The organism is Lacticaseibacillus salsurae, assembly GCF_045862175.1.
Classification (GTDB): domain Bacteria; phylum Bacillota; class Bacilli; order Lactobacillales; family Lactobacillaceae; genus Lacticaseibacillus; species Lacticaseibacillus salsurae.
Genome location: NZ_BAAFZI010000013.1, coordinates 1 through 56189, shown reverse-complemented (window position 1 = coordinate 56189; position 56189 = coordinate 1). Strand labels below are relative to the sequence as shown.

At 49.2% G+C, this 56189-nt stretch carries 57 protein-coding genes and 1 tRNA gene; 12 read left to right on the top strand and 46 right to left on the bottom strand.

Annotation, left to right across the window (positions count from 1 at the left end; translation table 11 throughout):
- Positions 1–276: 276 nt before the first annotated feature.
- From rplT to ACKTSG_RS06040, 19 genes are all read right to left on the bottom strand, one after another.
- On the bottom strand, positions 277–633 hold the full coding sequence (gene rplT, locus ACKTSG_RS06130) for a 50S ribosomal protein L20 (protein ID WP_407892974.1): 357 nt from the start codon (positions 631–633) through the stop codon (positions 277–279).
- Positions 634–707: 74 nt separating this feature from the next.
- Positions 708–908 (bottom strand): 50S ribosomal protein L35, encoded by a 201-nt coding sequence (gene rpmI / locus ACKTSG_RS06125; protein WP_054718570.1) that lies wholly within the window; start codon positions 906–908, stop codon positions 708–710.
- A gap of 29 nt (positions 909–937) precedes the next feature.
- Positions 938–1465, bottom strand: coding sequence for a translation initiation factor IF-3 (infC, locus tag ACKTSG_RS06120; RefSeq protein ID WP_407892980.1), 528 nt, complete (start codon positions 1463–1465; stop codon positions 938–940).
- Between the two features lie 207 nt (positions 1466–1672).
- Positions 1673–2053, bottom strand: coding sequence for a hypothetical protein (locus tag ACKTSG_RS06115; protein ID WP_407892972.1), 381 nt, complete (start codon positions 2051–2053; stop codon positions 1673–1675).
- A gap of 120 nt (positions 2054–2173) precedes the next feature.
- Positions 2174–3235, bottom strand: coding sequence for a ribosome small subunit-dependent GTPase A (gene rsgA / locus ACKTSG_RS06110; protein ID WP_407892970.1), 1062 nt, complete (start codon positions 3233–3235; stop codon positions 2174–2176).
- 179 nt (positions 3236–3414) lie between these two features.
- A complete protein-coding gene (thrS, locus tag ACKTSG_RS06105; protein ID WP_407892968.1) occupies positions 3415–5385 on the bottom strand; it encodes a threonine--tRNA ligase in 1971 nt (656 codons plus the stop codon).
- Positions 5386–5699: 314 nt separating this feature from the next.
- Complete coding sequence (locus tag ACKTSG_RS06100; RefSeq protein ID WP_407892966.1) at positions 5700–6008, bottom strand: DUF2628 domain-containing protein; 309 nt, start codon at positions 6006–6008, stop codon at positions 5700–5702.
- 24 nt (positions 6009–6032) lie between these two features.
- Complete coding sequence (gene dnaI, locus ACKTSG_RS06095; RefSeq protein ID WP_407892964.1) at positions 6033–6953, bottom strand: primosomal protein DnaI; 921 nt, start codon at positions 6951–6953, stop codon at positions 6033–6035.
- On the bottom strand, positions 6953–8314 hold the full coding sequence (locus tag ACKTSG_RS06090) for a replication initiation and membrane attachment family protein (RefSeq protein WP_407892963.1): 1362 nt from the start codon (positions 8312–8314) through the stop codon (positions 6953–6955). Before ACKTSG_RS06090 ends, dnaI begins: the two co-directional genes overlap by 1 nt.
- A gap of 98 nt (positions 8315–8412) precedes the next feature.
- Positions 8413–8889, bottom strand: coding sequence for a transcriptional regulator NrdR (gene nrdR, locus ACKTSG_RS06085; protein ID WP_407892961.1), 477 nt, complete (start codon positions 8887–8889; stop codon positions 8413–8415).
- Positions 8890–8964: 75 nt separating this feature from the next.
- Positions 8965–9564 (bottom strand): dephospho-CoA kinase, encoded by a 600-nt coding sequence (gene coaE, locus ACKTSG_RS06080; RefSeq protein ID WP_407892959.1) that lies wholly within the window; start codon positions 9562–9564, stop codon positions 8965–8967.
- Positions 9561–10406, bottom strand: a complete 846-nt coding sequence (gene mutM, locus ACKTSG_RS06075) for a DNA-formamidopyrimidine glycosylase (protein ID WP_407892957.1) — start codon at positions 10404–10406, stop codon at positions 9561–9563. Before mutM ends, coaE begins: the two co-directional genes overlap by 4 nt.
- Positions 10407–10417: 11 nt before the next feature.
- Complete coding sequence (gene polA / locus ACKTSG_RS06070; RefSeq protein WP_407892955.1) at positions 10418–13057, bottom strand: DNA polymerase I; 2640 nt, start codon at positions 13055–13057, stop codon at positions 10418–10420.
- An 89-nt stretch (positions 13058–13146) separates the two neighbouring features.
- Complete coding sequence (locus tag ACKTSG_RS06065; protein WP_407892953.1) at positions 13147–13521, bottom strand: hypothetical protein; 375 nt, start codon at positions 13519–13521, stop codon at positions 13147–13149.
- A gap of 209 nt (positions 13522–13730) precedes the next feature.
- Complete coding sequence (locus ACKTSG_RS06060) at positions 13731–14438, bottom strand: Bax inhibitor-1/YccA family protein (RefSeq protein WP_407892951.1); 708 nt, start codon at positions 14436–14438, stop codon at positions 13731–13733.
- Between the two features lie 95 nt (positions 14439–14533).
- Positions 14534–15853 carry a UDP-N-acetylmuramate--L-alanine ligase gene (gene murC, locus ACKTSG_RS06055; RefSeq protein ID WP_407892949.1) on the bottom strand — a complete coding sequence of 440 codons (1320 nt, stop codon included), beginning with the start codon at positions 15851–15853 and terminating at the stop codon, positions 14534–14536.
- 22 nt (positions 15854–15875) lie between these two features.
- Complete coding sequence (locus ACKTSG_RS06050) at positions 15876–18224, bottom strand: DNA translocase FtsK (protein WP_407892947.1); 2349 nt, start codon at positions 18222–18224, stop codon at positions 15876–15878.
- 234 nt (positions 18225–18458) lie between these two features.
- Positions 18459–19100, bottom strand: coding sequence for a YtpR family tRNA-binding protein (ytpR, locus tag ACKTSG_RS06045; protein WP_407892945.1), 642 nt, complete (start codon positions 19098–19100; stop codon positions 18459–18461).
- 20 nt (positions 19101–19120) lie between these two features.
- Complete coding sequence (locus ACKTSG_RS06040) at positions 19121–19441, bottom strand: thioredoxin family protein (RefSeq protein ID WP_407892943.1); 321 nt, start codon at positions 19439–19441, stop codon at positions 19121–19123.
- A gap of 106 nt (positions 19442–19547) precedes the next feature.
- Between ACKTSG_RS06040 and ACKTSG_RS06035 the strand changes: the two genes are divergently transcribed.
- On the top strand, positions 19548–19886 hold the full coding sequence (locus ACKTSG_RS06035; RefSeq protein ID WP_407892941.1) for a hypothetical protein: 339 nt from the start codon (positions 19548–19550) through the stop codon (positions 19884–19886).
- Here the strand turns inward: ACKTSG_RS06035 and trmB are convergent.
- The 4 genes from trmB to ACKTSG_RS06015 all read right to left on the bottom strand — a co-directional run bounded on the left by trmB (position 19833) and on the right by ACKTSG_RS06015 (position 23363).
- On the bottom strand, positions 19833–20483 hold the full coding sequence (gene trmB / locus ACKTSG_RS06030; protein WP_407892939.1) for a tRNA (guanosine(46)-N7)-methyltransferase TrmB: 651 nt from the start codon (positions 20481–20483) through the stop codon (positions 19833–19835). The two genes, ACKTSG_RS06035 and trmB, sit on opposite strands and share 54 nt — an antisense overlap.
- A gap of 60 nt (positions 20484–20543) precedes the next feature.
- The gene (locus ACKTSG_RS06025; RefSeq protein WP_407892937.1) at positions 20544–21320 is read right to left on the bottom strand and encodes a phosphotransferase family protein; all 777 of its coding nucleotides are present in this window, start codon (positions 21318–21320) and stop codon (positions 20544–20546) included.
- 100 nt (positions 21321–21420) lie between these two features.
- Positions 21421–22632 (bottom strand): ABC transporter permease, encoded by a 1212-nt coding sequence (locus ACKTSG_RS06020; RefSeq protein ID WP_407892935.1) that lies wholly within the window; start codon positions 22630–22632, stop codon positions 21421–21423.
- A complete protein-coding gene (locus tag ACKTSG_RS06015; protein ID WP_407892933.1) occupies positions 22629–23363 on the bottom strand; it encodes an ABC transporter ATP-binding protein in 735 nt (244 codons plus the stop codon). Before ACKTSG_RS06015 ends, ACKTSG_RS06020 begins: the two co-directional genes overlap by 4 nt.
- Before the next feature lie 93 nt (positions 23364–23456).
- Here ACKTSG_RS06015 and ACKTSG_RS06010 point away from each other — a divergent pair, with 93 nt between their 5' ends.
- From ACKTSG_RS06010 to ACKTSG_RS05995, 4 genes are all read left to right on the top strand, one after another.
- Positions 23457–23885, top strand: coding sequence for an HIT family protein (locus tag ACKTSG_RS06010; RefSeq protein ID WP_407892931.1), 429 nt, complete (start codon positions 23457–23459; stop codon positions 23883–23885).
- Positions 23885–24235, top strand: a complete 351-nt coding sequence (locus tag ACKTSG_RS06005) for a YtxH domain-containing protein (RefSeq protein ID WP_407892929.1) — start codon at positions 23885–23887, stop codon at positions 24233–24235. The genes ACKTSG_RS06010 and ACKTSG_RS06005 overlap by 1 nt, the downstream gene beginning before the upstream one ends.
- A 193-nt stretch (positions 24236–24428) precedes the next feature.
- A complete protein-coding gene (locus ACKTSG_RS06000) occupies positions 24429–25334 on the top strand; it encodes a peptidylprolyl isomerase (protein ID WP_407892927.1) in 906 nt (301 codons plus the stop codon).
- Between the two features lie 189 nt (positions 25335–25523).
- Positions 25524–26435, top strand: coding sequence for a peptidylprolyl isomerase (locus tag ACKTSG_RS05995; protein ID WP_407892925.1), 912 nt, complete (start codon positions 25524–25526; stop codon positions 26433–26435).
- 104 nt (positions 26436–26539) lie between these two features.
- On the opposite strand, the gene ACKTSG_RS05990 is transcribed toward ACKTSG_RS05995, so the two are convergent.
- The 3 genes from ACKTSG_RS05990 to ACKTSG_RS05980 all read right to left on the bottom strand — a co-directional run bounded on the left by ACKTSG_RS05990 (position 26540) and on the right by ACKTSG_RS05980 (position 30092).
- Positions 26540–27508, bottom strand: coding sequence for a 3'-5' exoribonuclease YhaM family protein (locus tag ACKTSG_RS05990; protein ID WP_407892923.1), 969 nt, complete (start codon positions 27506–27508; stop codon positions 26540–26542).
- Between the two features lie 122 nt (positions 27509–27630).
- Positions 27631–27975 carry a YlbF family regulator gene (locus tag ACKTSG_RS05985; protein ID WP_407892921.1) on the bottom strand — a complete coding sequence of 115 codons (345 nt, stop codon included), beginning with the start codon at positions 27973–27975 and terminating at the stop codon, positions 27631–27633.
- A 29-nt stretch (positions 27976–28004) separates the two neighbouring features.
- Positions 28005–30092 (bottom strand): PBP1A family penicillin-binding protein, encoded by a 2088-nt coding sequence (locus tag ACKTSG_RS05980; protein WP_407892919.1) that lies wholly within the window; start codon positions 30090–30092, stop codon positions 28005–28007.
- A 106-nt stretch (positions 30093–30198) separates the two neighbouring features.
- Between ACKTSG_RS05980 and ACKTSG_RS05975 the strand changes: the two genes are divergently transcribed.
- Both ACKTSG_RS05975 and ACKTSG_RS05970 read left to right on the top strand, forming a co-directional pair.
- Positions 30199–31035 (top strand): RluA family pseudouridine synthase, encoded by an 837-nt coding sequence (locus ACKTSG_RS05975; RefSeq protein WP_407892917.1) that lies wholly within the window; start codon positions 30199–30201, stop codon positions 31033–31035.
- 278 nt (positions 31036–31313) lie between these two features.
- Positions 31314–31655 carry a PadR family transcriptional regulator gene (locus ACKTSG_RS05970; protein ID WP_407892915.1) on the top strand — a complete coding sequence of 114 codons (342 nt, stop codon included), beginning with the start codon at positions 31314–31316 and terminating at the stop codon, positions 31653–31655.
- Between the two features lie 43 nt (positions 31656–31698).
- Here the strand turns inward: ACKTSG_RS05970 and ACKTSG_RS05965 are convergent, their stop codons facing one another.
- The 3 genes from ACKTSG_RS05965 to ACKTSG_RS05955 form a co-directional block, all read right to left on the bottom strand.
- Entirely contained in the window at positions 31699–32154 is a 456-nt protein-coding gene (locus tag ACKTSG_RS05965) for an arginine repressor (RefSeq protein ID WP_054719351.1), read from the bottom strand.
- Positions 32155–32243: 89 nt separating this feature from the next.
- On the bottom strand, positions 32244–33926 hold the full coding sequence (gene argS / locus ACKTSG_RS05960; RefSeq protein WP_407892913.1) for an arginine--tRNA ligase: 1683 nt from the start codon (positions 33924–33926) through the stop codon (positions 32244–32246).
- 234 nt (positions 33927–34160) lie between these two features.
- Positions 34161–34231, bottom strand: a tRNA-Gly gene (locus ACKTSG_RS05955).
- A 277-nt stretch (positions 34232–34508) separates the two neighbouring features.
- Here ACKTSG_RS05955 and ACKTSG_RS05950 point away from each other — a divergent pair.
- Together ACKTSG_RS05950 and ACKTSG_RS05945 are read left to right on the top strand one after the other, a co-directional pair.
- Entirely contained in the window at positions 34509–34907 is a 399-nt protein-coding gene (locus ACKTSG_RS05950) for a hypothetical protein (RefSeq protein ID WP_407892911.1), read from the top strand.
- 147 nt (positions 34908–35054) lie between these two features.
- Positions 35055–35993 carry a dihydroorotate oxidase gene (locus ACKTSG_RS05945; protein ID WP_407892909.1) on the top strand — a complete coding sequence of 313 codons (939 nt, stop codon included), beginning with the start codon at positions 35055–35057 and terminating at the stop codon, positions 35991–35993.
- 77 nt (positions 35994–36070) lie between these two features.
- Here ACKTSG_RS05945 and ACKTSG_RS05940 read toward each other — a convergent pair whose 3' ends face one another.
- The 3 genes from ACKTSG_RS05940 to ACKTSG_RS05930 form a co-directional block, all read right to left on the bottom strand.
- A complete protein-coding gene (locus tag ACKTSG_RS05940; protein ID WP_407892907.1) occupies positions 36071–36742 on the bottom strand; it encodes an adaptor protein MecA in 672 nt (223 codons plus the stop codon).
- A 201-nt stretch (positions 36743–36943) separates the two neighbouring features.
- The gene (gene spx, locus ACKTSG_RS05935; RefSeq protein WP_407892905.1) at positions 36944–37345 is read right to left on the bottom strand and encodes a transcriptional regulator Spx; all 402 of its coding nucleotides are present in this window, start codon (positions 37343–37345) and stop codon (positions 36944–36946) included.
- 239 nt (positions 37346–37584) lie between these two features.
- A complete protein-coding gene (locus ACKTSG_RS05930; protein ID WP_407892903.1) occupies positions 37585–38322 on the bottom strand; it encodes an MBL fold metallo-hydrolase in 738 nt (245 codons plus the stop codon).
- Between the two features lie 125 nt (positions 38323–38447).
- Here ACKTSG_RS05930 and ACKTSG_RS05925 point away from each other — a divergent pair, with 125 nt between their 5' ends.
- Positions 38448–38996, top strand: a complete 549-nt coding sequence (locus ACKTSG_RS05925; protein WP_407892901.1) for an antibiotic biosynthesis monooxygenase — start codon at positions 38448–38450, stop codon at positions 38994–38996.
- A gap of 78 nt (positions 38997–39074) precedes the next feature.
- Here ACKTSG_RS05925 and ACKTSG_RS05920 read toward each other — a convergent pair whose 3' ends face one another.
- Together ACKTSG_RS05920 and ACKTSG_RS05915 are read right to left on the bottom strand one after the other, a co-directional pair.
- Positions 39075–41093: an FtsX-like permease family protein gene (locus ACKTSG_RS05920; protein ID WP_407892899.1), complete on the bottom strand. Its 2019-nt coding sequence runs from the start codon at positions 41091–41093 to the stop codon at positions 39075–39077.
- Positions 41071–41847, bottom strand: a complete 777-nt coding sequence (locus ACKTSG_RS05915) for an ABC transporter ATP-binding protein (RefSeq protein ID WP_407892898.1) — start codon at positions 41845–41847, stop codon at positions 41071–41073. The genes ACKTSG_RS05920 and ACKTSG_RS05915 overlap by 23 nt, the downstream gene beginning before the upstream one ends.
- 96 nt (positions 41848–41943) lie before the next feature.
- Between ACKTSG_RS05915 and ACKTSG_RS05910 the strand changes: the two genes are divergently transcribed.
- Both ACKTSG_RS05910 and ACKTSG_RS05905 read left to right on the top strand, forming a co-directional pair.
- Positions 41944–42618 carry a response regulator transcription factor gene (locus ACKTSG_RS05910; RefSeq protein ID WP_407892896.1) on the top strand — a complete coding sequence of 225 codons (675 nt, stop codon included), beginning with the start codon at positions 41944–41946 and terminating at the stop codon, positions 42616–42618.
- 9 nt (positions 42619–42627) lie between these two features.
- Positions 42628–43689 (top strand): sensor histidine kinase, encoded by a 1062-nt coding sequence (locus ACKTSG_RS05905; protein ID WP_407892894.1) that lies wholly within the window; start codon positions 42628–42630, stop codon positions 43687–43689.
- A gap of 58 nt (positions 43690–43747) precedes the next feature.
- On the opposite strand, the gene nrdG is transcribed toward ACKTSG_RS05905, so the two are convergent.
- From nrdG to purE, 12 genes are all read right to left on the bottom strand, one after another.
- Entirely contained in the window at positions 43748–44350 is a 603-nt protein-coding gene (gene nrdG, locus ACKTSG_RS05900) for an anaerobic ribonucleoside-triphosphate reductase activating protein (protein WP_407892978.1), read from the bottom strand.
- Positions 44351–44456: 106 nt separating this feature from the next.
- Positions 44457–45698, bottom strand: coding sequence for a phosphoribosylamine--glycine ligase (gene purD / locus ACKTSG_RS05895; RefSeq protein WP_407892892.1), 1242 nt, complete (start codon positions 45696–45698; stop codon positions 44457–44459).
- Positions 45699–45711: 13 nt separating this feature from the next.
- The gene (gene purH / locus ACKTSG_RS05890; protein WP_407892890.1) at positions 45712–47235 is read right to left on the bottom strand and encodes a bifunctional phosphoribosylaminoimidazolecarboxamide formyltransferase/IMP cyclohydrolase; all 1524 of its coding nucleotides are present in this window, start codon (positions 47233–47235) and stop codon (positions 45712–45714) included.
- A 13-nt stretch (positions 47236–47248) separates the two neighbouring features.
- Positions 47249–47803: a phosphoribosylglycinamide formyltransferase gene (purN, locus tag ACKTSG_RS05885; protein ID WP_407892888.1), complete on the bottom strand. Its 555-nt coding sequence runs from the start codon at positions 47801–47803 to the stop codon at positions 47249–47251.
- Positions 47804–47805: 2 nt separating this feature from the next.
- On the bottom strand, positions 47806–48807 hold the full coding sequence (purM, locus tag ACKTSG_RS05880; RefSeq protein WP_407892886.1) for a phosphoribosylformylglycinamidine cyclo-ligase: 1002 nt from the start codon (positions 48805–48807) through the stop codon (positions 47806–47808).
- Positions 48804–50258 (bottom strand): amidophosphoribosyltransferase, encoded by a 1455-nt coding sequence (gene purF / locus ACKTSG_RS05875; RefSeq protein WP_407892884.1) that lies wholly within the window; start codon positions 50256–50258, stop codon positions 48804–48806. The genes purM and purF overlap by 4 nt, the downstream gene beginning before the upstream one ends.
- A complete protein-coding gene (gene purL / locus ACKTSG_RS05870; protein WP_407892882.1) occupies positions 50243–52450 on the bottom strand; it encodes a phosphoribosylformylglycinamidine synthase subunit PurL in 2208 nt (735 codons plus the stop codon). The genes purF and purL overlap by 16 nt, the downstream gene beginning before the upstream one ends.
- A complete protein-coding gene (gene purQ / locus ACKTSG_RS05865; protein WP_407892880.1) occupies positions 52437–53120 on the bottom strand; it encodes a phosphoribosylformylglycinamidine synthase subunit PurQ in 684 nt (227 codons plus the stop codon). The genes purL and purQ overlap by 14 nt, the downstream gene beginning before the upstream one ends.
- Position 53121: 1 nt before the next feature.
- The gene (purS, locus tag ACKTSG_RS05860; protein WP_407892878.1) at positions 53122–53367 is read right to left on the bottom strand and encodes a phosphoribosylformylglycinamidine synthase subunit PurS; all 246 of its coding nucleotides are present in this window, start codon (positions 53365–53367) and stop codon (positions 53122–53124) included.
- 25 nt (positions 53368–53392) lie between these two features.
- Positions 53393–54106, bottom strand: coding sequence for a phosphoribosylaminoimidazolesuccinocarboxamide synthase (purC, locus tag ACKTSG_RS05855; RefSeq protein WP_407892876.1), 714 nt, complete (start codon positions 54104–54106; stop codon positions 53393–53395).
- Positions 54106–55218 (bottom strand): 5-(carboxyamino)imidazole ribonucleotide synthase, encoded by a 1113-nt coding sequence (gene purK, locus ACKTSG_RS05850; RefSeq protein ID WP_407892874.1) that lies wholly within the window; start codon positions 55216–55218, stop codon positions 54106–54108. Before purK ends, purC begins: the two co-directional genes overlap by 1 nt.
- On the bottom strand, positions 55211–55699 hold the full coding sequence (gene purE, locus ACKTSG_RS05845) for a 5-(carboxyamino)imidazole ribonucleotide mutase (RefSeq protein WP_407892976.1): 489 nt from the start codon (positions 55697–55699) through the stop codon (positions 55211–55213). Before purE ends, purK begins: the two co-directional genes overlap by 8 nt.
- Between the last annotated feature and the right edge of the window lie 490 nt (positions 55700–56189).

Sequence of the window (56189 nt, the reverse complement as noted above, 5' to 3'; positions counted from 1 at the left end):
CCGAAAATACCATTATCCCTGCATCCATCATAGTTCCTTAAACAATTAAATAACAAAAAAGCCTCCCACGGTCGGGGAGACCTTCAAAGGATAAAAACTATCCTTCAACACCATTTGACAAATTTCCGAAAATCTGGGCGGACATATTTAACTTGAGTAAAATCCATGCTCCCACCTCCTGGGGCTTATTATCCGCGTGCCACCAAGTTTGAGCAATAGCGTTTTACCCGACAAAAAAAGTGACCAGACAACTTGTCTCGTCACTTTTTACGCTATTTAGGCCAGCGCCTGTTTAGCTGTTTCTGCCAAAGCAGTAAAGCCGGCAGGATCAGCGATAGCGATGTCAGCTAACATCTTACGGTTCATGTCGACATTGGCCAACTTCAAACCGTGCATCAGCTTGCTGTAAGAAAGACCGTTCATCCGCGCAGCGGCGTTGATCCGGGCGATCCACAAACGACGGAAATCACGCTTCTTGGCGCGACGATCGCGGAAAGCATAGCGATAAGAAACCATCACTTGAGAGTTGGCTGATTTGAATAACAGATGCTTGGCACCGCGATAACCCTTGGCGAGCTTCAGTACCTTTTTACGACGCTTACGAGTAACAGTTCCACCTTTAACACGTGGCATTAGAATTCCTCCCTAAAATACGATAACTTGAGCGCGAGATCCGTGCTCCAACAATGAGCTTCCGAAATCGGAAACTACTTCATTTGGCTGAGCATCTGGCGGATCCGCTTCATATCTGAATGGGATACTAAGCCGGACTTGCGCAGTTGACGGCGTTGCTTCTTGGTCTTACCGTGGAAACGGTGAGACGTGTAGGCGTGGCCGCGCTTCAAAGCACCGCTAGCGGTTTTCTTGAAGCGCTTGGCTGAAGCGCGATGGGTCTTGAATTTTGGCATGACGATTTCCTCCTAAATAACGTTTCTGACTAATTATTTTTGTCAGCTTTTGGTGCGAGCATCAAGAACATGCTCCGCCCGTCCATTTTTGGACGAGACTCAACAACAGCAAGATCTTTGGTAGCCTCTGCCATTTGTTCCAGGACTTTTTGGCCCAAGTCCTTATGGGTGATCGCGCGACCCCGGAAACGAACGGAAACTTTGACCTTATCCCCTTTTTCAAGGAACTTGGTGGCGTTCTTCAAACGCGTGTTGAAGTCAGCCTCGCCGATCGTTGGGCTCAAACGAATTTCCTTGATGCTGATGGTTTTTTGTTTCTTGCGGGCTTCGCGTTGCTTCTTTTGCAGTTCGAAGCGGAATTTCCCGAAGTCCATGATGCGCGCAACGGGTGGCTTTGCATTCGGTGATACAAGAACCAGATCCAAGTTAGCAGCTTCTGCTAACGCTAAGGCATCGCGGGTCGCCTTCACGCCGAGTTGTTCGCCGGTTTGTGAAATCAAACGAACTTCACGTGAACGGATCCCCGAGTTGACCATCATATCTCGTGCTATGGCAATTCACCTCCAAAATTTTTGGAAAAAACCAAGCAAAAAGACGACACGAGCTTCTCTTAATAGAAACTCCCGCCGTCATGGTTACCGAACATTTGCCTAGCGGTCACACTGACGTGGGCGAGAAGCGGGCGCTTCTGCTTGTTTTCTCAACGTTTAATATCATACCTGAATGAGACGCCGGCGTCAAGCAAAAAAGATTGACGCAACCGATTATTTTGGCTGGTCCTCATCATCATCGTGCATTTGGGCCATTTTCAGCTGGAAGTCGTGGCGCTTCTTGATGAAACTCGACAACCAAGTGATCCCGGCGATCCCCACGCTACCAAACACGGCCACACCAACTGGGGTGAATTCGATAAAGGCAAACCACCACTGGGACACAAAGTACACGCCGATTAATGCGATCAACAACACCACGCCGATCAAGCTGTACATGCCGCGGCCATTGTTGGCGATCAGTTTGGTAAACCGCAAATTGCGATCACCTGGTAAAAACGCCATGATGAACATCGCCAAAATCATCACTAAGCCGCCGAGCAAGCGGGCGATGATAAACAACACCAGCCACGAGCCCCATAATTGAATGATCACGTGATCGACCTTCTTTCTTACAAATTGTAGCTTAACATACTGATCACATTTTCTCTAGACCAGCCCTTTTGCCACGATGCAAAAAATCGCCAAGTGAACCTTTCACTTGACGATCTGCAGTTATCTTAAGCGCTTGTGGCTAGCTTTGCGCATGGCTTGCATTTGCTTTTGGCTGCCAAACATCCGCTTGATCTTAGCTTGCTCACGCGCTTTGCCGCGCCGTTGCGTATTGGTCGCCGCTTCTTGTTGCAACTGTAAGAAACTGTCCAAACGCGCTTGAGTCAACGCCCCGCTAGCAATGGCGGCAAGTACCGCACAACCGGGTTCATGTTGATGGGTACAATCCTTGAAGCGACACTGCGCGGCTAACGCCAAGATATCGTTAAATGTGGCGTTGACATCTGCATCCAACAAACCCAGCTCGCGCATCCCTGGCGTATCGATCACGATACTGCCATTAGGCAACACCACAAGTTGTCGGCTCGTTGTGGTGTGGCGACCATGTGCGTCACGCACGCGAACTGCTTGCGTGGCCCCAACGACTTTGCCGCTTAATTGATTGATCAAGGTGGTTTTCCCGACACCAGACGAGCCTAACAGCGCATAAGTTTGGCTGGGTTGCATGAAATCAGCTAGCGCGACCAAGCCATCAGGTTGGGTGGCATCGCATACGATCAGTGGCGTTGGCGTCGAAACCAAGGCGGCAACTTGCGCCAATTGCGCCTCAAGCGCATGCGTTTGATCGGCTTTGGTCAACACGACAGCAGGCTTGGCCCCACTGGCTGCTGCCACTGCCAAGTACCGCTCTAGGCGTCTCAGGTTGAAGTTGTGATCCAACGCCATGCACAACAACACCCAATCGACATTCGCTGCGATCAGCTGCGCCGCATTTTGACGGCCAGCCGCTTTGCGCAAAAACACGCTGGACCGAGGATTCAACCGTTCGATGTACGCGACGTCTTCACGGTTTTGGGGCAAGCGCAACTGCACCCAATCCCCGACAGTGGGAAAGTCTTCTGGGTCCACTGCAAAATTGACCAACCATCCGGCAAGTTGCGCCTGAAAACGACCAGCTTGCGTGACAACAGTCAAAATTTGGTGGCTGAGCGCAACCACGCGCCCTAAACTCAAGCCTGTGGCAAGCGGTTGGGTGGTGATATTTCCATATTCAGATAAATTCAAAGTTTTTCCTCCAAAAACGCGGAGGTAAGCTATTTAATGCCGTCCTCCAGTAACGAGACAACGGCGAACACAATTGGCAACATAGGCAAACTCCTTTCGATTCATTAACGCCAGTATGCCAAACTCGCAGACTTTGCGCAACCAAAAAAGCCAGGCACATGGCCTGACTTCTCGTTTACTTAGTCACCTAAGACTTTGTTGGCTTCACTTGGTTTGCGGGAGCCATCGCGTGAATAGTTCTTCACTTCTGCTTCCACAGAATCAACGAACATGTTGGCAGGTTCTTCTTCAGAATCTGCTTCGCCATAACGGCGGACGGACACAGTCGCTGAAGCTAATTCTTTGTCACCGACAACAACGGTGTATGGCACCTTGCGAGTTTGGGCTTCGCGGATCTTGTAGCCCATTTTTTCGTTGCGGTTGTCCACTTCAACCCGTAAACCGGCTTTCAGCATTTTCTTCTTTAAGTCTTCAACGTAATCGTCATGGGCATCAGCCACAGGGATCAAAATGGCTTGAGTTGGCGCTAACCAAGTTGGGAAGGCCCCTTTATAAATTTCAGTTAAGTAAGCGATGAAGCGTTCCATCGTCCCCACAACACCACGGTGGATCATCACTGGCCGATGTTCTTGACCGTCTTTGCCGACATAAGTCAAGCCAAAGCGTTCTGGTAACATGAAGTCCAATTGGATCGTGGACATGGTTTCGTCGTTACCCAAAGCAGTCTTGGTTTGGATATCAAGCTTTGGCCCGTAGAACGCGGCTTCGCCTTCTGCTTCATAGTAATCCAAGCCCAAATCATCCATGGCGCCTTTTAACATGGTTTGGCTGCGTGTCCACATTTCTTCATCATCGAAGTACTTTTCCGTGTTCTTAGGATCGCGGTAAGACAAGCGGAAAGTGTAATCGTTGATGTTGAAGTCTTCGTAGACATCCATGATCAAACGCAAGATCTTCTTGAATTCTTCTTGGATCTGATCCAACGCAACGAAAGTGTGGCCATCGTTTAAGGTCATTTCCCGCACACGTTGTAACCCAGATAAAGCACCAGATTTTTCATAACGGTGCATCATCCCAAGTTCGGCAATGCGCAGTGGCAATTCGCGATATGAGCGAATGTGATGCTTGTAGATCTGGATATGAGATGGGCAATTCATTGGCCGTAATTCAAGCATTTCACCGTCGCCCATGTCCATTGGTGGGAACATGTCTTCGCGATAGTGATCCCAGTGGCCAGAAGTCTTGTAAAGATCCAAGTTAGCCAAAATTGGGGTATACACATGTTGATAGCCATCCGCTAATTCTTTGTCGATGATGTAGCGTTCGATCACGCGACGGATCGTGGCGCCATTTGGCATCCAATATGGCAAGCCGGCACCGGCTTTAGGATCAACGAAGAACAGATCCAGATCGCGGCCGATGTTACGGTGGTCGCGTTCTTTGGCTTCTGCGCGACGCTTGGCATCTTCTTCAAGGTCTGCAGCTTTGTAATACGCCGTGCCGTAGATCCGTTGCAACATTGGGTTGGAAGATTTGCCTTCCCAATAAGCCCCAGCCACGCTTAACAGATCAAAATGCTTCAAGTCTTTTAAGCTTGGCAACAAGGCTGATTCTTCAAAATCAAAGAAGTCACCCAATTGGAAGCCTTTAACGTCGCCATCTAAAGCGTCGACTAATTGCTTTTTGAAAGGTTCATTGGCAAAATAGGCCAATGCTTCATCGTGACTCAAGGTCTTAGAAGCGATCGGAGCGTTGGCTTTGACGATCTCGGCCATTTTGGCTTTGATAGCAGGCAGTTGATCAACTGTCAATTGCCCATTGTCTTTGTCAGTGTCATAAAAGAAGCCATCGTCTTGGGCTTCGCCTTGGCCCAAACGCACTTCTGGGAACAAGTCTTTGATCGCAGCAGCTAACACAAAAGTAGCGGTTTGACGCAAAACTTCCAAGCCGTCATCAGAATCTTTGGTGACGATCTCAAGTTCGGCATCAGCGTTCAATTGGGTATCCAAGTTGACCAATTGACCGTTGAGTTTCCCAGCGACGGCTTTTTTACCTAAGCTGATGGCGATGGACTTGGCAAAATCCAACACGGTGATGCCGGCTTCGGCATCGCGTTGGGATTTGTCTGGTAAAGTGATTGAAATTGACATATGATTTTCCCCTTTTCATTGATTCAGGAGTACAAAAAAGTCCCGGACGTCATCACTGACATCCGGGACGATTGGCTAATCGCGGTTCCACCCGACTTGAAAGTACGCATACTTTCCTCTTTGTGCGTTAACCCAGCACGGGTCGAATGAACTACGAGAAGCGGTGCGGATCAGGTCGTGTGACGTTTACAGCCAAGACGTCAGCTCTCTGTTCATGATCCTTGTAACTCCTGTCTTCGATACTTAGATTAAAACACATGGCAGATGCAGATACAAGCCCCAATTTGAAAAAAGTCTTGAAAATCGATTTTGGACTAGCCGATAAATCCGCGTTGCCGCAACAAATCAGCGCTCGTTTGATCCGTGGGCCGATAGCCTTGTTTCAACAGATCATTGATATAGATCTTGTTGTAAATGATCGCAAAAATGATCGAAATGATCGATACGGAAATGCCCCATGTGAACGTCCCAGTACCGATTTGCAAAACAGCAATGATCAAGGCCCATTTCCAGTCCCCACGAAATAACGCTGGGAAAAAACCAAAGAAAAACGTGGTCCAAGACCAGCCGATCTTGACATTTTTGATCTGGTTGGTGGCATCATGGGTTAAACTTGCGTGCATTTTTTCTCCTCCAAAGGGGTGAGATCACCCGTTGCGACGATCACGGCCACCCACTGCGATTTCAGTGGCCAAAAACTGGATCCGCGCCATGATGCGCGATGCTTTCATGGCTTCATTGTCCCCACGATCAGCCCCAGCCAAAAAGCGCTTCAACTCGTCCATGGTTTTGTTGCTCGAAAATAACGTTGGCAACTCTTCTTGCATGCGATATTGCAAAATGATCCCTAGCACTTCATCGCGGAACCAAGGGCTCAAGGCTTCTGCGCCAATATCGTCTAACATCAATACCGGTGCGACTTTGATCGCGTTGATCTTGGCTAACACTGAGTTGGTTTGGATCGCATTTTTCATTTCAACGGCATAAGTTGGCACATGCAACAGCGTCGAGCCAACGCCTTGCTCCGCTAATTCGTTGGCGATGGCACCGAGTAAATAGGTTTTACCGACGCCAAATGGTCCCGTCAAATACAGCCCTTTGTGAAAATCATGCGGCTGATCTGCGACATCGACAGTGAATTGAACCGCCGCTTGTAAAGCTTCCCCACGGTCTTTGTCGTCATAAACGGCCAAGTTGGCGTGTTGGATGGCTTTAGGCATATTGATGGCGTTGATCAAGCGCTTTTGATCTGCGAGTTTGTCCAGGGCTTGTTTTTCCGCAGTCGGCTCATAGGCCAAGTCGATTTGCCCATTGGAAACCACTAGCTCAGGTTGATAGCCTGGCGCAAAGCTGCTAATGCCTTTCAAGCGCTTATCACGTTCATTGACGAATTCATAGATCTTCGCTGCCCCACGTCTGGTGGCATCGGCTGCCAATTGGTCTTTGTGCGCCCGTAAAAAAGCTTGGACTTCAGGATCGGCGGCAGCTTTGTTGATGGCGTCATGAAACGCGCCAGTCAAATGCCGCTGATCCATTAATTTCTGCAATTCGGCATGCATATCTTTCATCAGGATTCAGATCCTTTCTTCCGCATGGCTTTGAGTCGCGCCAACCCCGCTTCGATCGATTGTTTGCTTTGCACCGAAACCGGTTTTGAAACCGGTTGGTAATCTGGTTTCATCCAATCCGGCGTATCTTCTTGGCGATTCGGCCGCCGGTTGCGGGTATTTTTGGCGGGTTGTTGGGCTTCTTTTCTGATCTGTTGCAACGCCGATTCAGGAGTGCTGACATTGGCAGTGATCCAACGCTGCACAAACCCGTTGAGCAGCGCTTGGCTCAATGAATCATAACTGCGCAAGACATAATCGATCAAAATATTCACCGTGGCTTCTGGGAACACATGGCGAGAAACCAACTCACGCAGCGCAAAGATCTCGTTTTTGCCAGCATAGGCGCGCGCATTTTTGGCCTTTTTCGTCGCTTCCAAAAACGTGCGTGGCGCTTGGCTCTTGGCACGTTTGAGTAAGTCGGCTTCTGGCGGCGTCAGATCGGCGATGGCCGAATTGGATACCGGCGTTGGCGTTGCAGGTTTGGCTTGATCCGAAAAAGCTGGCGCATCTGCTTTGCGATACGTTTGCTCCACAAATTGTCGCAACTGCCGTAAGTTCAACTTGCCTGAGATCACATCAATGGCCCGGCTGATCTGACGGGCAAATGTCGGTGGATTCAAGCCGTAAAAGCGCGCCATTTCATACAAAGCGGTGCGATTTTTGTCAAGTTCACCAGGCGCAATATTGCTGGTGGTCAACATTGACGCCAACAAGCCCCAATCATAGCCACCGTCATCATCTAAGCTGACTTCAGGCGCGGCTTTCAAGGCCAGATCTTGTTGGACTTGGCCTGCAGCAGTTGGCGTTTCCAAGACATTCGTTAAATGATACACATCCAAGAAATTCGCCGACACCTCTTGCCAATCGTCGCGGCGCACCGGATGTAAAGCAAATTCTTCTGCCAATTCGCGATATCTAGCATCCCCAACGCGATCATACAGCAACATTCCCAACAGATCGTCATTAAAAAACGCTTGCGGGGTAACTGGCGCATAAAGTTCATACGCATAATAGCGACTGATCGCATCAGTAGTGGTATAGGTTTTCATCAACCCCACTGCTTCCAAATGCACCCGCGCATCATATAGCGTATCCACGCCAATATTCAACAGATCTAATAAGCGTGTTTGCGAGCGGCGATCTGACACCAATGGTCTGGGCTTGGCTTCTTGCCATAAGCTTAGATATAACGCCATGGCCACTGGTCCGACTAAAGGTTGATACAAGCTAACGGCGACGTGTTGGTCGACGTTGCTAAAATAAGTGGCTTGGGCAACTAAATAGTCGTCTTGGGCCATGAAATTTTGTGGACGTTCCAAATCCGCGCCTCCTTTACGCTTGACACAAAAGCGCCCGACTTGTCGACCCTGAGATCAGGATCTGCAAGGCGAGCGCATGTCGCGACTGGAAAACAAGGTTACTTGTTTTCGTCTGATTGATTTTCTTTGTTCATCATGTCTTGAAGTTCTTGCATGAACACAGACATGTCTTTGAACTGACGATACACGCTGGCAAAACGAATATAAGCCACGTCATCGACATCAGAAAGTTTGCTCATCACATACTCCCCAATGGCTTGGCTTGAGACTTCATTTTCCCCAATGGCGCGCAGCTTGTTTTCGACTGACTCAACGATGCCTTGCATTTGCTCCATGGTGACCGGCCGTTTTTCAGCAGCCCGGATCAACCCTTTCAAGATCTTTTCGCGGTTGAATTCTTCGCGGGTGCCGTTTTTCTTGATAACCAGCAATGGCGTTTGTTCGACGCGCTCAAATGTGGTGAAGCGAAAACCGCAATTTTCGCATTCCCGCCGCCGCCGAATGGCTTTGCCGCCATCGGTTGGCCGCGAGTCGACCACGCGACTACTATTGTGATGACAATGTGGGCACTGCAAGCAACACACCTTCTTATCCGTTTTCAGTTATTATAACACAGCCACACCGCGACTTTCACTGGGTTTATGCATTGGCTATTGGGCCGTTAAGTGCGCGATCAGCTGGTTGACTTGCACTTCACGCATTTGCGCCCCTAGTGAGTTGTCAATGACAAAATCGGCTTGCGCCACTTTAGCCGCAAGCGGCATTTGCGAGTCGATGCGGGCTTTGGCTTGCACTTCGCTGAGGTTATCGCGCGCCATCAAGCGTTTCAATTGCAGTGGCGGCGTGATGTTGACCACCGCGACACCATCAAAATATTGTTCCCAATGCGTTTCATACATCAAGGGGATCTCGCCGACTACCAGTTTGGCGCCACTATTGACCGCTTCGTCTAACGCTTTGGTCAACGCCACGCGAATATAAGGGTGTTCAATGGCGTTGAGGTCGGCCAGCGCTTGCGGATGGCCGAACACTTTGGCGCCTAACGCTTTGCGATCAAGGGTGCCGTCTGGTTGGATCACCTCTTGGCCAAAACGCAAGGCGATTTTTTTCAGCGCCAACGAATTTGGCGCCACGATCTGCCTGGCGATCGCGTCAGCATCGATCACCGGATAGCCAGCTTGTTTAAACAAGTCAGCCACTGTACTTTTGCCACTAGCGATGCCGCCAGTTAAGCCTAATTTATATGTCAATGGATCACTCGCTTCCTTAACTTTTGGCACCCAGGGCAATAATGCGTCCCGCGTTGGCCGACTTTGGTTTTCACGATCAAGGTGCCACAGCGCACACATGGCGTGCCTTGTTTGCCATAAACGCGCAACTGGTTTTGAAAACCGCCAGTTTGTCCATCGGCGCTGATAAACGTATGTACTGTGGTACCACCAAGTTTGATCGATGCGGCTAACACGGCAATGATCTGATCATGCAAGGCATCTGCTTCGCGACGCTTCAACGTACATGCTGGTTGCATCGGGTTGATCTTTGCGCGCCACAAGGTTTCGTCGGCGTAAATATTGCCGACGCCAGCGACGACACTTTGGTCCAAAATCACCGATTTGATCGGCTTTTTGTGCTTTTGCAGCGTGTGAAAGAAAGCTTCCGCGTCAAAATCCGCCGCCGTGGGTTCTGGCCCAATGGTTTTCAACCCAGCCACTTGCATTTCGCTGCCGGTATCGCACAACTGCATCCGGCCAAATTTGCGCATATCCAAATACCGCAACTGACTGCCATCGGTAAAATCAAACCACACATGCAAAAACCGTGCTGGTGGCTCATTTGCCGTTTGGGCCAGCTGGTATTTGCCTTCCATCCGCAAATGCGACACCAATGTGAGATGGTGATCAAAGCGCAACAACAAGTACTTGCCGCGGCGATCCACTGCCGTTACTGTAGCACCAGTCAATGCTTCGGCAAACCTGGCCGAGCCGCCGATCAAGATCTTCTCCCAATTGGTGTGGACCCCACATACCGTTTTGCCAACGATCAGTTCAGACAGCGCGCGGCGCACATTTTCAACTTCTGGTAATTCCGGCATGGCTCTCCTTTCTACTTGGCGTCATACCAAGTGGGACCATAAGAGCTTTCCACTTTCAACGGCACTGCCAAGTCAACGGCGGAATCCATCACTTTTGGCACCAATTTGCCTAAAATCGGCATTTCAGCTTCTGGGCCTTCAAAAATCAGTTCATCGTGAACTTGCAACAACATGCGACTTTGCAGCTTTTGGTCTTTGAGCATTTGTTGCATGCGGATCATCGCCACTTTGATAATGTCTGCGGCAGAGCCTTGGATCGGCGTGTTCATCGCCGTGCGTTCCGCAAATTGCCGCAAGTTGAAATTGCGCGAGTGGATCTGATCCAAATAGCGCCGGCGATGGAACAAGGTTTCCACAAACCCAGTTTCACGCGCTTGGGCCACCATCTTATCCATGTATTCGCGGACTTTGGGATATTGTTCAAAATACCCATCGATGAAGGCTTTGGCTTGTTTGCGGGTGATGCCGATGTTTTTAGCCAACCCAAAATCAGAGATCCCATACACGATCCCAAAATTGGTGGCTTTGGCTTGGCGGCGCATGTCAGGCGTCACTTGGTCGGCAGAATCCAACCCAAAGATCTTCATGGCGGTGTTGGCATGGATATCGCGATCTTCTTTAAAAGCTTCTTGCATGTTGGCATCACCGGAAATGTGTGCCAAAACCCGCAACTCGATTTGCGAATAATCTGAACTGAAGATCTGCCAGCCAGCATGTGACGGCACAAAGGCTTTGCGGATCAACTTGCCATCACCGCGAGCAGGGATATTTTGCATGTTGGGATCAACTGACGATAAGCGACCAGTTTGCGTCAAGGTTTGCAAGTAGCGCGTGTGGATCTTTTGATCTGGCAATTGGGCTTTGAGCAAGCCTTTGACATAAGTGGATTGGAGCTTAGAAACGGCACGATAATCCAAAATGTCTTGCACGATCGGGTAATCATGGCTGAGTTGCTCTAAAACATCAACACTGGTGGAATAGCCAGTCTTGGTTTTTTTGATCACAGGCAAATTCAGTTTTTCAAACAAGACTTCCCCTAATTGCTTTGGCGAATTCAAGTTGAACTCAAGACCAGCTTGGCCATAGATCTTTTCTTGTAACACTTTGATGGATTGGGCATATTGCTCACCCATGGCTTGCAAGGTTTTGGCTTCAAGGGTGATGCCCACTTCTTCCATGGCGGCCAATACCCGAGCCAGCGGCATTTCCATGTCGTCAAATAACCCAGCTTGATCATGATCAGCCAAGTCTTGGGTCAAATGCGGCCGCAACGTTAACAAGGCTTGGGCTTTGCGGGCAAAATGGCTGAACAATTGGTCTTCTTCAGGCACTGCCAACTTAGCGCCTTTGCCATACACGGCTTCATCAAATTCCAATGTGTAGTCATGATCTTGTGCGATTTGGCCTAAATCGTTGGCATTTTGATCTGGGTTAAGCAAATAAGACGCCAACAGTACATCAAAATCCACCCGATCCAACGCCAAACCATATTTCTTAGCCGCGACTAAGTTTCGCTTCAAGTCAAATACCGTGATGTGATCGCGGGCATTCAACCATGTTTGTAGCGCTGGCATGGCCAACAAGGTCGCGTCTGCAGAAACAAAGACTTGCGATGCGGTACCGACAAACCACCCAATGGCATCAGCGGTATGGTAGTTTTCCGTCAACATTTCGATTTCAAAAGCGATCGGTTCATCAACTGCCAACAGATCCGCCAAATTGGCATCAGAGATCACTTCATAGTGCGCTTTTGGTTGCACCACAGGTGATTGTTTGTTGAGCTTATTTAAGGCTTGATGCATGTCTAATTCAGTATAAAATTTCCGCAGCGCATCCAGATCTGGACCGGTATAGGTGGTGTCTTCTAAACCCACGGTCAGCGGCGCATCTTGACGAATGGTCGCCAAGTCTTTGCTCATAAACGCATCGTCGCGCCCAGCGATCAGATTTTCTTTCATTTTCGATTTTTTGAGGTCGTCGATATGGTCGTACAGATTTTCAATGGAACCATATTCAGTTAACAGTTTGAGTGCCGTTTTTGGTCCGATACCGGCGACACCGGGGTAATTATCTGACGTGTCGCCCATCAAGCCTTTCATGTCGATGAATTGCCGTGGGGTCACGCCGACTTTTTCCTTGAGGTTTTCCGGAGTGAAGGCTTCTAGTTCCGCCACCCCTTTTTTGGTCACTTGCACGGTGACATGATCAGTCGCCAATTGCGTCAGATCGCGGTCACCAGTGACCACTGTCGTTTCCCAGCCTGCCGCTTGCGCTTGTTTGGCCAGCGTGCCGATGATATCGTCAGCTTCCCAATCTTGCAATTCGTAATGCGCCATGCCGTGATCGTCTAACAAGGTTTTGATCAATGGCAGTTGTTCCAGTAACTCTTCTGGCGCCCGATCGCGATTGCCTTTGTAATCACCAAACTTTTTCGTGCGAAAAGTCCCGCCAGAGCGGTCAAATGCCACCAAGATCCGGTCTGGCTGAAATTGATCGATCAGCGAATCCAACATGTTGTTAAACGTGAATACCGCGTTGGTGTGGACCCCTGCTTGGTTAGTGAAGCGATCCAATTGATTGTATAACGCATAAAACGCGCGAAATGCCATTGAGTTGCCGTCGATCAGCAACAGTTTTGTTTTGTCGGCCATAATGTCCTCCTCAAAAGTCCTATGTTTATTGTACCAGATTTAAGGCCCAACAAAACAGCCAAGCACAAGGGCGCTTGGCTCACGACGACTTATGCCCGCGGTGGCATATACCGATTGAATTGGTCCAGCACTTGGGTCTCAGATAAACTCAAATGCCCAGTTTGCGCCAAAAAGCGCAAATACAAGCTGATGCACAATAAGCGGATAAACGCGTCATGATCCTCAGCTGGCCCGCCTTTGGCCCAATCCGGATTCAACGCCGCCATGGCTTGATGCAACTGCCATGGGGCGACTTGCTCGATCGCCACATCTTGAATCTGACTCAACGCATGGGCAAAACTTCTGATCGCATCATCGATTTCTTCATCAGACACATCCAAAAACCGCAACGCCAATAATGCCGGGACCCGATCAAATGCTGGTAGCGTCTGTTCAACACTAGTTTCTAATACCGAGTTTGCCATAAGCTTTCCTCCCAATCAATTGGCACAACTGGTCACAATTTTAGTATGAACACTGCAACGCCAAAAATCGAATTTCCGCCCTTGCACCAAGCACCAGCCAAACCGCCACAAGTAGCAAAACCCAATACCCTAGCGGCTTGACGCGTGATCAGTGGGTGGCGCTGGGCACAAAAAAACGCCTTTACCAACAGGCAAAGGCGTTAGATCCATTAACGATTGTCGGAAACCCCGAAGATCTGCAAGATCACCATAAACAAGTTCAAGAAGTCCAAGTAAAGCATCAATGCCCCTTGTACCGCCAAACTTGAGGTATTGACGGCAAAGTTACCGTCACCAGAAGCAGTCAAGTAAATGCGCTTCAACGCTTGGGTATCTGCAGCAGTCATGATGATGAAGATGATCAAGATCGCATATGAGATCAACATCGCCATAAAGCTTGAGCCGATCAACATGTTGATGAATGTCAACACGATCACGCCGATCAATGCTGAAAGCGCGTAGCGGCCAGCCATTGAGAGGTTTTGATGAGTCGTGCGACCCACCACTGACATGGTGAAGAAGATCACCGCCGTCACCACCAAAGAGATCCCGATGTTAGCGGCTGGGTAGATCAACCACACTGAAGCCAAGGTGAACCCATATGAAGCTGCCATCAAGCCAAACATCGTCCGCGCATAAGCAGGAGACTGTTGACCACGGCGACCAGAGATCATAAACGACAAGATCAGTGGTAAGAATGTCGCCACGATGAACAAGAGGCGATTGGAAACGATGAAGTTCCCATATTGGACTTGGAACACATTTCCTAACAAATAACTGATCAAAGCGGTGATCAATAACCCACCGCCCATGGTGCTATAGACTTTCGAGAAAAAAGTGGAAAGTCCTGCATCATTGACAACACGACGTTCTTGCATCGAATCGTCTCCTTTCAAACTAGCTTTAAGTCACATTATAGCGGCAATTCGATCACTTGTCGTTAGACTTAAGACTGAGATCGACAAGTGTCACTTTATTTCAATTCACCGTGAGCCAACAAGTCTTCAAAAGCAACTTCATACTTTTGAATATCGCCAGCGCCCATGAAGACGAACACTGCGTTGTCATAGTCCAACAATGCCGACATGTCATCTAATTTGATCACGGCACCTGGCTTGGTCACTTTGGCTTGGAGGTCTTCAGCCGAAACTGAACCGGAAGTTTCCCGCGCACTGGTGAAAATCGGCGTCACGTAAACGGCATCAGCTTTGCTCAACGTTTCCGCAAACTCATCTAAGTATGCGATGGTCCGTGAGAAGGTGTGCGGTTGGAACACTGCGACAACTTGTTGATCCGGATACTTTTGGCGTGCGGCGTCTAACGTGGCTTTGATTTCAGATGGATGGTGGGCATAGTCATCGATGATCACGGCATTGCTCATCTTCTTTTCAGAAAAGCGCCGTTTAACGCCTGAGAAGCTAGCCAATTCACGCGCAATGTAATCTGGGTCGAGCTTTTCAGCGTATGCCACAGCCACCACAGCCAAGGCATTGAGGACACTGTGTTCCCCAAATAACGGCACATGGAAATGGCCGATCAATTCATTGTGATGGAACGCATCAAAACTCGAGCCGGTCGTGGTGCGACTGATATTTTTGGCGATGAAATCATCGGTATCTTTGGTCCCATAATAATAAACCGGAACTTTGGCATCGATCTTGCGCAACCAAGCATCATCCCCCCAAGCAAAAATCGCTTTTTGAACTTGTTGGGCTTCCGTTTGAAACGCAGAATACACATCTTCAATGCCGGTATAGTAATCAGGATGATCAAAATCAATATTGGTCATGATCATATAGTCTGGCGAATATGCTAAGAAATGCCGGCGATATTCATCCGCTTCAAACACGAAGAACTTGGAATCAGGCGTGCCTTTACCAGTCCCGTCCCCGATCAGATAAGAGGTTTTGTCGATGCCGCTTAAAGTGTGCGCCAATAAACCCGTCGTTGAGGTCTTACCATGGGCGCCAGCCACGCCGATAGACGTGTAAGGCTTCATGAATTCCCCAACAAATTGGTGATAGCGATAGAACTTCAAGCCTAATTCATGGGCTTTAACCACTTCTGGATGCTCGTCGGTAAACGAATTCCCACAGATCACCGTGTAGCCTGCCTTTAAGTTGGCTGGGTCAAATGGCAACATTTCGATGCCAGCTTGAGCCAAGCCGCGTTGGGTGAACGTGTATTGGGTGATATCCGAACCTAACACGGTATTGCCCATATCATGCAAGATCAATGCCAATGCGGACATACCTGAACCTTTAATACCGATAAAATAATACGTTTGAGTCATGTTTTTCCCCTTAATAGTCATGTTAATCGTCAGCCAAGTCTTCTTTGGTAAAGTAAACGTCTCGTGGTTTTGAGCCGTTGGCGGGGCTGATGTAATGCCGCATTTCCAACTCATCGATCAAGTTGGCGGCGCGGTTGTAGCCAATCGAAAAAACGCGTTGCAACTTTGACGTTGAGACATGTTTTTCTTGGGCGATGTATTCCAATACTTGTGGGAATAGCTCGTCTTGCGAATCACTGGCCTCAGCTTGCGCTAACAAGCCGTCTGGTTGAAATAAGTAATGCGCTGGGCGCTCTTTTTTGACGAAATCGACCACCGTGGCGATATCTTCGTCAATGAAAGTCCCTTGCAAGCGCAATGCTTGGCTGGCGCCGTTACCAAGATACAACATATCCCCGCGACCAAGCAAGCGTTCTGCCCCATTGGCGTCAATGATCGTGCGCGAATCCGTTTGGCTGGCCACCATAAAGGCGATCCGGGTGGGAATGTTGTTTTTGATGGTGCCAGTGATGACATCCACCGATGGCCGTTGCGTGGCGACGATCAAGTGGATCCCAGCAGCGCGGGCTTTTTGCGTGATGCGGGCGATATAGTCTTGCACTTCAGAAGCGGCAACCATCATCAAATCGGCTAACTCATCAATGATGATCACCACATAAGGCAATACCAAGCCAAAATCGCCATGGGATTTGGCTTTGCGATTGAATTGTGCCAAATTACGCACCCCAGCCGCAGCCATTTTCTGATAACGGTTCTCCATTTCTTCAACGGCCCATTTCAACGCTTCGGCAGCCGCTTTTGGATCGGAGATCACCGGTGACACCAAATGCGGCAAGTTGTTGTAAACCGCCAATTCAACGGCTTTAGGATCGATCAGCAATAGTCGTACTTGTTCAGGCGTGGCTTTATAAAGTAGCGACGTCAACAATGAGTTGATGAACACGGATTTACCAGATCCTGTCGCCCCAGCGATCAAGCCATGAGGCATTTTGTTGATATTGGTGACCACTGGCTGGCCGAATAAATCGACCCCCAAAGCGATCGTCAAAGGCGAGGTGGCGTCTTGAAAAGCGGGTGATTGTAACACTTCTCGCAACATCACGGGACGTGGGTGCAAGTTCGGGATCTCAATGCCAACAGTGGTTTTACCTGGGATCGGTGCTTCGATGCGAATGTCTTTGGCCGCTAAAGCCAACTTTAGATCATCATTTAAATTGGTGATCTTATTGACTTTCACCCCGGCATCAAGTGAGACCTGAAATTGGGTCACCGTCGGCCCAATGGTGTGGGCGACCACGTGGGCGCCCACATGAAAAGCTTCAAGCGTTTCATCCAAACGTTGCGCTTGCGCCTCGACCCAATCGTTTTGTGCCGCGCTGGTGGTGATCACCGGTTTTGGCAACAGATCAAGCGGTGGGAAAACGTAAGGCTGTTGCGGCGTGGCTTCAGCTTTGACGCTGGTAGCTGACGGCTGGGCTGCAGGCGTTGATGGTGTTGGCGCAGCTACTGAGGTGGGCTTGGCCACTGAATCCGCAGTTGGCTGTGGGACTGATGTTGTCAGCTTGGGATCTTCAGATCGCGCAGTTGGCTGAGTGGGTTTGGCCTTTGCTTGCGCTTGTTCAGCGCGCATTTGGGCAATTGGTTTGGGCAAGTCTTTTTTGCGCGCCTTGTAGTTGCCCACTGCACTATGCAGGTCCTGGCGTTTGGGCAATTGTAATGGGCGCCAGTTGGCGTAAACCGTCTTTTTTTGCTTGGCCAACGCCGCTTCTAATTGCGCTTGTTGCGCTGCTTTAAGCGGATCGACTTGGCTTGGGATCAGCTTCGTCGGGGTTTGGCTGACAGTTGGGATCGGCTTTGCCGTTTTGGCGGGTTCGCTTGGAAGCTTTCTTGTGATGTGCTGAGCTTCACTTGCGGCTGCCCCTGGTACTTTGTGGTCAACTGAAGTCTTGGGTGAGGTTGTTGGCATCTGCGTTTGAGTCGCTTCAGACGATTCGCCTGCAGTGTCAGGTGAGGCACCAGGCACCAGATCAGTGGCATCCAGTGCAATAGCTGAAGTCTCAGGAACTTGAGGCGTAGCAGCTTTGGTTTCATCCGCTTGCAACGGGTCATTAGCCGATTGACTTGCCGGCACATCAGGCATTGTGCCTGTTGGTTCAACTACTGGCGTGCTAGTCGCGGCGTCATTTGTGTCATCAACAAACAAATACACTTGATCATCAGGCCGCGCCATATCCGCTAAGATCACCTGATAGTCGATTTGTGGACGTTTAGGTCCCCGCCGCACTGTTGATTTTGGCGTACTTAACGCTGCCAATGGGTCAACAGAATGACGCCCGATTTCAGACTCAGCAACAGGTTCTGGCTGAGGCATTATTGGCGCAGGCTTTGGTTTTGGTGCTTGGCGCTCAGTTCTAGGTGGTAATGGGTATTTTTCAGCAGGTGGTTCTGCTTCGCCGCGTAAAAAAGGCGGACCATCATAATGCGCCATAAATTTCATCCCTTCCGATTACTCAATGCTTTCTATTTTACCATATCAAAGCCGCCACTCCGCCGATTACGCAAAAAAACCGTGAACCTTTAACAGTCCACGGTGAGAAAATTTCATTTAGTTTTGGCTGGCAACCACGGCCGCCGCTTGGTCAAAGTCAAACGGCTGGCCTGCTTTAAGGTCATCAGGCATGATCAAAATGCCGCGCTTTTGGGGGGCATTCGGCAACGCTAACTCCCGCGCAGCACATAACATCCCATATGAATCAACACCACGCAACACCCCAGGCCAGATCAACTTGCCATCTGGCATCATGGCACCTGGTAAAGCAGCGACAACGGTTTGGCCAAGTTCGGCATTAGGCGCGCCGCACACGATTTGCTTGATGCCTTCTGCGCCAAGATCCACTTTGGTCACATGCAAGTGATCAGAATCTGGATGAGCTTCAAATTCAACGATTTTACCAATCACGATACGGGCTGGATTGTCCAGCGGTAAAGCGCCGTTCAAGCCGGATTTGCTGATGGCTTCGTTCAAGGTTTCTAAGCCCGCTTGATCTAAGTGGACTTGGCCATTGCCAACAAGTTCAGGCAACCATTGATGGACATTGAAAAAGTTGAACCCGATGGCCTCATGTTGGGCGTTGTAGATACCCACGATGTCGCCAACTTGTTGGCTGGTTTGGTTGGGATCATCAGGACCGATAACGGCGATGAGCACATCGCCTAAAGCTTTGGGATTATAAGTGGTGACTAACAATTGACGTTCCTTTCAAGTGACTAAGCAGGCAAACCGTTAATGAAGCTTTCAACTTCTTGCTTGGTTTTACGGTCTTTGTTCACAAAACGGCCGATCTCTTTGCCGTCTTGCATGGCGATGAAACTTGGAATCCCCATCACGCCATAGTCTTGGGCGACTTCAATGTTGGCATCGCGGTCAACTTGGATGAAGTCAAAATCAGGATATTCCGCTTCGATCGCTGGCATTTCTGGTTTGATAAAGGCGCAATCTGGGCACCAGCCCGCAGTAAAGAACAACATTTGTTTGCCAGCAGCTTTAGCCGCTTGGCGGATCTGATCATCTGAGTCAAAGATTTTCATAAGACAACATCCTTTCACTTACATTAGATAAGCATATTATACTCAAGTGCAAGACGTTTGGCAACCCATTAAAAGCGCGGTATATTAAACCCATGGGAGGCTCGTCATGAAGAAAAACACTACGACCACAGTTTCAGCTTTACTTGCCGCTGGCGCCATCAGCGCATGGGGTCATCATTATTATTACCACACTTGGCTGCCCAAGCACCGCTACGCCCAACTAGTGCGCCGCATGCAAGCTGGCGGCACAGTTTCTGGTGGCTTTATCGATCATCAACCAAAACAGGCCTCAGCTGGCGATGTCTACACTACCGCTTATGATGGCGGATTGATCATCGATGGCGTGATGTACGCGTTTACCGTCGCCGAAAACGGCACGGTGTTGCGCTGGTCACGCCAAAACCTCAAAGCGGGCAGTGAGTTGATAGATCAACCCGCCTTGTGAGGCAAATTTATGTTCATATTCAGTTTCCACATTACCCACGACGCGCGCATCATGATGTAAGTCCAAAGACACCAGATCAAAATGCATGCCGTAGTTGTTCATGCTGACCAATGAAAATTGGAAGAAACCTAAATTATCAGTTTTAAATTGTAAAACGCCGCCGCGCTTCATGATCGCCTTGTATTGATCAAGGAAGGTCTTGTAAGTCAAGCGACGTTTTTCGTGCTTGGTTTTAGGCCAAGGATCAGAGAAGTTCAAAAATACGCCAGTGACTTCTTCTGGCTCAAAATAATCGGTCAAGTCGGCCCCATCGCCTAAGATCAATTGCAAGTTCGGCAATTGCAGTTCAACTTGCTTGCGCAAAATATAAGCGATCGCCACTTCTTGGATCTCTAAGGCGATGAAATTTTGATCAGGATGTTGCTGGGCCATGTTAATGATGAATTGGCCTTTGCCAGAGCCGACTTCCAAATACAGCGGGCGGGCTTGGTCAAAGCGGCTTTGCCACTTGCCTTGCATATTAACCGGCTTGGTCATGATATATTCTGGGTGTGCCGCGATCAAAGGGGTCGCCCAAGGTTTGTTTCGTAAACGCATATTGCCTCCATTGAAGTGTGATTGCCATAAAAAATCCGGCGGATACCGCCGGGTCATGGTTTAGTCTGTTTGATCAATTAAAGCTTGCAAGCGGATCAGTGCTTGATTCATTTCCGTGTAGCGTTGTTGCTCATACCCAAAACGCACGGCTTCTAACAAATGCAACTGCCCATACCACATGATCGGTGCCAATAATTCTGGGCTTAAATGCGTGCCATAAGCATCCATCCATGTGCCCCATTGCTTGCGTGGCACATAGTTGATCAACACCACCGACAGATCAAAGGCAGGATCGCCTAAGCTGGCTTGATCCCAATCCACCAAATACAGTTTATGGGTATCAGATAACAGCCAGTTTTTATGATTCAAGTCGCCATGACATACCGTCGAGGCAACTTGTGGTGGCAAGTTCTTTAAGCGCTTGGCAGTTTGTGCCACTAAAGGATGCTGGCGCAACGCTTTAGGTAAGTCCGCCACATAGCGCTCGCGCAGCTGTGCCGGTGTGGGCATCGGCGCGCCGACTTTTTTGAGCATGCGATGCAACAATTGCGAGTGATGCACACGCGCCAACAACTTTGCCACCATGGGGGTATTCATTTGTGCCCGCGTCAATGTTTGGCCGTTAAGCCATTCTTGTGCGGTTAAGACATCGCCAGTGGTCATGCGTTTGGTCCAAATCAGTCTAGGCGTGATCTCCTCAACAGATAAGGCCGCCAAAAATGGGGACGCATTTCGTTTTAAAAAGAATTTCTCATGGGCATGAACGCCTAAAAACGCACCGCCGGTAGTGCCACCGACAGGGCTCAGCGACCACCCTGGGTCAAGATCAAAATCCATAGGCACAACTCCTAATTACAATCGTTTCAAATGTCGCAATTGTCCGTATCGTGGCACAAAACCACATCTAGAATCAGTGTACTAAGCGCAGACTTTCCAGTCAAGAGCGGGCTTTGGCAAATTGACGCAAACGCAAGGGCAAATACCACCCGGCAAACCCAACGGCCACCACTAAGCCCCCGACGATCGCAGCCAACGCGGTAAGCCAATGGCCACCAGCCAATGCGCCTAACGCATTGATCACCGCTGCCATCAGCAATAACTTGACCACCAAAGCTTTAAAAGCGTTAGGTTTTTGCGTTTGCGGCAAGGGGTATAAATAACTGAAGACAATGTCGTCATGCACTTGATACATCGGCAACAATTGAAAGCCGATCAAGTACACAAATAACGCCGAAAGCGCCAAAGCCAGCCACCATTGTGACACAAATGCCAAACACAGCGCCCCGATCACCACTAAGCGCAAGTACAACCCTAAAAACTCGGTGCGACGCAAAAAGCTGCGGATCAATAACCATGCCCATGTGTTTTTTTGCTTTTTGAACACGGTTTTGGCAATACCATCTAAATACTTGCGGCGCTTGACCGTGCCTTGTAACCCAGGAACGTCGGTAAACAAATTATAGAAGCGATAGATCTGTCCCATGCGCTTGGCTTCTGCTTGCACCAAGTTCAGCCAATCCAAATGCGCCGGATCCAACCAAACGCCTAATTGCCAGCGCAACCCTAAAGCCACCACTAATGCGGCGATCAAAGCGATCGCTGGATGCACATAAAAGCCCAACCCTAACGCCACTAACACAACGCCAAACAAATGACGCCGTTTAGCCCAAGTGGGCGCGCCTTGATAAAAGGTCAATACTTGTAGCCACAGATCCGCATCTTTAAACGCCCATAACGCAGCGCCTAACGCCAAAGCATCCCATACTGCCAAACCCAACACTTTTAGCATCGGGATCACGGCGATCGTCGCAAAGGTCAATACCACCAGCGGTAAAGCCAAGCTGTAGCGCCGCGCTTTGGCCAGATATTGAGGAAATTCCGTGGTTTTTGGCAATAAAAACGTCGCATCTGCTTTTTGCACCAAACTCGCCAAGCGACCGATCCCCAGCAACGCGGTGAATCCTAAAGCCAAAGCGCCTGGCAGCCACCAGCTGGCAGTCATGGTTTTGACCAGTTGCGAATACCCGTAAAGCAAAGCCCCAAGCATAATGATCAACACCAACACAAAATGATCATTGAACACCAATTTCAAATATTTGAATTGCGCTTGTGAATGTTGTTTTAAGCGCGTTTGCCAAAGGTGTTTCATGCCTGCGCTCCTTCTTGGCTCATGGCCATATAGATATCATCTAATGAGGCATCCTTGAGGCCAAATTGGTCACTTAATGACGCCAAGTCCCCTTGCGCGCGGACTTGGCCGGCTTTAAGCAAGACGAATTCATCGGCGTATTGTTGCGCCGTGGCTAAAATATGTGTGGACATCAATACTGACGCGCCAGCCGCTTTTTTGGCTTGTACCAAATCAAGTAGATCATGCACCGCCAAAGGATCCAAGCCAGTGAAAGGCTCATCGATGATGAATAACTGCGCGTTGGTGATAAACGCACACACGATCATCACCTTTTGCTTCATGCCTTTGGAGAAATTGTCTGGAAACCACGCCAATTTGTTGTCCAAGCGAAACTTAGCCAACAACTCATGCGCTTTGGCCCAAGCGGCTTTTTTGTCCAACGCATATGCCATAATGGTCAAATCGATATGCTCTTGCAAAGTCAACTCAGGATACAGCACTGGGGTTTCTGGTACATAAGCGATGGCTTGATGATAGGCATTGGCATCATCATCTAAGCTCTTGCCATTGACTAAGATCTTGCCAGATAAAGGTTTTAATAAGCCGATAATGTGTTTGATGGTCGTGGATTTGCCGGCCCCATTTAAGCCGATCAAGCCGACGATACTTTGATCTGGCACGGTGAAATTCACATTTTGTAAAACCGGTACCGTGCCGTAACCGCCGGTGAGTTGTTGGATGTCTAACATATTGTTGCCTCCGCCGAATTTGGATTTAAACTCGCTACCAACTATGATAGCATGAATGCAAAGCAAAACTTCATTAAGAAAGAGGAATTGACCATGACAGATTGTATTTTTTGCAAGATTATCGCCGGCGACATCCCCAGTGTCAAAGTTTATGAAGATGATACCGTCTTGGCATTCTTAGACATTTCTCAAGCGACGCCAGGCCACACCTTGGTGGTGCCTAAAAAACACGTCCCAGACATTTTCGCTTATGACGCCGATCTGGCGGCGGCAGTGTTTTCACGCATCCCAAAGATCGCGCAAGCCATCAAAGCCAGCGATCCAAAGATCAAAGGCATGAATATTTTGAACAATAATGGTGAAGTGGCTTATCAAAGTGTCTTTCACTCACACATTCATTTGATCCCCCGTTACTCTGATCAAGATGACTTCAGCATCCACTTTGGCGATCATACTGATCAATATGACCACGCCCAGCTGCAAGCGATCGCAGACAACATCAAAAAGCAGGTGCAAGGCTAATGGCAAAATTTACCACTGGCTTTTTGCTAGGCGCCGCAGCAGGCACGGTGTATGCTTTGCTGACAGCCAAAAAAACCGGCCCGCAGCGCGTGGCGACGGCCAGCCAATATGTCGATACACTCACTGACGCTACCAATGGCGTGCAACATGCCGTCACCCGCTTTGGCAACGCAATGAAAGACTTGCGCCATGAATTAGACACCACGTTAAAGCCAGCTGTTGACGACATTCAAGCCAGCGTGGACGATTTTAATTTTCAGACCCAGCCTCGCGTTGACGCCATCAACGACCATCTTGACGCCATTTCCAAAGCAGCTGAAAATTTGGATCAAACCCTTGACCAACATTAACTGCCATCGGCTCAGTGCTCAATTTGAGTGCTGAGCTTTTTTGATGCCATTTAGCGGCAAATGCGAAGATTTTTCGGCGCCGCGACGACTTCTTGAGGCTTTCATGATGCTTTTGTGAACGTCCCGATTTCAGGCTTGGCGCATGCTATATTAAGTGACGCAATCAATTTTGAAAAATAGGATGTGTCCACTTATGAAAAAATGGCTTCTTGGCCTCGCCAGTCTCGCTTTGGCCGCAACTTTGGCCGGATGTGGTTCAAGCACTGTGGCAAATATGAAAGGTGCAAAAATCACCCAATCGGAATACTACGACGAATTAAAAGCCAGCAGTGCTGGGCAATCCACGCTGCGTAGCATGATCGTGCTCAAAGCCTTACAACAACAATATGGCGATCAAGTGTCATCTAAGCAAGTCACCGCCCAATACAACCAAGTCAAAAAACAATATGGCTCGAGTTTTTCTTCGGCATTGGCACAAAACGGCTTGACCACCAAAACGTTTAAAGAACAGATCGAAACTTCTTTGTTGTCTGCTGTCGCCTTGAAAGACTTAAAAAAGCCGACCCAAAAGCAAATCGACGCGCAATGGAAAAAATATGAACCAAAGATCACAGTGCAACACATTGTAGTCGCCAAAAAAGCCACTGCAACCACCGTGTTGGCTGAGTTGAAGAAAGATTCCAGTGCCGCAAACTTCAAGAAACTCGCCAAAAAATACTCCACTGATACCGCCACTAGCGCCACTGCAGGGAAACTGTCAGCGTTTGACAATACTGACACCAGTTTAGATTCAACTTTCAAAAAAGCGGCCTTTAAGTTGACCAAAGCCGGCGAATACACCACTACCGCAGTGAAAACCACCAATGGTTATGAGATCATCCGCGCCATCAACATCCCGGCTAAAGGCAAAGAGTCTGACCACACTGCAGCGTTGAAAAAGCAACTTTACACCACTTGGGAATCTGACACCACGGTGATGACCAACGTGATCAAGCAAGTCTTGAAAAAAGCCAATGTTACCATTAAAGACAGTGATCTCAAAAATGTCTTGTCGGTTTACTTGAGTAGCAGCACCTCTAGCAGCACTTCTAGCAACTAATATTGATCCAAATGGCGTCTCGCTTGATCGCGAGGCGTTTTTTTCATGTCTTGAAGACGACGCTGAAGAAATTCGCAAATTGCGGAAAATGTTTGAAGCTTTCGTGAACATAAGGCAAAGACTTTGGGCTTGTGGTATATTAGAACACGTGTGAATGTACCAAATACTTAATTAGGATGTGTGTACACAATGAAGAAATGGATCCTCGGTATTGCCGGCGTTGTGCTGGCTGCAACCTTAGCAGGATGCGGTTCCAGTACGGTTGCCAACATGAAAGGCGCCAAGATCACCAAAGATCAATACTACGAAGAAATGAAGTCCACCACCAGTGGCCAATCCACCTTGCGTAGCATGATCGTTTTAAAGGCGTTGGAACAACAATACGGCAAGAAGGTTTCTGACAAGAAAGTCACCGCCCAATATAACAAAGTGAAGTCCCAATACGGCTCAAGCTTCAGCTCTGCATTGTCGCAAAGCGGCTTGACCACCAAGTCCTTTAAAGAACAGATCAAAACTTCTCTGTTATCGTCTGTGGCCTTGAAAGACTTAAAGAAGCCAACTCAAAAGCAGATCGATGCCCAATGGAAGAAATATCAACCAAAGATCACCGTGCAACACATTTTGGTGGCCAAAAAAGACAAAGCTGACGAATTGATCGCTGATTTGAAAAAAGACAACTCTGAAGCCAACTTCAAGAAGTTAGCCAAAGCCAACTCCACTGATACGGCTACCGCCTCTGATGCCGGTAAGTTGACGCCTTTTGACAACACCGACACCAGCTTAGATGCCACGTTCAAAGCGGCGGCCTTCAAGTTGACTAAAGCTGGCGACTTCACGCAAACACCAGTGAAAACCAGCTACGGTTACCACATCATCCGTGCGATCAAAGTCCCTGCCAAAGGCAAAGAATCTGATCACAAAGCGGAATTGAAGAAACAACTTTACACCAAGTGGGAATCAGATACCACAGTGATGACTGGTGTGATCAAGCAGGTCTTGAAGAAAGCCAACGTTTCCATCAAAGACTCTGACTTGAAGAATGTGCTGTCGGTTTACTTAAACCCATCCAGCGCCAGCTCCGCAACCAGCACTGCTAACTAGATCAACATTTAAGCGCAACGCTTCGGCGTGGCGCTTTTTTGATGCGCAAAACGCCTGTCACGGCAAAAAAAAATACGCCAGTTTGGCGTATTTTTGGTAACGGCTTATTTGGGATCAGCGTAGCCTTTACCATGTTCTGGGCGATAAAAGCGCCGGTTATCCATCCCAAACAGTCGCTCAGTGAACGTGCCTGGTTCAACATGTTGATAAGCCGTCGTTAACATGTTGATCTGCGCATCCATATCGTCCAAGTTGTGCAAGATCTGCGCTTCCAGCAACCCTGGGCGCACTGGCGAGCCATATTCCAACAAGCCGTGATGCGATAAGATCATATGCCGCAACATGATCATATCTTCTTGATGGATGTCGATTTTAAGTTCTTGGGCGGCTTGCACCAACGCTTCATCGACTAACACGATATGCCCGATCAAGTTGCCTTCCATGGTGTATTCAGTCGACACCGGACCAGATAACTCGATGGTTTTGCCTAAGTCATGTAAGATCGCCCCAGCATACAACAGCGATTTGTTGACGCTAGGATATTGATCCGCCACGCTTTGCGCCAAACGTAAAATACTCAAGGTATGAAATGCCAAGCCACCAGTGAACGCATGGTGATTGGATTTAGCCGCCGGATAAGTCAAAAAGGCTTGCTTGTGGTCAGCCAACAACTTGCGTACCAAACGATTCCAATTCGGGTTGGTGATCTTGAAAATGAAGTCGTTGAGCTCGTCGCCCATGTCGTCAGCAGATTCTGGCGCATGTTCTTGATAATTCGCCGGGTTATTGCCTTCTTCTTGCGTGGCTAAGCGCAAGTTATAGATCTTGATCTGCGGGTTACCTTGATACAATTCGCGCTTGCCGTGCAGTAACACCACCACGCCAGGTTTGTATTGATCGATATCAGCTTCTTGCGCATCCCAAAATTTCGCTGAAATATGTCCAGAAGCATCTTGGAAGTTGAACGCGATAAACTTTTTGCCGTTTTTGGCCAACCGCACTTCTGCTGACTTCACCAAAACAGGAAGGGTCAGATCTGCGCCGTTGGGGTAATCAAATAGTTGTTTTGCCATATGGGCCACCTTTTCTACGAAACATCTAACGTTCATGATAGCGATTTTTTTGCCAAAACGCAATCACACGCTTGCAGGCCACAAAAAAAGTAAGCGGCACGTGGCAGCTTACTTTTAGGTGGCTATTTACCTTGATAAATATCGACGATCGGTTGCGTGATCGTGCGGTTGAGTTCATCCATCATTTGTGACAACGCTTGTTCTTTGACCATCAAGTCATTGATCGGTTGCATGTTTTGCATTTTTTCACCGATAGCTTGGATGTCTTTGATCTCGTCATCCGTGGGTTCTTGGCCTTGCATTTGTTTTTGTTGCAAGGTCATTTGCTTTTGTTGGAATTGTTGGAACATCGCATAAGCGACGGCATCCAGCTTCAACATGTCAAAGGCATGTTGCATTTCTTTGAATTGTTGAGACTCTTTGAGATCTGATGCCAATTGGTTGGCGGTGTCGTATACGTTAGCCATGATTAGGCGCCTCATTTCGTTGTTTTGGGTCAGTTGAATAACCCTTTAATGTCATTATACCATTGATTGACGGTGCTCTTGGCAGAATCGATGCCACTTTGCACGCCATTTTGAATATTGTTCCACACATCACTGCCAGAACTCGAACTGGCGGCTGGCGTTTGTAGCGTCGCTTCAGAGCGCGCATCTTTGGTGTCAAAGGCACTTTGCGGCGAACTTGGCAACATCGCCGACATTTCTGATTTGAAGATCGGCGCCACGCCAGATTCGCTGGTGCCGACTAAGAAATGGTTTTTATCTGTCGTCGCAAACCCCGTCCAAGTCGCCACCACCATATCTGGTGTGTAGCCGACGACCCATTGATCGCGGGTGCCATAACCCCAGCTTGCCGGCACTTCAGTGGAACCAGTTTTGCCGGCAACCGTATAACCATAAGGCGCCGCTGAGACCCCAGTGCCGTATTTAAAGGTGCCAAGCATCATCGACGTCATGGTTTTGGCTACTGAAGACTTAATGATCAGCTTCTTTTGGTTATCAGTGTTGTCGACTACCGTTTTGCCGGTGGCATCCACGATTTTGCGAATGAAATGCGTTTGTGGCAAATAGCCACCGTTGGCAAAAGCAGAATACGCTCGCGCCATGATCAAGGGGCTAAAGCCGGTAGTGACCCCACCTAACGCTGCGGCTAAGTTCTGGTCTTTTTTCTTTAAGTCGATGCCAAAGCGGGCCAAGCTTTTGACCCCAGTTTGCACGCCGATCTTATTGAGCAACCACACCGCTGAAGTATTCACTGAGTTGGCCAAGGCCATGTACATTGGCAAACTGCCAGTGTAGGTGCCGGTGGCATTGGTTGGGGTGTAATTGTTGGCGCCATAACTTTGCTTTTTGTCTTGCAAGATCGAATCATAATCATAGCCGTGTTCCAAAGCCGGCGTGTACACCATCAATGGCTTGATGGTCGAACCTGGGCTGCGCTGCAGCTGGGTGGCATAGTTATAGCCTAAAAAGACATGTTCGCCGCGCCCGCCAACCACTGCCAATACCCCACCAGTGTTAGGATCCACAGCGATACTGGCGGCTTGCGGCTTGGTGCCATCTGCGGCATTGGCTGGGAAGTTGGCATCATCATCAAACGTACTTTGCATTTCAGTTTGATAAGTCGGATCTAAGGTGGTGTAGACCTTGTAGCCTTTGTTCATGATATCATCTTGAGAAATGCCGTCTTTTTGCGCTTCTTCGATCACCGCATCAAAGAAATACGGGTACTTGTTGGCATTACCATTGGTATAATTGTCTTTTAAAACCAAAGTCTCAGCTTTGGCTGCCGTCGCTTGCGCTTGGGTGAGCTTGTCGTTGTCCACCATCAACCCTAAGATCAAATTACGGCGATCCAAAGCGTGTTGCATGTTGTCGATCGGGTTATAGTAACTGGGACTGCGCAACATTGCCGCCAGCACTGCGCCTTCTGACGCATCCAGTTGTGAGGCATGCTTGCCAAAATACTTCTCGGCGGCATCTTCAACACCCCACACCCCGTTGCCAAAGTAAGCGTTATTGAGATACATCGTCAAAATATCGGATTTAGAGTACACTTTAGTCAGCTGGATCGCCAAAAATAATTCTTGGGCTTTACGCAAATAAGATTGTTTTTGGGTCAGTAACGTATTTTTGGCCAGCTGTTGGGTGATCGTGGAACCACCACCGGTGATCTCACCATGATGGACGATCAAATTGAACACCGAACGCAAGATTCCTTTGATCGAAAACCCCCAGTTGGTATAAAAGGTGCGGTCTTCAGTGGACAATACCGCATTTTGAATTTGAGGGGAGATCTTGTCTAAAGTCACATAAGTCCCTTTTTGGCCATAAAGCGTCCCGGCTTCTTGATCTTTAAGGTCGTAGATCGTTGTTTTAGTTTGCAGCATGGACTTGATGTTTTGCACATCGGCGGTTTTGGCTTGGTAGGTAAACCAAGCGCTGGCCACTAAAATCGTGGTCAAGCCGATCAAAATCGCCCAACGGATCAACTGAAAGCGACGAAACACCCAGCGCACTGCCGTCCAAAACTGATGCAAGTAGGGTCGCACCCACTGCCAAAATTGCTTGAGGTAAGCCACAGTACCCCTCCTTGAAATTAGTCTTACATATTGTAACATTGCCTGCCGGCTGGTGTTGGCTGGTGATTCAACTTTAACTTAAATCCAATGAAAAGGAATCCGCCTTATGCCTGAATTTTCCTTGAGTGCCCCAGTTTTACACGATTTTGACAGTGTCACCGCGCAACTCACCGCTTGGCAAGTGCCAAAAGCGTGGCGTTATTGGTTGCGCAAGCATCAAGGCGTTACCGTCAACGGCCAATATCGCTATGGCAACTTACCGGTACATACCGGTGAAACGATCCAATTGCACTTAACGGCAAACGATCCAACCGCTTATGTGCATCAAATTCATCCGCTAGACATTGTTTATGAAAACAATCAAGTGTTGGTGGTGAATAAACCTGCTGGGGTCAAACCGCATCCCAACCAACCGGGTGAAGTTGACACGTTGATGAATTGGGTCGCTGCTTACTTGGCGCCAGGTCCTGCTTACATCACGCATCGTTTGGATATGCTGACCAGCGGGTTGACGTTGATCGCCAAAGATCCGCTGACGCAAAGCTTGATCAATCAGCAATTAGCCTCTAAAACCATGGCCCGCGAATATGTCGCTTTGGTGTCAGGACAAATTCCAGATGGCGGCGTTATCGATCAGCCCATTGGCCTGGATCCTGATGACAAACGCAAGCGCATGGTACGCGCTGACGGCGATCATGCTGTGACGCATTATCAAGTGATCGCGCGTCGTGGCGACGTGGCCCGCGTTTGGCTAACGCTAGAAACTGGGCGCACCCATCAGCTGCGCGTCCACCTTGCCAAAATCGGTTTCCCGATTTTAGGCGACCCGCTGTATGGCGACGTCCACGTCGCACCACGCTTGATGTTGCATGCCGCTAAGTTGAGCTGGCGCCAACCGCTAAGCGACAAGATGCAAACTGTCACCAGTGCGGCCCCATTTTGATACGCATAGATTGCCAATGCCTGAAGGGGTTGGCATTTTGTTACGGCTCAAGCTAGTAGGCATTACCGATTAGTCCCAGTCATGAAATCGTCTAGTTGGGATCCAAACGATCAAAAGCTAGTAGGTATTGCCTATTAGTCTCCCACATGGTATCTTCTCATTGTTCAACACTAGTGCTGAAAACATGGCACAATTGGCACATTTTCAGCGCTAGTAGGTATCACCTATTAGTCCCTCATGGTCGCTTCTGGTTGATCAGCCAATTGAGAGGTGAAAACATGGCAACCAATGAAACCAGTCAGTTGTTAAAAGGCGTCTTGCCAGGTTGCGTTTTGATTTTGCTGGATCAAGACGCAGATTACGGCTACGCGCTGACTCAGCGCTTAAATGACTTGGGCTTTAGCGAAGTCTCTAAAAGCACCGTTTACCCGCTGTTGATGAACATGGCCAAAAAAGGCCTGCTGAAAATCAGGCGTCAAGCTTCTGCTCATGGTCCCAAACGCAAATATTACACCTTGACCCCAGCTGGCCAACAAGCCAAGCAACAATTTTTAAGCGAGTGGCAACAACTCAACAACAATGTCACCAGGGTCATGAACGCAGTTGGTGATGAGCTTTAACAAAAAGCGTCGTGGCGAATGATTTCGTCACGACGCTTTTGATTTAGTCGCTAAAGGCACGATCATATTGTTGATTGAACCAAATGGCGGATTCTTCGTCTGGGGAGATCACCACGATGGTGTCATGCCCAGCCAAGGTTCCGACGACTTGGGCGAATTTGATATCGTCAATGATCGCGGCTAACAAGTTGCCATTTGACGGAAGGGTTTTGATCACATTCATGAACTGGACTCTGGTGATCGACAAGCCCACTTCGCGAATCGAGTTACCTAAGCGTTCCAGTTGTGATTCACTGTCACCGCGAAAAATGGTATACCGCAACGCACCGCTGGCATCTTGAGCTTTGACGATGCGCAATTCGCGAATATCTCGCGAGATCGTGGCTTGGGTGGCTTCGATGCCTGCATTTTTCAGCTCCGTCAACAATTCGTCTTGGGTGCTGATCACTTTTTGGTTAATAATACGTGCCAACGCATTTTGTCGCTGGGATTTATTCATGATTGGCCCTCCTGATGAATATCTATGCATATTGTAGCACAGGAATACGCAAAAAAATACCCGTTCATCACGAACGGGTAGTCGGCAAATTACATTTCTGCTGGCGCTTCAACGCCAAGCAAGGCTAAAGCGGAAGTCAAAATGGCGCTAACGGCTTTGACCATCGCCAAACGAGCTGGCAATTCGGCATCATCGACCAACACTTTGGAGTTGGCGTAGTATTTATTGAAGGCTTTGGCCAAACGCAAGGCATATTTGGCGATCACAGATGGTTCGTAAGCTTTGGCCGCGCGAGCGATGACATTGGGATAATCGCCTAACGCTTTGAGCACATCCCAAGCTTGCGGATCTGTCAAAGCGACATCTGCGGCAGGTTCAGTGTCGGTTTTGCGCAAGATGCTGTTGGCACGGGCGTTGGTATATTGCACATAAGGTCCAGTTTCGCCTTCAAAACGCACCACTTCTTCCAAATTGAAGTCAAACGAATCTAAGCGTTCATTCTTCAAATCATGGAAGATCACGGCACCGACGCCGACTTGGTGTGCCACGACATCAGCGTTGGCTAGATCAGGATGCTTTTCGGCGATTTGTTTTTTGGCTAATTCGATGGCATCGTTAAGCACTTTTTCCAGCAAAATGATATTGCCTTTACGCGTGGATAACTTCTTGCCGTTGCTGGTGATCAAGCCAAATGGGATATGGTGGATGTCATCTGCCCAGTCGTAACCCATTTCTTTAATGACTGCTTTGAGCTGGTCGAAATGTTCGCGCTGTTCATTGCCCACCACATACAAGCTTTGGACAAATTGATATTGGTTATGGCGATAAAACGCTGCCGCCAAATCGCGCGTCATATAAAGTGTGGCGCCATCAGACTTTTTGATCAATGCAGGGTTGAGCCCATATTGGGTTAAGTCGACGATTTCAGCACCTTGTGACGACTTCAATAAGTGTTTGGCTTCCAGTTCAGCCACCACGCCGTCCATTTTATCGTTGTAAAAGGCTTCACCATTGAAGGAATCGAACTTCACGCCAAGCATGTCATAGATCCGAGTGAATTCTTTCAAAGATTCTTCACGGAACCATGACCACAGTTGGTGGACTTCAGGATCGCCGTCTTCAAGTTGTTTGAATACCGCGCGCGCTTGGTCATCTAAAGTTGGATCGGATTCCGCTTCTTCATGGAATTGGACATAATACTTCACCAAGTAATGGATCGGGTCTTTTTTGACGTCAGCTTCAGATCCCCACTTACGGTACGCCACGATCAGCTTCCCAAATTGGGTGCCCCAGTCGCCTAAATGGTTGATCTTGATCGGCGAGTACCCGACTTTGGTCAAAATGTTGGCCAACGCATTGCCGATCACCGTTGAACGCAAATGCCCCATCGACATAGGCTTGGCGATGTTAGGGCTGGACATGTCGATGGGGACATTGCCGCTACCTAATTGTTGATCCCCAAAATGTTCAGGATCTTTGGCGATGCTGGTCAACGTATCATGGGCGAAGCTAACTTTGTCTAAGAAGAAGTTGACGTAACCACCGACGGCTTTAACGGCTTCAAACGGTTCCGCGTCGATTTTTTCGACTAAGTTGGCGGCGATCATTTTTGGCGCTTGGCGATAAACTTTAGCCAACGCAAAGGTTGGGAACGCATAATCGCCAAGATCTGACGTCTTGGGTGTTTCTAACAATTGGGTGATCTGATCGACTGGCAGATCATTTCCTAAAGCTTGACTTAACGCTGATACGACTTGTTGTTTGAAGTCCATATTTTCCTCCTTGATACGACAAAACTCGCCCCTTGCAAAAACTTCTGCAAGAGACGAGTTTCCCCGCGGTACCACTCTCATTGACAAATTTGTCCACTCGATATTGAACTGTTTGCTCAGGTGCGCCTCTATTGACCCGTAACTGCTCACACCACCCGCAGCCTCACTGAAACGGTTTCGCTAGGATCTTCCTGATCAAATAAAAAACTGACGCGATGCTCGCGTCAGTTCTGCAGCGGTTGACGAGAATCGAACTCGCGACGCCAGCTTGGGAAGCTGGAGTTTTACCACTAAACTACAACCGCAACAACGTTTACTAGTATAGCAAGCAGGTTCGATTTTGACAAGTCGAAATTTTAGCAAATCACGCATTTGCGTCAGTTGCCTGAGCCCATGCGGTGAAAACCCGCAAATCAAGCGCTTTGTTTACCCTGCATTAACACCTGCCTGAAAATCGTGGCATTCCTGTGAATATTAAAATTTACTCATATACTTGCTCATAATTTTAACCGTGTTATAATAGTGTGCAGAAACGATCGTTTTACTATGCCTAAAACGAAACGACCCAAAGGAGTGACGAGAATGGCAGACAACACCCGACGCTACTATTTTGCCGCGCGCAACGAAAAAACCGCGCATGGCTATCAAATCAGCTTTGTTAATATCCCGCAAGCCCAAGCCGTTGGGGCCACCTATGAAGAAGCCGTTTATTACTCCTACCGCGTGTTGGCGGACTTTTTAAGTCACTTGCCTAAAGATGAAGCCGCCTTGACGGCTTACAGCTTGACCACACTGCCGAAAGCCAAAGACGAGAATGTTTTTTATTCGCTGGTCAGTGTCACCTCAGACTTCGACCCGCATAAAATGGTCACCCACTTCACTTTGCCGCAAGCACCGCCTGCAGAAATTCGCCGTAAAGCCAGTCAATTGGCGAAGTTGGTCCATCATCAAAAACAAGCACGCGAAGCCGCAAATTCATAGATACGTAAAAGCCGAACAATATAATTGTATCGACTTTTTTTATGCGCAAATTACTAGGCAAACCTGCTAAAATGTGGTTTAATATTGGCCAAGGCCGAAAGCTGACAAAGGGTCAGTTAGGCGACGTCAACCAAAGGAGTGGCAGCATTGATCAGTTTAGCAACCCAGATCCGCGATTTTCACTTCGATAATGTGTTAATGAATGCCAGTGGGGTCCATTGTATGACCACCCAAGAATTAGATGAGCTGTATCAAAGCCCAGCTGGCAGCTTCGTGACCAAATCCGGCACCCCCAAGGCGCGCGTTGGCAATCCTGAACCGCGCTATCACCAATTGGAGCTAGGTAGCATCAACTCCATGGGGTTACCCAACCAAGGCCTCGATTATTACCTCGACTATGCCGTGGCCTTTCAAGCTGAGCACCCCGATCACCCGATCTTCATTTCGGTTTCTGGGATGAGCCCAGATGACTACAGCATTTTGGCCGAAAAAATCGAAGCCAGCGACTTCACGGGCTTGACTGAATTCAACTTGTCTTGTCCCAACGTTCCCGGCAAGCCGCAGATCGCTTACGATTTTGATACCACTGAAAAGATCCTCACTGACTTGTTCAAGATTTTCACCAAGCCAGCTGGCGTCAAGTTACCGCCGTTTTTTGATCTGGCCCAGTTCGATCAAATGGCCGCTTTGCTCAATCGCTTCCCGCTGACCTTTATCAACTCGATCAATTCATTAGGCAACGGCTTGATGATCGATCCCGCTACCGACACGGCGTTGATCCGGCCTAAAGGTGGCTTTGGTGGCATCGGTGGCGCATATGCCAAGCCGATCGCGTTGGCCAATGTGCGCGCTTTTCGCCAACGCTTGCGCGACGACATTGCCATTGTCGGCACTGGCGGCGTGACCACCGGCCGCGATGTGTACGACTTGATCTTATGCGGCGCTGACATGGTGCAACTTGGCACAGTGTTACAAGTCGAAGGCGTGGCTTGCTTTAGTCGTTTGAGTCAAGAACTAACGGCAGTGATGGCAGCCAAAGGTTATGACACCTTGGCCGATTTCCGTGGCCAATTGCACACGCTTTAATAAGCATTTCAAAACAGGCTGCGCCTGTTTTTTTGTGCGCATCAAAAAAGACAAGCCGCAACTTGTCTTTAACTGCTTTATTTGAAATAGTAACGCGCTGTTTCCAACGCACTGGTGGCCATCACATGGTGCCCATATTCGGACAGCTTTGCCGAAGATACTGATGAGCGATCGCCATATTCCATTGCCACGGCCAGTTGGTCGCGCATTTCTTGATCAGAAATTTGATTGTGATAGAAAGTCAACACCAAATAATAATCACCTTGGTATTGATACAAGTCGCTAGAGGCCCCTTCTAAGCGCAAGATCTTGGCTAAGCTGATCAGATCTTCAAAACTGCCTAACTTCAACACCGTTTCATGCAGTTTGGTCCCGTCGGCATCAATGAAGCTGCCTTCATCAACTGCGCTTTGATCGTCCCCAGTATCGGTAGCCATCAACTGGCGCCGAATAAATTCCGGCACGTCTTGAGGATCGTCCAAGCCGTCTGGATCATCGCTTTCTTGGTCGCCAACATTCTTGCTGATCAACAACTCCAAGCCAGCTTGACTTGGCATGACTTGAAAGGTCACGGCAGCGTTGTTGGAGAAGCTGTGGTCTTCATCGACTTCATCCAAAATACTATAGAAGAAACTTTCAATTTGGTCATGGTTGCCGAGCAAGTCCAACACGGTGATCCCACGTTGCGCCAAGTCATCATTCCCTAACAAAACGCGGATCGTGTTATCGTCGATGCGTTCCATTTTCATGATTGCTGCACCTCACTTTAGACGAATTCCTTCGTCAACTACAGACATTATAACATTACGCCAGTGTACAGCAATGAGTTTCTGAATGCAAAATAATTGTGTTTGACGTCACCTGCTGGTTACAGTCGCTTGGCTGAAAACACCACAAAACGGCCAAGATGCCTAGGGCGTCTCAACCGCTGAAAAGTGACTTTGCCATGCTTAAAACCCGGCCAACAGCTGGGCTTGTTGCAAGGCCATTGCCCGCACATCCCGAGGCAAAAAACGCCGGATCTCATCAGGATGAAAGCCGATTTGTACCCGCCGTTCATCCACAATGATCGGCCGCCGCAACAAATGCGGGTCATGCAAAATCAAGTTGATCATTTGCGCAGTGGTCAAGTCATCTGGGGTGACCCCTAAGCGCAAATACGCTTTTGAGCGAACGGAAACAATATCGTCAAAGCCGCGTTCTGACAACACCAATAAATGTTGGATCTCTTCGCGTGTGATCTTGTCGGTATCCAAGTTGCGTTCGATAAACGGGATATGATTGTCTTCCAACCAGACGCGGGCTTTGCGACTCGAGCTGCAACCAGTTGATGTATATAAGGTGACCGCCATAAGTATCACTCCTTTTTGATTGAATGCGGTTTCTATATATTTAATTATATGCGTAGTGATATCGAAAAAACAATCATTTTCGAAAACTTTTCATTCATAAAAATGAACTAATGTAAAAATAATGTAACTGTGTATTTTTGCACATGTATACTAGATGTTGTGCGACTGCGCGTAAAATAACTAAAAATACGCCGGCCATTTTTCAGCCGACGTATGATTAGAAATATATTTTATATCTATTAGATATTGAAAACGGACTGTTCCGAGGCCAAGGTGACTGGACGCGCCCCGGCAGTCGCTTGCGCTTGTTGTTTTAATAAATTAAGTGATAATTCTTGTGGCAAATGGGTCAACACCAACTGTTTGACGTTGGCGGCTTGCGCCAGTTCCCCAGCTTGTGGCGCCGTTAAATGCCAACGCGGTGCCGGTTTATCAGCCAAGAAATTCGTATCGGCCAACAACACATCGGCATCTTGGGCAAATGGTGCCAACCCGGCAAAAGCGCGCGTATCTGCGGTATTGACTAAGACCTTGCCCGTGGCTTTTTCAAGAATGCGCACCGCAAAGGCAGGAACCGGATGTTCGGTTTCCAAAAACGTCAAGGTGAATGGCCCCAGATCTAGCGTCGTATCTTGCGTGTAGCCAAAGCCTTTGGTGAAATCGCCAAACGTCAACGCTGCAAAATTCAACGGATCTTTGGTGTGGCCGTAGACTGGTAGTGGCAAATGTTTTTTTTGACCTGAGTGCAACTGGTAGTAATACTGCAACACGCCAAAGTCAGCCATGTGATCATGATGATAATGCGTCAACAAGACGGCATCCAATAAATTGGGATCCAGCACTTGTTGCAATGCCAACAACGCGCCACTGCCGACATCCATCAATAAGTTAAAGTCCCCGCTTTGCACCAAATACGCACTGGTGCCGACGCCGTGATCAGGGTAGCCACCATAATATCCTAGGATCGTCAGTTTCATTATCTTCATCCTTTCATGATATTTTCAGCATACAACATCCTGCTAAACTTGACCAATATTAAAAAATTGTAAGAACCCAAGCGTTACCGTCTTGTAAACGCTATAATAGAACTGGAGGTGGTAAAATGACTGATCGGGTACAAATCGTTTTAGGGACTAAGCGTTTTCTCAAAACCTTTTTTAATTCAGAACAAACGCCATTATTATTGATGAAACCACTAGCTAAAGGGCAAAATTACGGCTTATTGGATGTGCATGGCCAAGTCCGATTTGCTGCGCCAATGGTGTATGACCCTTTGGCCATGGGTGGCGACATCCAAGATCAAGGCTTTATTCAACTGGCTTATTTTCGCTTGACTGATGATGAAGCCCCAGTGTTCATCGACCAATTCAAAGCTTTGTTAAAACAACGTGAGCAATTACAAGGCAACTTGGCTTTAGGTTTGCTGGTCAAAAAAGCCAAAGAGCGCGACTATTTGGTGATCAGCCAATGGGAGCGCACGTTGGACGTGTTTGCCTCAAAATCTACCCCTTTGTGGCAACCTGTCAACAAATTCGCCGAACGCGCCGCTAAAGGCTTAGGCTATCATGATGCCAACTATCAAGTGATCTCACCAAATGCCCCAGATACTGATGACGAACAAGCTCAAGCCGCAACTTCTGCGACGAACTAACCGCTGCCACCACATACTCGGCGCAAAAAAACCTCAAACCAAGCAACCCGATCGGATCGCTTGGCTTGAGGTTTTTTGTTACATGCGATTCAAACGCATCGCCGTCACTGACGCAAACCCGATATACACCAACGCATACGCGCCAAAGGCAATTGCCACTGACGAACTTGGCGACCCGTCTAATACCAGTTGCAACAAGCGGATCCCCAGCAGCGCATTAAAGCTGCCGACGCCTAAAGGCAAGCCAAACACCGCCACCACTTGCCAGCGTTGTAGCGCCGCTAAGTCTTCTGCCGGCATGCCTAACCGGCGAAGCGTGGTTTTGGCTTGTTGAGTGCTGCGTGCCGAAACCAATTGCTTCAATAATAGGATGCTGGCAGTGGCGACCATAAATACCACCCCTAACAGCGTCATGATAAACAACAAAAAGCCAAACACGACACGCATTTCATGTAACGCTGGCCGCCGCAAGCTGATCGCATCCCGCGCCAAAGTGGCATGCGCTGACGCTTTGACTACGCGCACTGGCTGTTGACCAGTTTGTGTGGCCTGATCCAAGCTGACATAGTCATGGCGATCGTTTTTCACCAAAGCCGATTCAATGCGGCGACGCGCCGATTTTTTCAACTGAATGCCGATCAACGTGTCCACCGGTGCCTTTAAGCGCGCATAAGTGGCATCGCTGACCACCAACGCGCGATCAAAATACCCAGCTGCGCCTAACGGAAACTGGTTGGTGATGCGCTTTAAGGTCAGTTGTTGATGCGTGGGCATCAACGTGACTAAGCGGCCCGCATTGTTCCAGCCGCCGATGCCTTTGGCTTGATAATAAGCTTGGCCGATCATGATCATCACTGTTTGGTTTGCGGTCAAAGAAATCGCTGGCAATTTAGGTTGATGTAAGCGCAGATTTTGATAATCACTTTGGGCGATCACTTGATAAATCGAATGCTCTGGTTTATCAGCATTGTTGCGCATGCGCAGTTTGGCTTGCCCAGCCACTAATTTAGTCGGCAACTGCCAAGTGTGCTTAACGGCTTGAGCAGACACGTGTTGTTGCACCACAGCTTGGCCTGTTTGGGTGGTCAAAATCGATTGCGAAACTTGTTGCACGACCATGGCTTGGCCGAATTGATATAACATCGCGGCACTTCCCAGCATCACCAACGTCACGGTGGTCAGCCAAGTGGTCAACCACAGCGACTGGGTATTCATGCGTAAACGTTTGTACATGGTCACTAGCCACAAATAATGTTTGGCCGGCATCTGCGGGCGGCGGTGTAAATGGATCACGATCAAGCTCGGCAACAAGCATGCATAGATCAAATAAACCCCGATCAACTCGGCGAAGATCAACCCCAATGCCAAAGCAGACAAGCCCATCGTGCTTCCAAACCAAGCCACAAAGCGACTGGTCCAAATAAATAACCCGCCTAACACCCAAGTGGCCCACCCTAACAACACCAAGCCAATGAGCGCACCGATCACCATAGGCGCCGTCAGCGGCTGGACTACGGCTTGTTGGGCTAAAGGTCGGCTTTTGGTGGTCAACTCTCGTCCACTGGCGCTGATCGCCCGCAAGCCGCCGAGTCCCAACAATAAGACCAATACCATGCCGGCGACTTCACCAATGGCCACTGGGCTGAACAATAAGCCGACGGGTTGGTGACTATCCACCAACCGCACCAACGCCATGGCCAACAATTTGGAGATCACGATCCCGCCAAGCAAGCCGCCGCCTAAACCGGCGCTACCTGAGATCAGCGTTTCTAACACCAACGCGCCATTTAAGCGCCACTGTGGCATCCCCAAGCGCCGATAAAGTTGAAACTCACCTTCGCGCCTAGCCGTGAGCAACCCGTTGAGATACACCATAAACATCACCGAAAAAAGCATCATCGCCACTAACACGATCACTAACGCCCCAGGAAAAAAGCTGGTGACGTCACTGCCTTTGCCGATGGTGTGCAACAAGTCATGCGCTTCGATCAACGCCGCCACGGCATACATCACGGCCACCAATAGCCCTAACACCACCGCAAAGATCTGGTGCATCCCCCGATGCCGGTGCAGATCAGTTTTGGTTTGAGTCCACATGCTGCCGCCGCCCTCCAGAAATCGATGCTTGCATATCAATGATCTTGTTAAAGAAATCTTGGCGACTGCCATGCCGTGTGACTTCTGCAAAATACGCCCCATCACGAATGAAAATGATCCGATTGCAAAAACTGGCCGTAAACGCATCATGCGTCACCATTAAGATCGTGGTATCAGCTTCCAAGTTGATCTTAGCCAAATAACGCAACAATTCCGTTGCCGCCAGCGAATCCAAACTACCAGTCGGCTCATCGGCTAACACCAAGCGCGGATGGGTGATGATCGCTCTAGCTGCGGCTACCCGCTGGCGCTGACCTAAACTCAACTGTGCCGGGTAGCGCTGCATCAATGGCAGCAAACCCAATAATTGTCCGACATTTTGCAAGCGCTGATCTAAGTCTTTTGGCACCGGCGGCACAAAGGTCAAAGGCAACGTGATATTAGCAGAAACCGGCAGATCATCCAACAAATCAAAATCTTGGAAAATAAAGCCTAACTGCTCGCGGCGAAAATCTGCACTTTGCGTTTTGGACATGGTGGTGAGATCTGTTTTTTGGATCCAAACCCCGCCTGCAGTCGGCGTGTCCATGGTGGCTAAAATATTCAACAAAGTGGATTTACCTGCCCCACTTGGCCCCATGATCCCAACAAATTCCCCAGCGTCGACGCCAAAACTCAAATCATTCAGCGCCGTCACGCGGTTAAAGCGATGCCCATAAATTTTTGTCAAATGATCGACTTTGACCATCCGCATGTCAGCCACCTCCCATACCCTTTCATCATACCAAACTTGTTTGCCAGTTGGCATCTGGTACAATCAACTTAAAGCATTTAGCTGGTGGAGGTAGTTATGTTTAAGATCATGATCGTCGAAGATGACCAAACCATTGCCACATTGATTGCCCAAGCACTGCGCAAATGGCAACTTAGCGCCGTCAAAGTGACAGATTTTGCGCAAGTTTATGAACAATTCGTCGCCGAACAGCCCCATTTGGTATTGCTAGATATCAACTTGCCAGTTTACGACGGGTATCATTGGGTCCAACAGATCCGCGCCCATTCGCAAGTGCCGGTGATCTTTATTTCCAGTCGCAACACCAACATGGATATGGTGATGGCGATGAACTTAGGCGCCGATGATTTTGTCAACAAGCCATTTGCCATGGAAGTGCTGATCGCCAAGATCAACGCCTTATTGCGCCGGACTTATAATTATACGGATGGGCAAAGTCAAAGCTTGTCGCATCACGGCTTGACTTTAGACATTGAAAACGGCGCCGCGATCGTCAACGACACCACCATCAACTTATCTAAAAATGAATACAAGCTGCTTCAGATCTTGTTGCGCGCACATGGTCATGTGGTATCGCGCGAACATTTACTCAAAGCCTTGTGGCAAGATGCGCGGTTTGTTGATGACAACACCTTGACCGTTAATATCAACCGCCTGCGCAAAAAAATCACGGATGCTGGCTTGCCGGATTACATTCAAACACGCGTTGGCAGTGGCTATATCATCAATTAAGAGGCAAAGATGCGATTAAGAGATTATTTAGTGGACCACCGCTTGCACTTGGTGGCATATGCATTGGGGTTGTTGCTGTTGTGCGGTGGGTTATGGTTGGACCCCAGACACTTGGTACATGTGGATACATTAGGCTACATTGCGCTACTGGTCACATTATTTTTTGCCGGTTGCTTGTGGTTGGACTACAAACGCAACCAACGTTGGTTAAAGCTTTGGCAAGCGCGCTTGAGCGCTGGCGCTGAAGCGTTAGATTGGCCGCTTGAAGAATCAGGTACGCGCGCGCAAGTGGTGATCGCCAAAGCCTTAAATCAGCTGCTGCAAGCCCATCGCCACAGCTTATCGCAAGTGATCGCCACGCAACGCGACCAACAAGCTTTCATCGATTCATGGGTGCATGAGATCAAAGTCCCGCTTGCCGCCAGCAACTTGCTGGTGGACAGTTTGGAAGATGACGCCCCAGAAGACGCGTTATCGCAGTTGAGTTTACAGCTCGATCGCATGGATCATTACGTCGAACAAGTGATGTATTATTCGCGCTTGGATTCTTTTTCCAAAGACTACTTATTGAACGATTATTCCCTCACTCAAGTCGTCAATGAGGTGGCAGTAGATAATCGCAACGCGTTTATCGATGGTCATTTGCAGTTTGAATCGCCAAACAGCGATGCGGTGGTGACCACTGATGCCAAATGGCTACGCTTTATTTTGATGCAACTGTTTTCCAACGCGTTGAAATACACCCCAGCTGGCGGCAAGATCACCGCGACCATCGCCCAAAGCCCAGATGAGGTGACCTTGACCATTGCCGATACTGGCATCGGCATTGCTGAAGACGAGTGCCATCGCGTTTTTGAAAAAGGCTTCACTGGCACCAATGGCCGCAACGCCGAGTCAAAATCCACCGGCTTGGGTTTATACTTAGCCGATCAGCTCACCCAAAAGTTAGGGCATCATTTATCGATCACCTCCAAACCCCAAGTGGGCACCGCCGTCACCATTCACTTCCCACATTTACAATATTATGGCCAAAATGCCAGCCAGCTAACTGATCAGCCGCTATCGCGCTGATCCGCCCACGCAAAAGGCCCCATCCAAGCGGATGGGGCCTGCTTTTGTGATGAGGCGCTTAACGCACCAGCTTCGACCAGATCTTCACTTCACCAGCTGCTAAACTCGCCGGCACGTCAATGATCCGTTGGTTGGCGCTACCGCGAAATTGCAACGTGAGATCTTTTTGCGCTTCTAAAAAGCGCCCGTCAACTAAAACATCGATCATGCCCAACAATTCCAACTTGTCGTCAGAATCTGCCATTAACTCATCCCATTTGTAGCCAGTCCAACTCCACACATCTTTGTCGTGGCCAAATTCTTGCCGAATGCGCTTGACCAACTTCAAGCAAACTTGGGTGTTTAAAAAAGGTTCCCCACCAAGCAACGTCAACCCTTGGACATACGACTGGCTGAGATCGTCAATGATCTGATCTTCCAGTGCTTGGGTGTACGGGTGACCATAATGGAAGTTTTGTGCCACTTTGTTGTAACATCCTGGGCAATTGAATTTACACCCTGAGACATACAAACTACACCGCACCCCTTCGCCATCCACGAAATTAAACGGTTTGTAATCTGCCACATACCCTAAAGACAGATCTTTTGCTAACCATTCTTTAGGATAAGGATCGTTAGGCAACTTCACTGCTTGTTGTAAACTTTGACCATCCAAATGCATTTTTGACACGACTTTCACTCCATTCACGTATGCGCTTATCATACCATAAATGGGCCAGATATGGGAAAATAAAACCAGCTACTACAAGATGTAGTAGCTGGCTTGATCATTGACCCAAGGCATGGAAACCGATATCCTGCCGATCAGCCAAAGCCCCTAGTAGCGGCTTTAAGCGCGCGTAAGCTTGTTTTTGTGCCGCGGCGAGGTCAGCACCGCTGCCGACCACTGTGAAGATCCGCCCGCCTGTTGATTCCAAGCCATTGGTGCCTTGACGCACCCCAGCTGGATACCAATACTGGCGTTGCGTGGCATCTGGCACGATCAACGGCAGGTGTTGACTGGTGTCAGTTGGGTAACCCGGATTGGCTGCCACCACCCCACAATACGTTTGGCCGTCTAATTGCAGTTGATCGGCTTGGTCATGCATCAAGTCGCTGACTAATTGGTAAAAATCATTTTGCACTTGCGGCAACAACACTTGAGTTTCCGGATCGCCGAAGCGCAAGTTGTATTCCAAGATCTTTGGGCCGGCTTTGGTAAACATCAAGCCGATATATAACACGCCATTGCCATATAAGCCATCCACGACCATCGCGGCGAGCGTTTGATCGATCAACGCTTGCGCTTGGGCTTGTTGGCTTGCAGAAAACTGCGGCGCTGGGCTGATGGCCCCCATGCCCCCAGTATTTGGGCCAAGATCACCGTCAAAGCGGCGTTTGTGATCTTGAGCTAGCGGAAACGACACATGCGTCATCCCATTGAACAAAGCCAACACTGACGCTTCTTGACCAGTCAAATATTCTTCGATCACCACTGAGGCTTGCGGATGACCCGTGTACAAATTGGTGATCGCTTGTTTGGCGGCATCAACGGTTTGCGCCACGGTCACACCTTTGCCAGCTGCCAAACCGTCAGCTTTGATCACGATCGGTGCGCCATATTTGGCCAATACCGCTAGTGCTTCTGCTTGGCTGTTGACCACTTGCGCTTGCGCAGTTGGCAAATGGTGGCGTTGCATGAACGCTTTGGCAAATTGTTTGCTCGATTCCAATTGGGCGAGTTTTTGCGTTGGTCCAAAAATCGGCAAGTCTGCTTTTTGAAACGCATCCACGATGCCTGCTGCCAAGGGGGCTTCGGGACCAACAAAAGTCAGCGCCACATGGGTTTTGGCAAATTGGATCAAATTGGAAAAATCAGCTTCGCCTAAGGGCAACACCGTCAACCCAAGTAGCGCCATGGCGGCATTACCAGGGGCCACATAAACTTGTTCAACGGCTTGTGACTTTAAAAATGCTTGGCCCAACGCACTTTCTCTTGCGCCATTGCCGATCACCAATACATTGACCATATTTGCCTCCTTATTAATGCCGGAAATGCCGCACGCCGGTAGTGACCATGGTGATGCCATATTTGTCGGCCATGGCGATCGAATCTTTGTCGCGAATCGAGCCGCCTGGTTGAATGATCGCCCGAATGCCGTGCTTGGCGGCATAATCGACACAGTCATCCATTGGGAAAAAGGCGTCAGAAGCCATCACGGCACCAGCAAATTCAGGGTTTTCTTGGGCTTGCTTCAAAGCAATCTCAACGGAGCCGATCCGATTCATTTGCCCAGCGCCAATGCCTAAGGTTTGCCCATCTTTGGCGATGACGATCGCGTTGGATTTCACATGCTTGACCACTTGTTGGGCAAATAACAAAGCGTCGATTTGCGCTTGAGTTGGTTGCACTTGCGTCACCACAGTCAAGTCGTCTGCCGTTTCCACCGCGTCGTCGCTAGTTTGCCGCAACAGCCCGCCGACTAAGGAAATCGATTCAATGTGTGGCACTTCAGTCGCTTTGGCTAATGGTACCGTCAAAATGCGCAAGTTCTTCTTTTTGGCTAACACGTCGTAAGCATCATCATCAAAACTTGGCGCCATGATGATCTCTAAGAACAACGCGTGCATTTTTTCAGCCGTGGCGAGATCCACATTGCGGTTCAAGGCAATGATCCCACCAAAAATGGACATCGAATCTGCGGCATACGCTTTGTCCCAAGCCCCTTCGATCGTATCTGCTTGGCCAATGCCGCAAGGGTTCATGTGCTTGACGGCGACCACGGTAGGCTTTTTGAATTCGTTGACCATGGTCAGCGCGGCGTCAGCGTCTTTAAAGTTGTTGTAAGACAATTCCTTGCCGTGCAACTGCTTGGCATTGGCCAAACTAGAAGCTGGCGCATCAGGCGCGGCATAAAAAGCGGCTTGTTGATGGGAATTTTCGCCGTAACGCAAAGCTTGGCGCTTGGTGTAAGTTGGGGTGAAAGTTTCTGGGAATGGTTCGGGATCTAAATAAGCGGCGATCTGCGCGTCATAAGCGGCAGTGGTGGCAAAGATCTTAGCTGCCAAACGCTTTCGCAAGTCTGCGTCGTCGGCATCGATGCCTGCTAACACGGCGTCATAATCAGCAGGATCTACCACAGCCCAAACCGAATCGCTGTTTTTAGCAGCGGCGCGCAGCGCAGAAGGCCCGCCGATATCGATTTGTTCAATGGCTTCAGCGCGGGTGACGCCGGATTTTTGAATGGTTTCTGCAAAAGGATACAAGTTCACACACACCACATCGACTGGGGTGATGTCATGGGCTTTTAACGCTTCCATATGCGCTGGCAAGTCGCGGCGCGCTAAAATGCCGGCATGGATCTTAGGATGTAAGGTCTTGACGCGACCATCTAACATTTCCGGAAAACCCGTCACCGCATCCACTGGCGTCACCGCTACACCGGCTTCTTCCAAGACCCGATGAGTGCCACCTGTGGACACCAATTCAAAGCCGCGGGCGATCAAGCCTTGGGCAAATTCAACCAATCCAGTTTTATCAGACACACTTAACAATGCACGTTTCACGCTATTCGCTCCTTTATTTGAGTAATGTGGCAACCGTTTGTGGCAAGAGGACATGTTCCACCGCATGGATCCGCGCTTCGAGTTGCGCAACTGTTTCGCCAGGCTTGATGCGCACCGGCTCTTGGGCAATGATCTGCCCAGAATCGATCCCAGCGTCGACATAATGCACCGTCACGCCAGTCACTTTCACCCCGTAATCATAGGCATCTTGGATCCCAGTGCGCCCAGGAAAACTCGGTAATAAGGCCGGATGCAAGTTGACGATGCGATCAGGATAAGCCGCGAGCAACGTTGGTCCAATAATGCGCATGTACCCTGCTAAGACAATTAAATCACAAGCTGGCAACTTGTCCAGTATGGCTTGTTCAGCTTCGGCTTTATTGGCATAATCGCGGAAATTGATCACCAGCGTTGGCACGCCGGCAACTTTGGCGCGCTGCAACACATAAGCATCCGCATGATCACACACCAACAAGGCAATGTTGACCTCATGTGAAGTTTGAAAATAATCTTGTAATGCTTGGAAGTTGGTGCCACTACCTGACGCAAAGACGATGATTTGTTTCATGGCTATCTCCATTCCACTGCGTCTTGCGTGCGTTCAACCACAGAACCGATGACTTTGCTGTGGGGATTTTGCGCTAACACAGTCGCGACGTCTTTAGGATCGACTGCTAAGACCATGCCGATCCCACAGTTGAACGTCCGGCGCATCGTGGCCAAACTCAAATCACCTGCTTGTTGCAAACGCGTGAACAATTCTGGCCATTGCCAAGCTTTGGCATCAAAAGCTGCCGCCAGCGTTTTGGGTAACATCCGCGGCACGTTGTCTTCAAATCCGCCGCCAGTGATATGCGCCGCGCCATGGATCAAGCCGGCTTGGATCAGCGGCAAAACGGTTTTGACATAAATGCGCGTCGGCGCCAATAACGCCGTGGTGATTTCAGTACCATCAGTCAACGGCATTGAGGCCAAGTTAGTTTCTGCCAGCAACCGGCGGACCAAAGAAAAGCCGTTGGAATGCACCCCAGAGCTAGGCAAGCCGATCAATTGATCGCCAGCTTTGACGCCTTGAGGCAATAATCTAGCTTGTGAAGCTAATCCCACAGCAAAGCCTGCCAGATCATAATGATGTTGCGGGTACATGCCAGGCATTTCCGCAGTTTCGCCACCGATCAACGCCATGCCCGCCATTTCACAGCCATAAGCGATGCCGCGAACAATGGTTTCGACTTGATCCACATCCAGTTGATCACAAGCCAGATAATCCAAGAAAAATAACGGCTTGGCGCCATCAGCCAACAAGTCATTGGCGACCATCGCCACCAAATCGATGCCGATGGTGTCATGTTGATCACATTGCAGTGCCAATAACAATTTCGTGCCGACGCCATCAGTGGCTGAAACCAAAGTCGGCTGATCGATCTCAGGCAAACGATACGCGGCGGCAAACCCGCCAAGATCGCCTAACACATTGGCATTTTGCGTGGCTTTGGCGACTGGCGCGATGCGATGCACCAATTCATTTCCGGCGTCGACATCGACACCAGCGCTTTTATAATCAAAACTCATGCTGAAACCTCCGCAATATTGATCTGGAGCTTGGATAACTCTTGATGCAAGGTTTTTTCATAATCATCGAGCTTGGTGGGATAAACACCAGTGAAATACGCCACACACAAGCCGCCATTCGGGGCGTCAGTTTGCAACCCCACAGCTTGTTCCAACCCGTCCACGGATAAAAAGGCCAACGAATCAGCACCAAGCAGATCACGCATTTCACAAATGCTGTGATTGGCGGCCATGAGTTCTCGCGTGGTTTGAATATCGATGCCATAAAAACATGGGAAGCGCAGTGGCGGGCTAGCGATGCGCAAATGCACTTCTTTGGCACCAGCGTCTTTGAGTAATTGCACCAGTTGAATGGCCGTGGTGCCACGCACCAGCGAATCATCCACTAAGACGATGCGCTTGCCGGCGACTACTGCTTTAACTGGCGACAACTTCATGCGCACGCTGCGTTCACGTAGCGCTTGGGTGGGTTGAATAAATGTCCGCGCGATATATTGGGACTTGATCAAACCCATTTCATAAGGGATCCCTGACGCGCGCGCATAACCCAAGGCTGCAGATAAGCTAGAATTAGGGACGCCGACAACGATGTCAGCATCCGCAGGTTGTTCTTGCGCCAAGCGCTCACCCATTTTCACCCGCGCTTCATGCACAGAAACGCCATGGATCTCTGAATCTGGGCGGGCAAAGTAAATATATTCCATTGAACAAACGGCCAATTGGGTATTTTCCGTGTACTGTTGCGCGTGTAATCCGGCATCATCGATCACGATCAACTGACCAGGCTGGACATCTTGGACAAATTCTGCGCCGACAGCGTTTAATGCCGCGGTTTCTGAACAGATCACAAACCCGCCGCTAGGAAGTTTGCCCACGACTAAGGGCCGAAAGCCATTCGGATCAACTGCCGCGTACAGCGCGTGTTCCGTTAAGATCTCAAAAGCAAACCCACCGTGGACTTGATTTAACGCCTCGATCATTTGCGCTTTGAAATCTCCAGCTTTTGACCGGCGGATCAAGTGCATCAACACTTCCGTATCAGAAGTCGATTGGAAGATCGCGCCGCTTTGTTCCAACTGATCGCGCAAACTCAACGCGTTGGTTAAATTGCCATTATGCGCCAGCGCCATGGATTCATGTGAAAAGCGAAACAATAATGGCTGGATATTTTCCAAAATGCGCCCGCCAGCGGTGGCATAACGCACATGCCCTAACGCCGCAGTGCCGGCTAAAGCACGAATCGATTCAGGATCGGCAAATACTTCTGACACCAACCCAAAGCCATAATGGCGATGCAAGCCGTGATCAGTCAACCCCACGATCCCCGCGCCTTCTTGGCCGCGATGTTGCAAGGTGTGCAACCCTAAATGCGTCAAGACATTAGCGTGAGGGTCGCCCCAAACGCCAAAGACTCCGCATTCTTCATTTAATGATTTTACTTCAGCGCACATGCTAAGGCCTCCGAGTAAATGGTGGTCAGTTGCGACATTTGAGTGTGAAGCTCGCCATCTGCCAATTTCAAATCAACTTTACCAGTCGACACCACGCCAAATTGTACCGCTTGGTCTTTGGCGATGGCTTCAAAGGCCGCTTGAGCTTCTGGACGAATCGTGAGTAAAAAGCGGCCTTGGGTCTCACTGAACAACTGAGTGGTGGTCAGATCAGTGTCCGCGATCAACCCCAAATTGCGCTTGGCGCCCATTTCCACGATCGCCGCGGCCAACCCGCCATCAGACAAATCATGGGCGGCGGTGACCAAATGCTTGCGGATCAACGTCAACACCAAGTCTTGCGTCGCTTTTTCAGCCTCAAGATCAAAGCCAGTCAACCGCCCGGCATAAGCGCCAGTTTGCAAGTATTGCAAGCTTGAGCCGTTATAATCATCACCGGTTTGGCCAACTAAATACACAATATCGCCGGCTTGCTTGAAGTCTACCGTGGTGATCGCCGTTAAGTCTTCGATCAACCCGACCATCCCGATCATTGGGGTCGGATGGATCCCGTGATGATCGGTTTCGTTGTATAAGCTGACGTTACCCGAGATCACTGGGGTGTTGAACTTTTTAGTTGCGGCCACAATGCCTTTGGCAGATTCTTGCAATTCATAATAAACTTCTGGCTTGGACGGATCACCATAATTCAAGCAATCGGTGATCCCTAAAGGTTCTGCACCAGTGGCGACTAAATTACGCGCCGCTTCAGCCACGGTGATGGCCCCGCCGATTTCCGGATCCAAGGCCAACAAGCGACCATTGGAATCTGCCGTCATCGCCAACGCCTTATGGGTGCCGCGCACCCGGATCACACCGGCATCCCCGCCTGGGGCGATCACGGTGTTGGTTTGCACTTGCGCGTCATAGCGGCGATACAACGAACGCTTTGAGGCAATGTTTGGCATCGCCAAAAGTTGCTTGTAAGTGGCTTCTAGGTCTTCGATCACAGGTTCAAAATCTGGTGCCGGGTGTTTTAAGCGATCAGGTTTTTGCGGCACTGTGGTGTAAGTCGGCACATCATCAGTCAATAAGCTGACTGGAATGTCGCAAACCACTTCGCCGTGATGCAACAAGCGATATTGATGTCCGGCTTCAACGCGGCCACAAACCACCGCGTCAAGGTCATAGCCTTTGAATAAGTCCAAGATCTCGTCTTCAAATCCGGCGCGGATACACAACAGCATCCGTTCTTGTGATTCGCTTAACATGATCTCAAAAGGCGTCATCCCAGGTTCGCGTTGTGGGATCAGATCCAAGTCCATGGTCATGCCAAAACCGGCTTTAGAGGCCATTTCTGCCGAACTTGACACCAATCCAGCCGCGCCCATATCTTGAATGCCGACTAAGGCGTCTTTGTGATCATGAGTCACTGCCAAGCACGCATCCGTGAGTAGCTTTTCCATGAACGGATCGCCCACTTGCACTGCCGAACGATCGGCATCTTCTGCATCCGAGAATTCTGCTGAAGCAAATGAGGCGCCGTTGATGCCATCACGGCCGGTTTTGGCGCCGACATAAATGATCGCGTTGCCCACGCCGGCAGCTTTGCCTTTTTGGATATCTTTTTCATCCATCACGCCGACAGTCATGGCGTTGACTAAGGGATTTTTTTGATAGCCTGGGTCAAATTGGACTTCCCCAGCAACCGTTGGGATCCCAATGGCATTGCCATATCCGCCGATGCCTGCCACCACTTGGTCGATCAAGTTCTTGTTGTGGGCATCAAATTCGTCACCAAAAGCCAGCGCGTCTAAGCTTGCCACTGGTTTGGCGCCGATAGAGAAAATGTCGCGAATGATCCCGCCGATCCCAGTGGCCGCCCCTTCATAAGGTTCAACGGCGCTAGGATGGTTATGCGATTCGGCTTTAAACACCACGGCTTTGCCTTCACCAATGCGGATCACGCCAGCACCTTCGCCAGGCCCCATCAACACGCGGTCGTTTTTGGTCCAAAAGGTTTTTAAAATCGGCTTGGAGTATTTATATGAGCAGTGTTCGCTCCACATGCCAGATTGCAGACCCATTTCGGTGTAGTTGGGCAAGCGCCCCAAGCGCTGGGCAAATAAGTTGTATTCTGCTTCCGTTAAGCCAAGTTGCAAATAAGGCTTTTGGTCACGGATCTGTTCTGGGGTGAGTTCAGTTTGCAACATGGGCAGCTCCTTTCGTCGCAGCGATCAACGAGGCAAAAACCCCTAACCCGTCAGTGCCACCAAGCAAAGCTTCAACAGCGCGCTCAGGATGTGGCATCATGCCTAAGACATTGCCGGCTTTATTGGTGAGCCCGGCGATATCATTCAGCGAGCCATTGGGATTGTTGGCGTAACGAAATACCACTTGATGGTTGGCTTCGATTTGCGCTAAGGTGTCAGCGTCGGCGTAGTAATTGCCTTCCCCATGAGCGATCGGCAAGCAGATCGCTTGGTTTTTGGTATATTGATTGGAAAAAGCAGTTTGCTCATTGACCACGATCAACGGTTCTGGCTCGCAAATGAATTCCAAACTGGTATTCCACTGCAATGCCCCTGGCAACAAGCCGGCTTCCGTTAAGATCTGAAATCCGTTGCAAATGCCTAAGACATACCCGCCGTTATCGGCAAAGGCTTTTAACGCTGGCATGATCGGGGCAAACTTGGCGATGGCACCGCTGCGCAAGTAATCCCCATAAGAAAACCCGCCTGGCACTAACACCACATCAAAGCCATCAAGCGATTCAGTTTTGGCTGACACCAACTCAGCGTCGGCACCGGCGATATCTTTGACTGCCCAAAGCAAGTCGTCATCACAATTAGAGCCAGGAAAAGTTAAAACCGCAGCTAACATGTTAAACCTCCTCAAGCGAGTAGCGATAAGCTTCCATGTTGACGTTGGCCAACATTTGATCACACAAGGCATCGATTTGTTGGTCAACCGCGTCACGATCACCTTCAAGCAGCACTTCAAAATACTTGCCGACGGTGATGTCTTTGACATTGGTTTGGCCTAAGCGACTCAAGGTGTTTTTGATCACTTCGGCTTTAGGATCAAGCACAGAAGGCTTGTAGTTGACATAGATCTTGGCTTTAAACATGATAGGGCTCCTTTCGATGGGGGGGTTATTTGCTGTCTTTTAGACGCTTCAAAACGCTGGCATATACTGGCGTGAGTGGGCCTTGGTCTTTGCGGAACACATCTTTATCCAAGGAATTGCCGCTGGCTTCATCCACTAAGCGCATGTTATCTGGCGATAATTCATCAGCTAACACGAAAGTCCCATCGCTTAAGCGGCCAAATTCCAATTTGAAGTCCACCAAATCGATCCCGATCTTGGCAAAGCGTTGCTTCAGATAGGCATTCACTTGATCAGACATGGTATGGATCTGGTCGATTGTCGCTTTATCGGCATACCCTAAGGCAATGGCTTGTTCATTGTTGATGAACGGATCGTCTAACGCGTCAGACTTGTAGAAGAATTCATGCACTGCTGGTACCAACGGCTTTAAGTGTTCGACTTTGAATTTACGTTCAAAACTCCCAGAAGCGAAGTTGCGCACCACCGCTTCCAAAGGGATCATGGTGCACTTTTTGACCAGCATGGTGGTATCATCTAAGGTTTTTAAGTAATGGGTGGCAAACCCTTGGGCATTCAGTTCTTCAAATAACAAACTGGAGATCTGCCGATTCAAGGTGCCTTTGCCGTCGATCTGCACTTTCTTCTTGCCGTTTAACGCAGTGGCTTGATCCATATATTCGACCCATAACACTTCGGGATCATCAGTGGCCCACATTTGTTTTGCTTTACCGGTATATAAGACTGTTGTTTTTTCCACTACTTGTCGCCCTCCAATTGCACTGCCTTTAATAGATCGTCGCCTTCACACACGGTGATGTGGCCCATTTTGCGGGCTGGACGGATCTGGGCTTTGCCATAATCATGAAAATGCCACTCAGGATGATCTGCCCAAGCCGCGCGGGCTTTGGTCAAGTCATCGCCTAACAAGTTGCGCATCACCGCTGGTTTTTCGAGTTTGATCGGCGCGATCGGCAAATTGCAAATGCTTAAGATGTGCGCGTCAAACTGCGAAAAGTTGCACGCTTCAATGCTGTAATGTCCTGAGTTATGCGGCCTTGGTGCCAATTCATTGACCACGATGCCTTCAGCGGTTTCAAACAATTCAATGCCTAACACCCCGCGTAAATGCAACGCTTGGGCAATGGTGGTGGCCAATTGATCGATTTGCGCTTGCAACGTGGCGCTAAGATGCGGCGCCGGTGCGATCGTGGTGTGCAAAATATGGTGGGCATGGCGATTTTCTACCACTGGAAACACCCGCACTTGGTCATTGCCATCTTGGGTGACCATCACCGATAATTCGCGACTAAAGGTTTTGCGTTGTTCCAAAATACATGGCGCTTTGGCTGCTAAGGCCTCGCCTTTTGGCAAGTCAGCGGGTGAATTCAAGTCTTGTTGACCATGGCCGTCATAGCCGCCAGTGGTGGTTTTTAAAATCGCCGGATACCCGACTGTTGCAACGGCTTGGGCTAAGCTTTGGGCATCAGGTACCGCAGCGAAGTTAGCGGTTGGAATGCCGTGCTCGCGCAAAAACGTTTTTTCGGTGATCCGCTGGCGCGTGATGCGCAATAATTCGGTGCCTTGAGGTAACGCCGCATATTGTTGGGCTTGAGTGAGCGCGTCTAAGTCGACATTTTCAAATTCATAAGTCAACACATCTGAGCGTTTGGCCAATTGCATCAACGCCGCGACATCTTCGTATTCGGCTTGGATCTGAAAATCAGCGACTTGACCGGCAGGCGCTTGCGGAGTGGGATCTAACACCCCGACGGTATAGCCCATTTGCTTGGCAGACTGGGCGAGCATGCGCCCAAGTTGACCGCCGCCGACGATGCCGATGGTGGCCGGTGGTAGCAGTGGCTTAGTCATTTAACAAAGCCTCGCTTTCTTCAGCTTTGGCGGTTTGGGCTTGTCGAAACGCTGCTAAGCGCTTGGTGACATCCGCATCACTGACACCTAAGATGCTGGCGGCAAACAGCGCGGCGTTCGTCGCGCCTGCGTCGCCGATGGCCATGGTGGCCACTGGCACGCCGCCGGGCATTTGGACGATGGAAAGCAATGAATCAACGCCATTTAATGTTCGGGTTTTGACTGGAACGCCAATCACCGGTACCGTGGTATTTGCCGCTAACATCCCTGGTAAATGGGCGGCGCCACCAGCCCCAGCAATGATCACCGAGACCCCTTGGCGACTGGCAGATTTGGCAAAACTAGCCAGCGCATCAGGCATGCGGTGCGCCGAGATCACGTGCTTTTCGTAAGGAATAGCCAACTCATCAAGCTGCTTGGCGGCCAACTTCATGGTTGGCCAATCAGAACTAGATCCCATCACGATCGCGACTTTCAAAATCGTCACCTGCTTTCATAAGTTAATTGTAGTCTAGCATGCCTTTTGGCCAAAAACAAGCTAATTGCGGACGAAATCACAACGAAATAATTATATCGTTCGTGTTTACGAACATTTGGTCAGGTATCAGGGGGTTGCCTGTCAGCAAAGCCACCAACAGTTCAAAATAATGGGTCTAAAATTTTTGGTGTTGAAGAGTACTTCAACGCTGGAAGTTTTAGGCCTTTTTAGATAACACAAAAACACCTACTCCCTCCAGTGTTATGCTTTAAGCGACCAAACCAAAAGATAAACGAGGTTGGAATAGATGTCTCAATTAGAGGGTACACGCAAATTGCTTGGAATTACAGATACAAATATTAATATCCCGCGTTTTACAATCAAGTTAGCCACTATCGTTAGCACTCAGACAAAATAAAAAACACCAAGTCGATACGACCTGTTATCATTAAAGTTCCTACACAATTAATGAAAGAGGTATCGTCTTGATGCA

What these genes read in the sequence shown, in the direction of transcription:
- rplT (WP_407892974.1), bottom strand. Translation starts at nt 633, where the DNA reads ATGCCACGTGTTAAAGGTGGAACTGTTACTCGTAAGCGTCGTAAAAAG.
- rpmI (WP_054718570.1), bottom strand. Translation starts at nt 908, where the DNA reads ATGCCAAAATTCAAGACCCATCGCGCTTCAGCCAAGCGCTTCAAGAAA.
- thrS (WP_407892968.1), bottom strand. Translation starts at nt 5,385, where the DNA reads ATGTCAATTTCAATCACTTTACCAGACAAATCCCAACGCGATGCCGAA.
- ACKTSG_RS06100 (WP_407892966.1), bottom strand. Translation starts at nt 6,008, where the DNA reads ATGCACGCAAGTTTAACCCATGATGCCACCAACCAGATCAAAAATGTC.
- dnaI (WP_407892964.1), bottom strand. Translation starts at nt 6,953, where the DNA reads ATGAAAGATATGCATGCCGAATTGCAGAAATTAATGGATCAGCGGCAT.
- mutM (WP_407892957.1), bottom strand. Translation starts at nt 10,406, where the DNA reads ATGCCGGAATTACCAGAAGTTGAAAATGTGCGCCGCGCGCTGTCTGAA.
- polA (WP_407892955.1), bottom strand. Translation starts at nt 13,057, where the DNA reads ATGGCCGACAAAACAAAACTGTTGCTGATCGACGGCAACTCAATGGCA.
- ACKTSG_RS06065 (WP_407892953.1), bottom strand. Translation starts at nt 13,521, where the DNA reads ATGGCAAACTCGGTATTAGAAACTAGTGTTGAACAGACGCTACCAGCA.
- ACKTSG_RS06060 (WP_407892951.1), bottom strand. Translation starts at nt 14,438, where the DNA reads ATGCAAGAACGTCGTGTTGTCAATGATGCAGGACTTTCCACTTTTTTC.
- murC (WP_407892949.1), bottom strand. Translation starts at nt 15,853, where the DNA reads ATGACTCAAACGTATTATTTTATCGGTATTAAAGGTTCAGGTATGTCC.
- ACKTSG_RS06050 (WP_407892947.1), bottom strand. Translation starts at nt 18,224, where the DNA reads ATGCCTCAGCCAGAACCTGTTGCTGAGTCTGAAATCGGGCGTCATTCT.
- ACKTSG_RS06040 (WP_407892943.1), bottom strand. Translation starts at nt 19,441, where the DNA reads ATGAAAATCTTTGACTCAGATGATCAGATCCGCCAAGCGGCTAAAGCT.
- ACKTSG_RS06035 (WP_407892941.1), top strand. Translation starts at nt 19,548, where the DNA reads ATGAAGAAAAACACTACGACCACAGTTTCAGCTTTACTTGCCGCTGGC.
- trmB (WP_407892939.1), bottom strand. Translation starts at nt 20,483, where the DNA reads ATGCGTTTACGAAACAAACCTTGGGCGACCCCTTTGATCGCGGCACAC.
- ACKTSG_RS06025 (WP_407892937.1), bottom strand. Translation starts at nt 21,320, where the DNA reads ATGGATTTTGATCTTGACCCAGGGTGGTCGCTGAGCCCTGTCGGTGGC.
- ACKTSG_RS06020 (WP_407892935.1), bottom strand. Translation starts at nt 22,632, where the DNA reads ATGAAACACCTTTGGCAAACGCGCTTAAAACAACATTCACAAGCGCAA.
- ACKTSG_RS06015 (WP_407892933.1), bottom strand. Translation starts at nt 23,363, where the DNA reads ATGTTAGACATCCAACAACTCACCGGCGGTTACGGCACGGTACCGGTT.
- ACKTSG_RS06010 (WP_407892931.1), top strand. Translation starts at nt 23,457, where the DNA reads ATGACAGATTGTATTTTTTGCAAGATTATCGCCGGCGACATCCCCAGT.
- ACKTSG_RS06005 (WP_407892929.1), top strand. Translation starts at nt 23,885, where the DNA reads ATGGCAAAATTTACCACTGGCTTTTTGCTAGGCGCCGCAGCAGGCACG.
- ACKTSG_RS06000 (WP_407892927.1), top strand. Translation starts at nt 24,429, where the DNA reads ATGAAAAAATGGCTTCTTGGCCTCGCCAGTCTCGCTTTGGCCGCAACT.
- ACKTSG_RS05995 (WP_407892925.1), top strand. Translation starts at nt 25,524, where the DNA reads ATGAAGAAATGGATCCTCGGTATTGCCGGCGTTGTGCTGGCTGCAACC.
- ACKTSG_RS05990 (WP_407892923.1), bottom strand. Translation starts at nt 27,508, where the DNA reads ATGGCAAAACAACTATTTGATTACCCCAACGGCGCAGATCTGACCCTT.
- ACKTSG_RS05985 (WP_407892921.1), bottom strand. Translation starts at nt 27,975, where the DNA reads ATGGCTAACGTATACGACACCGCCAACCAATTGGCATCAGATCTCAAA.
- ACKTSG_RS05975 (WP_407892917.1), top strand. Translation starts at nt 30,199, where the DNA reads ATGCCTGAATTTTCCTTGAGTGCCCCAGTTTTACACGATTTTGACAGT.
- ACKTSG_RS05970 (WP_407892915.1), top strand. Translation starts at nt 31,314, where the DNA reads ATGGCAACCAATGAAACCAGTCAGTTGTTAAAAGGCGTCTTGCCAGGT.
- ACKTSG_RS05965 (WP_054719351.1), bottom strand. Translation starts at nt 32,154, where the DNA reads ATGAATAAATCCCAGCGACAAAATGCGTTGGCACGTATTATTAACCAA.
- argS (WP_407892913.1), bottom strand. Translation starts at nt 33,926, where the DNA reads ATGGACTTCAAACAACAAGTCGTATCAGCGTTAAGTCAAGCTTTAGGA.
- ACKTSG_RS05950 (WP_407892911.1), top strand. Translation starts at nt 34,509, where the DNA reads ATGGCAGACAACACCCGACGCTACTATTTTGCCGCGCGCAACGAAAAA.
- ACKTSG_RS05940 (WP_407892907.1), bottom strand. Translation starts at nt 36,742, where the DNA reads ATGAAAATGGAACGCATCGACGATAACACGATCCGCGTTTTGTTAGGG.
- spx (WP_407892905.1), bottom strand. Translation starts at nt 37,345, where the DNA reads ATGGCGGTCACCTTATATACATCAACTGGTTGCAGCTCGAGTCGCAAA.
- ACKTSG_RS05930 (WP_407892903.1), bottom strand. Translation starts at nt 38,322, where the DNA reads ATGAAACTGACGATCCTAGGATATTATGGTGGCTACCCTGATCACGGC.
- ACKTSG_RS05925 (WP_407892901.1), top strand. Translation starts at nt 38,448, where the DNA reads ATGACTGATCGGGTACAAATCGTTTTAGGGACTAAGCGTTTTCTCAAA.
- ACKTSG_RS05920 (WP_407892899.1), bottom strand. Translation starts at nt 41,093, where the DNA reads ATGTGGACTCAAACCAAAACTGATCTGCACCGGCATCGGGGGATGCAC.
- ACKTSG_RS05915 (WP_407892898.1), bottom strand. Translation starts at nt 41,847, where the DNA reads ATGCGGATGGTCAAAGTCGATCATTTGACAAAAATTTATGGGCATCGC.
- ACKTSG_RS05910 (WP_407892896.1), top strand. Translation starts at nt 41,944, where the DNA reads ATGTTTAAGATCATGATCGTCGAAGATGACCAAACCATTGCCACATTG.
- ACKTSG_RS05905 (WP_407892894.1), top strand. Translation starts at nt 42,628, where the DNA reads ATGCGATTAAGAGATTATTTAGTGGACCACCGCTTGCACTTGGTGGCA.
- nrdG (WP_407892978.1), bottom strand. Translation starts at nt 44,350, where the DNA reads ATGCATTTGGATGGTCAAAGTTTACAACAAGCAGTGAAGTTGCCTAAC.
- purD (WP_407892892.1), bottom strand. Translation starts at nt 45,698, where the DNA reads ATGGTCAATGTATTGGTGATCGGCAATGGCGCAAGAGAAAGTGCGTTG.
- purN (WP_407892888.1), bottom strand. Translation starts at nt 47,803, where the DNA reads ATGAAACAAATCATCGTCTTTGCGTCAGGTAGTGGCACCAACTTCCAA.
- purM (WP_407892886.1), bottom strand. Translation starts at nt 48,807, where the DNA reads ATGAGTTTTGATTATAAAAGCGCTGGTGTCGATGTCGACGCCGGAAAT.
- purF (WP_407892884.1), bottom strand. Translation starts at nt 50,258, where the DNA reads ATGTGCGCTGAAGTAAAATCATTAAATGAAGAATGCGGAGTCTTTGGC.
- purL (WP_407892882.1), bottom strand. Translation starts at nt 52,450, where the DNA reads ATGTTGCAAACTGAACTCACCCCAGAACAGATCCGTGACCAAAAGCCT.
- purQ (WP_407892880.1), bottom strand. Translation starts at nt 53,120, where the DNA reads ATGTTAGCTGCGGTTTTAACTTTTCCTGGCTCTAATTGTGATGACGAC.
- purS (WP_407892878.1), bottom strand. Translation starts at nt 53,367, where the DNA reads ATGTTTAAAGCCAAGATCTATGTCAACTACAAGCCTTCTGTGCTTGAT.
- purK (WP_407892874.1), bottom strand. Translation starts at nt 55,218, where the DNA reads ATGACTAAGCCACTGCTACCACCGGCCACCATCGGCATCGTCGGCGGC.